Below are 57,671 nucleotides of genomic sequence, written 5' to 3'. Positions count from 1 at the left end.
CAATATGAAAACCTTACAGGATTACATTGACAAACTGAATTCCCTAAACTTTAAGGAGATGTATGAGAATGATTTCTTCTTAACATGGGAAAAGACCGACGACGAGCTGGAAGCTGTCTGGACCGTTGCTGATGCTCTCCGCTTCATGAGAGAAAACAACATTTCCACAAAAGTATTCGAGAGCGGCCTTGGAATTTCTTTATTCCGCGACAACTCTACACGTACCCGTTTCTCCTTCGCTTCCGCATGTAACTTACTTGGTCTGGAAGTTCAGGATTTAGACGAGGGCAAATCTCAGGTAGCTCACGGCGAGACCGTTCGTGAAACAGCTAACATGGTTTCCTTCATGGCAGATGTTATCGGTATCCGCGATGATATGTATATCGGCAAAGGAAATACCTATATGCATGAATTTATGGACGCTGTTACCCAGGGAAATAAAGACGGCATCTTAGAGCAGAGACCAACCTTAGTAAACTTACAGTGCGACATTGACCATCCAACTCAGAGTATGGCTGATATGCTTCACATCATCCACGAGATGGGCGGCCTCGAGAACTTAAAGGGCAAAAAGCTGGCTATGACATGGGCTTACTCTCCTTCTTACGGAAAGCCATTATCCGTTCCTCAGGGAATCATCGGCTTAATGACACGTATGGGTATGGAAGTTGTTTTAGCTCATCCGGAAGGCTACGAAGTTATGCCTGAAGTTGTTGAAGTTGCAAAGAAGAACGCAGAGAAATCCGGCGGTACCTTCCGTGTATCCAACGATATGGCTGACGCATTCAAGGATGCTGACGTTGTATATCCAAAGAGCTGGGCTCCGTTTGCAGCTATGGAAAAGAGAACCAACCTTTACGGTGAAGGCGATACAGACGGCATCAAGGCTCTTGAGAAAGAATTACTGGCTCAGAACGCAAGCCACAAAGACTGGTGCTGTACAGAAGAGCTGATGAAGACCACTAAAGATGGCAAGGCTCTTTACATGCACTGCTTACCAGCTGACATCAACGATGTAAGCTGCAAGGACGGTGAAGTTGTAGCTTCCGTATTCGACCGTTACCGCGATCCATTATACAAAGAAGCAAGCTACAAGCCATATGTAATCGCAGCTATGATCTTCTTAAGCAAATTTGAGAATCCACAGGAAATCTTAAAGAAGCTGGAATCTGGCAAAACACCAAGAATTTTCGAATAATTTCACATCGGGGCAACCGCCCCATATTTAAGAATATCAGGCGCACCTGCAGCCTACCAATGGATACGGGTGCGCCTTTTATATAATTCTTAATCACTAAGAGGTTAGCAAAATGGAAAAGAAGAAAAGAATTGTTATTGCGTTAGGGGGCAATGCTTTGGGTAACACTTTACCAGAGCAGATGGCTGCAGTTAAGATTACGTCAAAAGCAATCGTTGACCTGATCGAAGAAGGCTGTGAAGTAGTGGTGGTTCACGGCAACGGCCCGCAGGTTGGCATGATTAACAACGCAATGAGCGCTTTAACCCGGGAAGATCCAAAGCAGCCAAACACTCCTCTCTCCGTCTGTGTAGCCATGAGCCAGGCTTATATTGGCTATGACTTACAGAATGCCCTGAGAGAAGAGCTGGTAAACAGAAACATCACCAACATTCCCGTAACCACCATGATCACACAGGTTCGTGTAAATGAAAACGATCCTGCTTTCAACGCTCCCAGCAAGCCAATCGGTCACTTCATGACGGCAGAGGAAGCAAAGCTGGCTGAGGAAAAGTACGGATACATCACAAAAGAAGATGCCGGACGGGGATACCGCCGTGTGGTAGCTTCTCCAAATCCTGCTGAGATCATTGAAATCGGCGCAATCCGCTCCCTTGTGGAATCCGGACAGCTGGTTATCGCCTGCGGCGGCGGCGGAATTCCTGTTACACTTCAGGGAAACCACTTAAAGGGCGCAAGCGCAGTTATTGACAAAGATTTTGCAAGTGAACTGCTGGCAGAGGAACTGGATGCAGATTTCTTAATCATCCTTACAGCAGTTGAAAAAGTAGCTATAAACTTCGGCAAACCGGAAGAGAAATGGTTGGACGATATCACAACAGACGAAGCCCGTAAGTACATTGGAGAAGGACACTTTGCTCCTGGCTCCATGCTGCCAAAGGTTCAGGCTGCCGTGAAATTCGCAGATTCTAAGGAAGGGCGCAATGCGCTCATTACCTTGCTGGAAAAGGCAAAAGAGGGAATCCTAGGAAAAACCGGAACTCATATCCACAAGTAAAACTATTGTTAGGCAAAAACCAACATTCAAAGCCGCTGACCACCATAGAAGACAGGATTGGTTATTACAAGCCGGGGCTGTCTCCAATGGGGGCTGGAAACTGTCCAGGTTTATTTCGAAACAGTCCCCTGTATGGCTTTGAAAAAAATAGTAAGAGAAAAGAGAGAGGGATTATCTATGGGTAAGCAAAACGACAAAGAACTGATCTATCAACTGGAAGGCAGGCCAAGTTTTAAAACTGCCTTCCCACTGGGTTTACAGCACATACTGGCCATGTTTACGGGCAACTTAGCCCCCATACTCATCATTGCCAGTATCTGTGGGTTAGAGCCGGCAGATAAGACGATTATGTTATCGTCAGCCATGATTGTATCCGGTGTAACCACCTTGTTTCAGTTGTATCCGCTAAAGCTTGGGAAGAGCTTCCGCATCGGAGCGAATCTCCCCATTGTCATGGGTACATCGTTTGCATTTGTTTCCGTGGCTTCCATTGTTGCCACTCAAGTCGCTCCCTCCATGGGGCTGACCGATCCGCGTGATATATACGCGCTGGTTCTCGGCTGTTCACTTGTAGGTGGTCTTGTAGAAGTATTTATGGGGTTCTTCTATAAGAAACTTTCAGATCTGTTTTCACCTATCGTAGTGGGAACAACCCTTATTGCCATTGGATTAAACTTATTAAGCGCAGGAGCCCGGTATTTTAACGGCGGGTCAAACGCGGCGGCAAATTTGGCGGCGTATAACGAGAATCCTGATAAGTTTCAATTTACAGGCGTGTTTGGTTCCATGAAAAATGTATGCGTTGCATTATTTGTATTTGTCCTTGTGTTATTGCTCCAAAAGTATGGCAAAGGGATTGTAAAGAATTCCGCCCTGCTTTTGGGACTGGCTATTGGGTATCTGGTGGCTATTCCCTTAGGTATGGTGAACTTTGCGCCGATTACAGCCGCTAAAGTTGTCTCCGTACCATTGCCGTTTTATTTCGGTCTTAAATTTTCCATAGCCGGCATTTTAAACTTCGCCCTGTTCTATATCATTTCCGGACTGGAAACCATCGGTAACACCGGCGGTATCACCATTGCGGCATTTGACAGGGAACCTACCTCCGAAGAAACATCCGGTGCCATCCTCGCAGATGCCGGTGGATCGATGTTAGCAGCTGTATTTAACGCACTTCCAAACACCGCGTTTGGACAGAACGCGGGTATTATTTCCATGACGAAAATCGTGAACAAATGGTGCGTTGCCGTAGGAGCTATATTCCTGGCTTTGTGTGGTCTCATCCCAAAATTGGCAGCTCTTTTCCAAACCATCCCGGATGCGGTTTTGGGCGGCGCGATTATTTCTGTGTTTGCTATGATTACATTAAATGGTATTAAGATGATTGCCAAAGCAGGTTTCTCCGAGAGAAACGTAACTATTATCGGTATTACACTCGCATTTGGCATTGGTCTTACCTCCATGGAGCTGGCCACAGATACTTTCCCAGCAGTCATTCAACCATTATTAACTGCCATTGCACCATTAATGAGCGCACCGGCTGCCGTATGCTGTATCGTATCAATCGTTGCAAGCATTTGCTTCCCAATGAGTAAAGAAGATAAAGAGAAGGCAAAATCCGCTATGCAGGATGTGTAATTAACCCAAGTTACGGCTGCCGATTCTTTCGCCGTTCCGTAACTGACAATCGATTTTGATGGATTTTAACAAAAAACCCTTCTGCTTTAAGCCAAAACTTTCAGCAGAAGGGCTTTTTTTATTGTTCACTAGCCAGCTTTTTTACAGCTTCCAGATATCCCGGTTATATTCCAGAATGGTACGGTCCGAAGAAAAATATCCTGCCTTGCTGATATTGACCAGCATCTTCTTCGCCCATGCAAAAGAATCCTCATAATCCCTGTAAATCCTTTCCCGGGCCTTCTCATAAGCCTTGTAATCCAACAGGGTCATGAACCAGTCTTTTTTCAGGATTTCATCATAAAGCCGTTTTAAATTTTCCTTATGGCCGATGGCAGTCATCTCCGCTCCCACCATAAAATCCAGAACTTCCCGGATTTCTGCATCCTCTTTATAATACTCCTTAGCCACATAATCAGCTTTTGCGTAATGTTGGATCACTTTCTCACTGGATTCTCCGAAGATATAAATATTATCTTTTCCCACCAGCTCTGCAATCTCAACATTAGCTCCATCCATGGTTCCAAGGGTCACCGCTCCATTTAACATAAATTTCATATTGCCGGTTCCGCTGGCCTCCTTGGACGCAAGGGAAATCTGCTGGGAAATATCACAGGCAGGAATCAGCTTTTCCGCCTTGGATACGTTATAGTTTTCCACCATTACCACCTTAAGATAGGGGCTTACCTGGGGATCATTGTTCACCAGCTCCTGAAGACACAGGATCAGGTGAATAATATCCTTTGCAATCACATAGGCAGGAGCGGCCTTTGCACCGAAGATCACTGTGACCGGCCTGGCAGGCAGGTTTCCTCTTTTTATTTCCAGATACTTGTGTATTACATAGAGGGCATTCATCTGCTGTCTCTTATACTCATGGAGACGCTTGATCTGGATATCGTAAATGGAATTTTCATCTATGTCCGTTCCCTGGGTTGACATAAGATATTCCTTTAATACGGTCTTATTCTGCTTTTTGATATCCAGAATAGCTTTTAAGGTCACCTCGTCATCAAAGGAAGCCAGCTTTTCCAGCTCCCTTGCATCTTTCTTATAACCCTCTCCGATTCTGGAGGCAATAAGTTCCGATAGCCGGGGATTGCAATGGAGAAGCCACCGCCGGAAGGTGATCCCGTTGGTCTTATTGGAAAACTTTTCCGGGTAAATATCGTAAAATTTCTTTAATTCGCTTTTTTTCAGTATCTCCGTATGAAGATATGCCACCCCATTGACGCTGAATCCGTAGTGGATATCCATGTGGGCCATGTGCACCAGATCCTTTTCATCAATAATCGCCACGGCCGGGTCCTTATATGCCTTGCGGACCTGTTTATCCAGCTTCTCTATAACAGGCACCAGCTGAGGCACAGCCTCCTCCAAATACTCCATGGGCCACTTTTCAAGGGCTTCCGCAAGAATGGTGTGATTGGTGTAGGCACAGGTTCTGCTGACAATTTCAGCCGCCTTTTCAAAAGGAATCCCCCGAAGAGTTAAAAGCCGGATCAGTTCCGGGATCACCATGGATGGGTGGGTATCATTAATCTGGATCACCGCAAAATCCGGCAAATCATAAAGCTTGCATCCCTTTTTAACGCACTCATCAAGGATATACTGGGCAGCGCTGCTTACCATGAAATACTGCTGGTAAATACGAAGCTTCCTGCCGGCCTCATCGCTGTCATCGGGATAGAGGAACAGGGTCAGATTCTTTTTAACGTCTTCTTTATCAAAGGATATCCCATCTTCTATAAGCTCCTCATCAATGGTTTCTAAGTCAAACAGATGAAGCTTATTGGTGCGCCCCTGATAACCGGTCACCCCTATGTCATACATTCTGGATCGGACAGTCAGCTTGCCAAAGGTAACCGGATAAGTGACTTCTGTCCTGTTAAGCCATGTATCCGGCTCTATCCATGGGTTAGGGTCTTCTGCCTGAAGATGGTCCTTAAAGGTCTGTTTAAACAAGCCAAAATGATAATTAAGGCCAATGCCGTCCCCGTTTAACCCAAGGGTTGCCATGGAATCCAGAAAACAGGCAGCAAGGCGTCCCAGACCGCCGTTTCCAAGGGATGGCTCCGGCTCCAGTTCCTCAATCTCACAAATATCCCTGCCGTTTTCAGCAAGAACCCGGGATATTTCATCATAGATTCCAAGGTTGATCAGGTTATTGGAAAGCAGCTTTCCTATGAGGAATTCCGCAGATAAGTAATATACTTTTTTCTTTCCTTCCTTCTCCTGCCGTTTTTCCCCTTCCTCTTCCACGATTTTCAGCAGCGCAGAATAAATTTCCTGATTGGAACACTGGTTCACTGCTTTTTTGTATATTTTAAAAATTTGTTGTTCAAGATTCATTGAAACCACTCCTTTTTTCTGTTTTCTTTTACTTTACCCTAGTATTATAATGTTCCTGCTGCTGTTTATCTTGCAGCATTCTGGCCTATTATGGTACAATACTATCATTAACTGCTGAAATATCACGGAAAACAGGAGTTCTATGAATATCATACAGTACGAAAACTATCAGGAAAAACGGGAACAGGACTCTTCCGATTTTCCTTACCTGACTTATCCCTGCACCATACCACTGGATTTTAACAAGGTTCCCCTTCACTGGCACGATGAAATGGAATTCATCTACATCAAAAAAGGAACCGGGCAGGTGTCGGTGGACTTTGTCCCTTATAAGGTACAGGCTGGGGATATTGTCCTGGTCTGCCCCGGAAAGCTCCATACCATTGAACAATGGAAGCAGGAATCCATGGAGTATGAAAACATTATTTTCAACTTAAGCCTGTTAGGTTCCAGGCAGCCGGATATGTGCTGGGAAACTTACTTCTCTCCCATCATCCGGGGACAAAAAAACCTTCCGGTTCTCATGACTAAAAGCCTTCCCCCTTACAGCGGGATCGCTTCCTGCCTGGACCAGATCGACCAGATCCGGGAAACATTTCCTGATGGCTATGAACTGTTGATCAAGGGGAAGCTGTTCCAACTGTTCTTTCTCCTCTGGGGCATTGAGGAGGCTTCCCTTCCCCCTCCTTCCCGCCCTCCAAAGGAGCTGGAGCGGACCCGGCAGATTCTTAAATATATGGAACAGCATTACAGCGAATCCCTTTCCATAGAAGAAGTATCCCGAGCCTGCGGCATGAGCCAGTCTCATTTTATGAAATTCTTTAAAAGGACCATAGGGCTGCCCTTTACCGCTTATTTAAACGATTACCGCCTGACAATGGCCTCCAGGCTGCTCCTCTCCTCCGAGGATTCGGTCCTTACCATTGCAGGGGATACTGGTTTTAATAATCTGTCTTATTTTAACCGGATCTTCAAGGAAAAATTCGGTATGACTCCCAGGGAATTCAGAAGGCGCATGGATATTCCCCCTTCCCTGTGAATAAGATAGTATCAAATGCAAGACAGGAGAGTCCATATGGACAGAAACAGAAAGGTACGTACTGCTTATATCGCTTTTCCCTTAGTGGTCGGGGCTTTGGCCGGATTTTTGGCGAGGAATGGCTTGTCCATATACAAAAGCCTGAATCATCCTGCCTTTTCTCCTCCCGGCTGGCTGCTTCCCATCATATGGACGGTTCTATATATCCTCATGGGAATCGGCTCCTATTTGGCCGCTTCCTCCCCCTCCCACAGGAAAAATCACTCCCTCAGGTTATATGGAATCCAGCTGCTGCTGAATTTTCTCTGGAACCTGGTGTTCTTTAACTTAAATAATTATCTCCTGGCTTTTTTGGTTCTCCTTTTTCTTTGGTACTTTATCCTGAAAATGATCGCGGCCTTCTGGTCTGTCAGTCCCGATGCTGCTGTCCTGCAGGTCCCTTACCTGCTGTGGGTCACCTTTGCCGCATACTTAAACCTGGGAATCGTATTTCTCAATTAATGCACAAGAAAATGCATTATTTTTGAGGGTTTCATGTAAATCAAAAAAAACGCAAGGTCAAGGCAACTGTTTCGTTGCTCTGTCCTTGCGTTTTTGGTTGTTTTAAGCTGCAATCAGGAAGGCAGCTTTCCCAATCTGCGGAGCATGGTTTTCTCTACCGCATTTAAGATATTCTCATAGCCTGTGCACCGGCATAAATGGCCGGACATCAGCTTTCTAAGTTCATCTCTTGTATACTCTTTTCCGCTTTCCAGAATTTCCACCGCTGACATAATAAATCCCGGCGTGCAGAATCCGCACTGGACTGCTGCCTCGTCTATAAATGCCTGCTGAATGTCGGAAAGCTCTCCATTCGGACCCATCAGGCTTTCCAGAGTCTTAATTTCTTTTCCTTCTGCCCATATGGCCAGGTAAATACAGGAATTGTAACACTCATGGTCTATGATCACGTTACAGGCTCCGCATTCTCCTACCTCACAGCCTTTTTTCACGGAAGTCAGCCGGTAATCATCCCTTAACATATCGGTCAGGGATGCCCGTACATCCACCATTGTTTCTGTGTATTTTCCGTTGATGGTACATTTTACCAACTTATATTGTGCCGGCATTAGATCTCACCTCCTGAAAGTTTCACTGACTCTATGAAGCTGCGGGCTGCCATTTCCACAGCAATGTGCTTACGGAAATCCTTTGAAGCGCGCCAGCTGTCTCTGGGATTGATGTCTGCAAGGACTTCTTTTCCAAAGGCCTCTGCCAGTTCTTTTGACACCGGCTGGCCCTTTGCAAAGTTTTCCGCACTTTTCGTACGCATTGGAATAGGGCCTGCCACTCCATAAGCGATTCTCACGTCTTCCACGGTCTTTTTGTCCTCTGACAGCTTTATATTTACAGAGCAGCCTGTGGTGGCGATATCCATGGCATTTCTGTTGGCATATTTGATGTAATGGCCTTTATAGCCTTCATAGCTTTTCTTTGGAATGATCACTGCGGTCTGAAGCTCTCCCTCTCTGATATCCACGGTTCCTGCCTTTATATAGAAATCGCTGATGGGAATCCGGCGGACACCTTTAAGGCCTGTCAGCTCGATCATGGCATCCCATGCAAAAAGCGTTGAGGCTGAATCTGCTGAGGTAACGCCATTGCAGGTATTTCCTCCGATTGTTGCAATGTTTCTGATCTGGGGACCGCCCACCATATCCACCGCTTCACCAAGAACATTGATGTATTTCTGAATGATGGGATCCTTGGTTATATGGGAGAAACTGGTGAGAGAGCCTATGCGTATGGCCTCTTCTTCGTCCAGCTTCACGCCCCTCATTTCATTGATCATATAAATGCTGATCAATTCCTTTCCGGCGCGTTTTCCCTCACGCATCTGTATCAAAACATCACTTCCCCCTGCAATAATCTGGGCCTCAGGATGTTCCAAACGAAGCTTTACCGCTTCTTCCACGGTATTTGCTTCATATAATGCTTTCATATCATACATAAAGCTTTCCTCCTTGCTATTAATGGCTGCATTCAGATAAGTCCTTCTTCCTTGAACCGTTTAAATAAAGCCTGAGATGTCATGGGTATCTGGTACATGGACACACCTGTTGCATTTAAAATGGCATTGCGGATGGCCGGAGCCACTGGACAGGCCGGGGGCTCTCCCAGGGATTTTGTTCCAAATGCGCTGGTAGGCTCGTAGTTTTCCACAAACTGTGCCTCCAGATGAGGATGATCCATAGTAGTGGACAATTTATAATCCAGCAGATTGTCATTTAAGGTTCTGCCTGTTTTCTCATCAATGAGAAGCTGTTCCGAAAGGGCATATCCGATTCCCATGCTCATTCCTCCATGGACCTGGGCCTCTGCAAGAGCCGGATTGATCAGCTGGCCGCAGTCATGGACATTGATAATGTCCACCAGCTTTGCCTTGCACATGGGAATATCCACCTCTACCTCGGCAAAACAGCAGCCAAAGGAATAAGCATTGGACTTTATCTGATAAGTGCTTTCAGAGGTCAGATGCTGGCAGTTGGTAAGGCTGTAAAAGGCCTCTGTTGCCAATTCGCCTAATGTCATAAGCTCTCTTCCATCTGTGGTCCGTATGATCTTTCCCTCCCTGATATCCAGGTTAAAGACCGGCATACGGGTCAGCTCATGGGCATATTTTAAAATTCTTTCTTTTAATAAAAGCGCCGTCTGCTTGATGGAAAAGCCTCCTACATAAGTCTGTCTGGAAGCATAGGATCCTGTTCCAAAAGGAGTGATATCCGTGTCCTGACAAGAAATCACATGAACCTTTTCAAAAGGAATTCCCAGAGTATCCGCCGCCATCTGGCCAAAAGCCGTATCAGCTCCCTGGCCGATCTCCGTCTCACCCAGTTGAACCTGTATGGAGCCATCCTGGTTCATGACCATCCTGCAGGAAGAGGTTTCCAGGCTGATTGGCCATACCGCCGTGTTATACCAGAATACCGCACAGCCCACGCCTTTGCGGACAGGTCCGGTCTGGTTGGCGTATTCCTTTCTTTTCCGGTCATAATCTATATAGGCTTTTCCCTTATTTAAGCACTGATTAAAGGTGTCATAGTAATTTTCATTTTTGGAGAATCCATCCACATAGCCTACGGGCATCAGGTTTTTACGGCGGAATTCCACCGGATCCATGCCGATTTTCAAGGCAATGTCATCGGACTGGCTTTCCACCGGGAACATGGCCTGAGGAATCCCGTAGCCACGCATGGCGCCTGCCACAGGCATATTGGTGAATACCGTATAGGCATCACATTCTACATTTTCGCAGGGATATAACTGTGGAAAAGCATTCATGCCCTTTGCCGCGATTCCATGTCCGTGAGAAGCATAAGCTCCCTGATTGGAAAAGCACTCCAGTTTACGGGCGGCAAAGGTTCCGTCAGGACGCACCCAGCTGATAATATGGCTGCGGATGGCATGTCTTGTACGGTTGCTTACAAAGGTTTCTTCACGGGTCACATCAAGCTTGACCAGCCGTCCTCCCACTACCGTTGAAAGGTATGCACAAAGAGGCTCATACAAAGCATCCTGCTTATTTCCAAAACCGCCTCCTATATATGGCTTGATGATGCGGACACTTCCCCAGGGGATTCCAAGGGCCTGCCCCACCACTCTCCTGACGATATGAGGGATCTGGGTAGAAGACACCACGGTTATTTTTCCGTTTTCCATGCTGGCAAAACAAATATGGTTTTCAATATGGCAGTGCTGAACAATGGGAGTATCGTACCACTGGTCAATTTTTACAAGTCCCGGCTCTTTAATAGCTTCTTCCAGGTTCCCCTTTCTGATGCTGGAATGGCCCAGAATATTATTAACATACTTCTCGTGAAGCTGAGGTGCCCCATCCTTCATTGCCTCCTGAACATCAAGAACAAAGGAATATTCCTCGTATTCCACTTTTAAGGCCCTTACCGCCTGCTTTGCAGCTATTTCATTTTCCGCGATCACCGCAGCTACCTCATCGCCGTAAAAACGCACCCGGTCTGTTAAAAGAAGCCGGTCCGCCACATCCTGATGTGAGGTGTCCGTTGACCAGGGATGACCGGCCGTTGGAAAATAGTTCTTAGGCACATCAAAACAGGTGACTACCTTGACCACTCCCGGTATTTTTTCGGCTTCTGAGGTATCAATAGATTTTACGATTCCATTGGCTATGGAAGAGTGGTAGATTTTAGCTACCAGGGCATTTCTCTCACAGAGATCATCGGTATATTTGGATCTTCCCGTGGCCTTATCAAATGCATCCACTCGGGTAACACTTTTTCCGATTATCATATTTACGCCTCCTATTTCTGATTCGTTGTGTAAACAGCTTCCGGTCCTTCCCCTTATGAAAAGGACCGACGGAGACGAGACTTTTTCAAAGCGTAAAACGCTTATCAAAGTGATGTCGCCGCCAGTCCCTGTGTCTGTTGACCGGTTATTCTGATTTTAATCAGACTGCTTTATTGGGTTGATTTTTTATTATATTAATATATATTTCAGCACAAATAATACCGCTAAAACATACATAAGGGTACTGATTTTCTTTTCTTTTGCTTTGCCTGTTAACACATTAATAACGACATAGGAGATAACTCCCATGGAGATTCCCTCGGAAATGCTGTACATAAAAGGCATAGCAATCATTGCGATATAACATGGAATTGCCTCTGTGAAATCTGCAAAATCAACCTTGGTGACGGAAGTCAGCATTAAGAATCCTACCACTACAAGGGCCGGAGCCGTAGCAAAAGACGGAATGGCTAAGAAAATAGGGGATAAGAACAGGGACAAGCCAAACAGGAGGGCTGAAACCACTGCCGTTAATCCGGTTCTGCCGCCTTCTGCAACACCGGCAGCACTTTCTACAAAGGTGGTGATGGTAGAAGTACCGCATAATGCGCCTGCAGTCGTTCCAATGGCATCTGCCAATAGCGCGCCCTTGATTTGCGGAAGTTTTCCCTCTTTATCTAGCATATCTGCTTTAGAGGCCACACCGATTAAGGTTCCCAGAGTATCAAATACGTCTACAAACAGGAATGCAAACATCACTACAAGGAAATCAAGAGAAATGATTTTGGTGAAATCCAGTTTGAAAAAGGTTGGTGACATATCCGGAATTCCAAAACCGCCTGAAAAATCAGGGAATACACTGAACATTCCCAGCTCCGGATTGGGTGTGTATAAACCGACAGCCTGACAGACCATACCCAGAATCCAGGTAATAATAATTCCCCACAAAATATTGCCTTTTACATTTTTTACTACCAGGACGGCCGTGATCAGAATGCCGATAATTGCTAATAATACGGTAATACCAACGGTATTGAAGGAACCATCCGCAAGGGAGCCCTTGAAAGAATACATAGTAACGAGAGTTGCCCCATCCACAACGATCTTTGCATTCTGCAGTCCGATGAATGCGATAAACAAACCGATACCAACGGATACGGCATGTTTTAAATTCATAGGAATTGCATTAAAAATTGCCTCTCGCACATTCGTCAGAGAAAGAATGATGAAAATAATACCTTCGACGAATACGGCGGTCAATGCGATCTGCCAGGTATAGCCCATGTTAAGGACTACGGTATATGCGAAATACGCATTAAGTCCCATACCTGGTGCCAGTACAAAAGGATAATTTGCAAGTCCTGCCATTAAAAGGGTGGCAAACAGTGAACCAAGTGCAGTAGCCGTAAATACAGCCCCACTGTCCATTCCCGCGGCACTTAAGATGCTTGGGTTGACTGCCAGAATATAGGCCATAGTCATAAATGTGGTAATACCGGCAACGATTTCAGTCCTTGCATCCGTATGATTCTCAGATAAGTGAAAAACCCGTTCTAAGAATCCCCCGCTTTTTTGTGTTTCCATACTTTTCCTCCTTGATAGTTAGATATTTTCTTTGCTGTATTAAGATCTGCCCCATGCAGTTCTTTTTAAATAAATATAGCTAAAAAATTCTATTTCCCCCCGTATATTTCCCCTTTAAATGCCTGTCATCGGACAGATAGATAAACCGCTCCAGTCTCTCCCTTAAGTTAAGTTCCTGAGGATGAGGCAAACCGATGTCATCCAAAACCAAAGCATCAAATTCATAGCCTTTCAGGAAGCTTCCCACCTTTCCAAAGAAGGAGCCTCCGCCTAAAGTTCCAAGATAAAATGCCTCTTCCACGGTAAGTGGCTTTAAGCTTTCATCCGTTAGCCTCCATCTAAGCTTTGACACCTGAATGGCATCTGCCATAGCGCGGAAAATGGATTCTCCGCTTCCTCCTGCCACGTCAGTTCCAAGCCCCACATTCAACTCACGGTCCAGATAAGTTCTGACCGGAGCGATCCCGGAAGATAAGTTGGTATTAGACTGAGGGCAATGAGCGATATAAACCCCACGCTTTTTTATTAATTCAATTTCCTCTTCGGATGAAGAAACACAATGAGCCATTACGGTTTTCCCGTTTTCTCCGAACAGGCCGAACTGATCATAAGCATCTCCGTAAAATTCGGAAGCCGGGCAAAGCTCTTTTACCCATGCAACCTCTCCCTGGTTTTCCGACAAATGGGACTGAACCGGGAGTCCCTGCTCCTTCTGCAGCCTTCCCAGCCGTTCCATCAGATCATCGGTACAGGATGGAATAAACCGTGGTGTAAGGATAGGCTTTACGTTCTCATATTTGGATCCGGTTTCTTTCAGCCAGAGGAGCGTTTCCTGCTCCGACTCTTCTGCTCCCTGTTCCCGTAAGTAATCCGGCGAATTCCGATCCATATTGACCTTTCCGATCATGGTCTTTAAACCGGTTTCCTCCATTAGGTCCATTAAAAGCTCTGTGGCCGGCCTGTGGATGGTTCCAAAGATACAGGCCCTTGTAGTAGCACTTTTTTTCATGGATTCTGCGAAAATCCCGTATGCCTTTTTTGCATATTCCAGATCGGCATACTTGGCTTCCTCCGGAAATGTATTGGTGTTCAGCCAATCCAAAAGCTCCAGATCCATTCCCAAACCGCGAAAGGCGAACTGAGGCGCATGGATATGAAGATCCACAAGTCCGGGTACAATGAGCATATCTCCAAAGTCCTCGAAAGGATACTCCGCAAACTGCACCGGAAGCTCTTTGTAAACTCCTGCCGACTTCCCATCCTGACAGACCAGGTACCCCTGCTCCACCGTCTTTAATGAGCGGACATCTTCACTGTAACAAACGTTCCCTTTTAAAACAAAATTTTTACAACCAGTCATAGAACCTCCTATTCCGTACCAGAAAAATCAAAAATACGGCAGCCATAATTGCGGCGTTCCATACATTCTGAAATTTTACGCAATAAAAAACTACCGCCATTTCTATCTGTTCACACGCACATCATAATTATACGACAAAAAAGCCGGACTTATTATGGCGTGGAAACTTATAGGCAACTATTACGGTAGTTGGTAGAGACGCTCAACCAATTATGAGCATATATAAGTTCCTTGAATACTGATACTAAAAACCCTGTTATTTGTGACAGGTTGACTATATCATATTGTACAACTATTTGTCAATACCCATTTATTTTTTGTACATTTGTTATAATTTAATAGTATTCTTCCCAACTTAGGCAATAATTGTCGGTGAATTATTCATAGATTTTTTCTATAAATAACTTTTTTTCCCTGCATACATAAAAAAAAGAATCATGAAGAAGCAGCCGCGGCCCTTCTCCTCTGATTCTTTTTGCTTAAATCTGTTAAAATTTTCACGTACTCCATTGAAACGATCAGATCAAATATTCCCCGCACTTCTCAAAACGGAGTCCCCTCGCCTCCATCCATTTTTCTATCTCTCCATCCCAGTTAACTGGCATAGCCCAGGAAAGTCCGCAGCCGTAAGAAATCTGCCTGGGAACCGGAATGAGCCGTCCCGGTATCCCCTCCTTCTGGCATTGGGTCTCCATGGCAATGGCCTCAGCCGTTGTACGGAAGGTAATCACAATTTTTTGTTCTTTTTTTCTCATAATCTCTTACCCGCGTTGTGTTAATAAAAATCATTTCACCGGTCATTCCAATCTATAGGAAGACTCTATAAATATGCATATAGTTCCCGGACAAAACGTATGAATAATCTGGCTGCCTTACCGGGCTTGTGATTTTTGCTCCATACCATATACAATTTCCGGTAAACCTCCTCGGCCCCCAGTGGAAACCGGAGCAGGGAGCCCTGCTCAACATAATCGTCCACAGCCGCTCCGGATATGATGGAAATTCCCATTGCCGCTTCCACTGATTTTTTAATGGTTCCCTGATTGCTGATGGTCGCTACGATCTCCAGCCGTTTTAAATCGACTCCCATATCCTGTAAATAACGTTCCGCTTCTTTTCTCGTGCCGGAGCCTTCTTCCCGGACGATCCACCGTTCCTCATAAAGCTGATCTAAGGAAAACCCCGTTTTCTCATATTGGCGGTATTTGTCATTATTGGGAGTGATAATCACCAGACGGTCATAATAAAAAGGTTCAAATACACAGGTGGGATCAGAGCCTGTAGTTCCTGTAAAGCCAATTTCCACCTGCCCATCCTGAACCATACGGACCACTTCCATGCTGTCCGCTTCCTTTAACTCCAACTGATTTCCCGGATAGGTTCTGGAAAACAGAGAAAGAATCTGAGGCAGAATATACTGACCGGGCACTGTGGAAGCGCCCACTATGATTTTATTAGCCGCTTTTGAATCTTTTTGAGTGAAATCCCTCAGAATATTTTTTTCCAGCTGCAGCATCCGCCTTGCATTGTCATAAAGCAGCTCTCCCTCACTGGACAGCTCCACCTCCTTGGTCGTGCGGACAAACAGCCGTACTCCCAATTCCTTTTCCAAAGAGCTGATATGGGCGCTTACCGTAGGCTGGGTCAAATAAAGTTTCTTGGCAGCCGCAGAAAAGCTTTTTCCTTCCGCTACGCATACAAACGCTTCCAATTGTTTTAAATTCATAGGCTCAATTCCCTCACAGCAAGAATGGCTTCGTCAATCTCTTCTTCCTTATTATAGTGGGACATGGAAAAACGCACGGCTCCCTGCTCCACCGTTCCAAGAGCCTGGTGCATAAGAGGGGCGCAGTGGGCCCCCGCCCTGGTATAGATCCCATAGGAGCAGGCCAGCTCGTCAGCCACTTCTCCGGAATCGTAATCCCCTATGTTGAGAGCCACCACCGGGGCGCGGCAAAGAAGGGCTTTTTCTGAAAAGTCCCCATATACTTTAACTCCCGTGATATCCTTTACCCCTTCATAAAACCGTCTCATAAGAGAAAGCTCCCTCACCCGGATGTACTCCATTCCTGTCTTCTCAAGATACAAAAGAGCAGCATGAAGTCCTGCAATCCCGTGTCCATTTAAGGTTCCCGCTTCCAAAACCTCCGGCATCTCCTCCGGCTGAGTCTTTAAGTAGCTTTTAATTCCGCTTCCTCCCACCAAAAATGAGCGTATGGCAACTCCCTGGCGGACACAGATTCCTCCGGTCCCCTGAGGTCCCAAAAGTCCCTTATGTCCGGTAAAGCACAGAACGTGGATCCCCATTTTTTCCATATCAATGTCAAACACTCCCGCTGTCTGGGAAGCATCCACCACCAGAAGGAGTCCGTTCTTTTTACAGATGTTCCCAATGATTTCCAAGTCGTTTATATTTCCAGTCAAATTGGAGGCATGGGTACAGACCACTGCCTTTGTATTTTGCTTTATTTCCTTCTCAATATCCTCATACCGGATCCTGCCCTTTTTATCTGCAGGAAGAATAGAAAGCTCTGCCCCCTGCTCTTCCATACGGTACAAAGGACGCAGCACGGAATTGTGCTCCATCATGGTGGTAATCACATGATCGCCCGGTTTAAACAGGCCCTGGATGGCCATGTTTAAGCTGACCGTGGAATTGGCTGTAAAGGCCACCCGGGAAGGATCTCCTGCATGAAAAAGCTCTGCAATGAGCCTGCGGGTATCGAAAATCAGACGGGACGCATCAAGAGACGCCCCATGGGCTCCCCTTCCGGAATTCCCAAGGGATCTCATTGCGTCAGCCACCGCCTCTATCACTTCCTCCGGCTTTTGGCAGGAGGTTGCCGCATTATCCAGATAAATCATGGCCTTACCTCAACTTTACTGATTTTCCTTCTCGTTCCACGACCCGCCCGATGATGCCATAGGCTGTCTCCATTTGTGCCTCTTTTAAATCCTTCATAATGTTTTTTGCATCCTTAAGAGAAACACTGATCAATAGTCCTCCTGAAGTCTGGGGATCACAGAAAATATCACGGATATATTCCTCTGTTTCTCCAAAATCCAGCTTGTCCTCTGTATAGGAACGGTTCCGGTAAGCCCCTTCCGGAATAAGTCCCATCTGGGCAAGGCTTATCGCCTCTTTCTGGATGGGTAAGTCTTTCACGGAAATCTCAATCGTGACCCCGCTGCCCTCCGCCATCTCCACCGCATGACCTGCCAGGCCAAAGCCTGTGACATCGGTGCAGCTATGAACCTCATAATGCTCGATCACCTGCTTTGCCTTCCTGTTTAGAGAAGTCATGACACGGATCACTTCCTGTTTCGACTCTTCTGATGCCATATCCGCCTTGACTGCCGTGTTAACGATCCCGGTTCCCAAAGGCTTTGTCAGAATGAGAACATCTCCCGGTCTGGCTTCACAGTTTTTAAAAACCTTATCCGGATGAACAAACCCGGTAACACTTAATCCGTATTTGGGTTCGTCATCCTGAATGGAATGTCCGCCTGCCAGTACGGCTCCTGCCTCAAGAACCTTTGATGCTCCGCCTTCTAAAATCTTCCCCAAAAGGGCGGGATTCACGCAGTTTGGCCATGCCACAATATTAAGAGCCACTTTTGGTTCTCCGCCCATGGCGTAAATATCGCTCAGTGCATTGGCGGCCGCAATCTGGCCAAAGGTATAAGGATCATCCACCACTGGGGTGAAAAAATCAAGGGTCTGTATCAATGCGGTCTCCTCGTTCACCTTGTAAATGGCACCGTCATCAGAGGTTTCAATCCCCACCAGCAGATTTGGATCCTCAAATTTTGGCAGGTTCTCTAAAATCCCGGCAAGGGTTCCAGGACCGATTTTAGCGGCACAGCCAGCAGTTTTCGTCATTTGGGTAAGTCTCACTTCTTGATCTGGTATCATACCTGTTCTTCTCCTTATATTTATAGATAATTTCTATCATTATTTTAACATATTGTCGTTTTTTAGCAACCCTTCCAAGCATTTAAGCCAAAGGGATTTCCTTTTCCAGAGCCATGGAATAAATAATTTTTTCCTTTACCCTTTTCCCCGTCATCTGTTCCAGCGCCCGCTCATAATAATCCATCTGCATCTGATACCGCCCGACCAGCACGTTCTCTTCTCCCTGGCCGATATGATCCGTCTTATAATCCACCAGAACCAGGCCCCCCTCTTCTTCCATATAGGCATCTATGATTCCCTGGATGAGGATCCGTTCCTCGGAATCCCCTGCATCCATATCCCGGGCAGGAATTCCCACTACAAACTGCTGCTCCTTTTTTAAGCGCCCTGACAACTGAGCCGTGGCCAGCCGGTTTCCCAGAGAAGAAGTCAAAAAGGCAAGAAGCATATCCTCTGATAAAAGGGAAAGGCTTTCTTCATCCATCCGCTGATCCCTGCGGAATCCGTCCAGGGCATGACGAAGGTCTTCCCTGGTCCTTACCTTTCCAAAGTCCAAAAGCTCCAGAGCCCTGTGATAGGCAGTTCCCCGAAATGCACCTTTCGGGCGTTCCTCCTTTCCCTCTTCCTTCAGGAATGAAGGAATCGTAGGAAGAAACCCGCTTTCCTCTTCATCCGTAAACTGTCCCTGTTTTTTTAATTCGGATACAGTCAGCTTGGTATGAAGCCTGGTATCTGTCTCATGGGGATAACGGTAATCAAAAGCTGCCCTTAAATCATTAGCAAACTCCTGATCATAAACCCTGACCGTATCAAGGGAAAGGAGAGCATCCTTTGTCAGCTTTTTTTCAGCCTGCCGTTCTATCTCTTCTCCTACCAGACCGGAAACCGACAATTCCTTTAAAATCAGATTCCCAGTGTCTGCCCCTTCTTCCCCCTGGATCCGGGAAGGAGAATATTTTCCCGAAAGGCTCATGAGCATCCAGTCTAAGTAGGAATCCGCAGAACCGAGAATGGTAAAGGGGATCTGGCCTTCGACTCTTATAATATCCGCAAAACGTTCCAGCTTTTTGTCCAGATACCGGTCAAGTCCGGTCATGATAAGCTTTTCTTTTGCCCTTGTCATAGCCACGTAGAGCACGCGAAGCTCCTCCCCCATGGCTCCAAGGTCCATTTTCCGCCGCAGGACATGTTTTTTTAAGGTAGGCGCTTTGACACGCCGTTCAAGGTCCAGATGGTCCGTTCCTATTCCTAAGTCAGGATCAATGAGGATCTTTCCATAGGAATCCTGCTTATTAAACTTTTTCCCCATACCCGCCAGAAATACCACCGGAAATTCCAGTCCCTTGCTCTTATGGATGCTCATGACCCGGACCGTGTTCTCCTCCCCGGCCAGGGAAGCTTCTCCAAAATCCGTATCGTATTTTTTCAAGTTTTCAATATAGCGGATAAAGTGGAACAATCCGGTATAGCTGGTCCTCTCATAGGCAGACGCCTTTTCCACCAGCATGGCAAGGTTGGCCCTCCGGACTTCTCCTGCCGGCATGGCGGAAATATAATCATAGTATCCGGTTCCTTCATACAGATCATAAAGCAGCTCATGAATGGAAAGATAGGTTGACTTTTCCCTGTAAAGGGAAAGGAGTTCAAAAAAAGTCTCCAGCTTAGAAATAAGTCCCGGATATTCCGGATCATCCATCTCCCCATATTCTTTTCTGTAATGCTGCCATGCTCCATATAATCCCCTGTCCTGGCCTTTTTTAGCCGTCTTTTTCCAGACAGCCATCAAATGAGCCATTTCTTCATCCGTCACCCTGCCGATGGGAGACTTTAATACTGCAGCCAAAGGGATGTCCTGCATGGGGTTGTCAATGATATTCAGCATGGAGAGAATGGTTTCCACCTCTGGAGCGGTAAAATATCCGGTTTTTCGTTCCGCATAAGCCGGAATTCCTTCATTCATCAGGACGTTCACAAAGTCCTCCGCCCAGCCGCTTAAAGATCTTAGCAGGATCACCACATCCCCATATCCAGCGATGCGGTAGCCTCCCTTTCCTCCCTGCCTTTTATCCCAGATCAAAAGACCGCTTACCGGATCCGTAAGCTCTTTGATCTTCCCGGCAATGACCTTTGCCTCCATCTCCCGGCTGGTATAATCGACGGCATCGTTATCAAGCTGCTTTAATAGGTTCCCTGACCCATGGATCATAAGGAATTCTGTTTTCTCTCCTACGCGGCCCTCTTCCTTAAGAAATTCTGCTCCCGGATGGAGTGCTGCGTCCTTTGTATACTGTATATTCCCTAAATTCTTTGTCATGATCTGGTAGAATACCTCATTAATACTCTTAAGGACTTCATCTCTGCTTCGGAAATTCTGGTGCAGCTCGATTTTCTGGTATTTTCCTTCCTCTTTCGAGTAGGAGTCATACTTCTCTAAAAACAGCTGGGGCCTTGCCAGACGGAACTGGTAGATGCTCTGCTTCACATCGCCAACCATAAATACGTTGGGAGTTCCAAACCGCTCTCTGGAAATACTGCCGATGAGGGCTTCCTGGACATCATTGCTGTCCTGGTATTCGTCCACCAGGATTTCCTCGAACTGCCTGCTAAGCTCATCTGCCACCTCGGTGGCCGCCGTCTTCCCCTCTTCCCTGGTCAGCAGTATCTCCAAAGCATAATGCTCCAAGTCATTAAAATCCACCAGGTTCTTTTCCCGTTTCTTTTCCTGATATCTGCGGGCATATTCTCCTGCCAGATGAAGCAGGGCCGTCACCGCGTCCCTGGTTCCCCTGATATCGGAAAGAACCTCCTCCGGCGATTCAAAGCAGTATAAATCAAGAAGCTTTCCAACCGCCTTTTTCACCCGGTCACGGATTCCCGTTACAAACGACTTTTTATCTGCATCAATATCCTTGCTCCGAATGGAAGCCAGACGGTCAAAGGATGCCTTTTTTAACTGCTCGTTAAACGCCTCATAATCCTCTGCAAGACTTAAGCGGTCCAGCAGCCGGAGGTCGCTCTCCAGCATGGGCAGATAGGCCTCCGGCCCGTTCTCTTCCTCGCAGACCTCCATGGCCTTTTTCACCTGGAATTTTAATTCCGAAAGCTGAAGCCCGGCATCCTTCATTAAAAATTTCATCCAGCCGGTATCCATGATCTGATCCATATCAGAAGTTTCAAGCTCTTTCCTGCAATTGTCAAGCCACTCATGGGGCCAGGGATTGCTCTGGGAAAAGGTAAACACCTGCATGATATAATCTTCGATTCCCTTATCAGACTTTCCCGTAGCATAGGTTTCCACAAACTTCTCAAATAAGGGATCCGCCTTCTCGTAATACTCCTCCAGCATCTCTTTCATCACATCAGCCCGTAAAAGAATAAGCTCTCCCTCATCCCCCACCCGGAAGGCAGGGTCAATGTCCAGCTTATTATAATGGTCTTTAATAAGTCCCAGGCAGAAACTGTCAATGGTGGTGATCTGGGCATAGGGGATCATGGCTGCCTGCATCTGTAAATGGGAGCTGTCCGGATTCTCCATAAGCTTTTCATCTACGGCCTTTAACACCCGTTCCCGCATTTCATCGGCAGCCGCCTTTGTAAAGGTCATGACCAGGAGCTGATCGATCCTTAAAGGAGCTTCGCCTTCCGTGATCATGCGGATGATTCGTTCTACCAATACGGCCGTCTTACCGCTTCCTGCTGCCGCCGACACCAGGAGATTTCTGTTTCTGCTTTCAATGACGGCCTTTTGTTCCTCTGTCCAGCTAATCGCCATTTGATTCTCCTTCCTCCTCTTCTCCCTCAATGACCGGCCATATTTCTTCGGATTTTAAGGTTTTAAATTTCCGGAAACCATATCCGGCCGTCTTTAAGTCGAATCCGCAGACCGCATGGTAAGGGCAGTAATCGCAGGCGCTGCGGTTCCCCTGCTTATAGGGATTTACATCGATGACACCGTCAAGGATCTCTCTTCCTTCTGACGTTAATTTTTCCCGCACAAACTGCCTGAGTGCAGAAAAACGATTGCCGCCTGCAACCGATGACCTGGCTTCCTGAATGATCCCATTTTTCATGGCGACAGGAATCACGTCGGATTCCGTCTCGATCTCATGATCCAGGTGAGTGATGGCGTCTAAATCACTGTTGACCAGACCGTTCATGCGAAGCTGTTTCAATATCTTCCCATCTATCTCCTCATCCGTCATTTCGCCTTCCCTTTCAATGACAGGGTCGTTGATGTTATAATAAAAGATTCCGGCAGGAACTACAGGCTTGTCCGGCTTTTTCCGTTCCTCCATCTCCAAAGCAGCATCCATATAGACCACCAATTGAAGCTGAAGGCCGTAATACAGGGCCGTTAAGTCAAATGCCGTGCTTCCTGACTTGTAATCAATGATCTTCACATAGACTGCTTCTTCATCCTCACATAGATCCATGCGGTCGATCCTGCCTCTTAAATGAATGGCTTCTTCCTTTGAGAGAGGGATCCTCATGGCATTTAACTGATCGGCAGCAGAAAAGGAAACCTCAAATCCCACCGGAACAAAATCCCCTTTTTTCAGCTGCTCGGAAAGAGCCCACACCGTCCGGTCCGTGATCCGTTCCACCTTGCCCGCCAGATAGGCATTTCTGGCAGAGCTTTTTAAGATGGTATTGCCGTATTCTTCCGTCACCTTAGTCACACATTCATGGACCAGGCTTTTCCTATCTTCCTCAGTCAGGGTCTTAAAATCCCTTCCTTCTTCTTTCATGCGCTGAAACCATAAGTCAATGGAATCGTGGAACAGGTTTCCGATATCCATGGCTGCCAGCTCATATTCCTGCCTCTCCATTAACTCCAGCCCGTAATTTAAGAAATGGGCATAGGCACAGGAGGCGTACTGCTCCATTCTCGTAACACTTCCGCTTATGACGGAACCGTAGAGAGCCTTTGCCGCCGCTTTTCCGATTCCCCTCTGTTCATAGGCATAGAAAGCCGCCTCTGCCAGCCTTTTTCCTTCCTCCCTATGGTCCTCCGATAAAAGAAATGCCTTAAAAAGTTCCAAAAGCTTCTTATCTTCCCCGGTTTTTCCGAACTCGCGGAGTCCGGTCGCCAGCCGGTCCTTTGCCTCTCTCATAGACAGAGGAACTGCCGTCCGTAAAGGGGAAACTTCCGAAAGGCCGGGAAACAGTCGTTTCAGTTCACCCACCAAAGTGGAAGGACGCAGGCTTTTCCCGCTGCCATCCATAGCAGCATAGGATAAAACCAGCCGTTTCTCCGGTTTTGTAAGGGCCAGGTAAAGATAAAATCTTTGCCGGAGTCCCTCTTCCCTGGCAGTAGGTGCCAGCTCCATATCATGAGTTCCCAGAAATTCTCTTTCCCGGTCCGTAAACAGACTGCTTTTTTCCTTTTTCACCGGCACGATCCCGTCATTGACCCCTACAAAAAACAGTACCTTAATATGATCCAGCCTGGTTCTGGTGATATCCCCCACCACGACCCGGTCCACGGTGGCTGGAATCAGGCCCACCTGGATCTCCGAAAATCCTGCGTCCAGAATTTCCCCATACTCTCTGCGGCTTACATGCTCTTCTCCTAAAAGCCCTGCCAGGCGGTCAAATAAGTCCATGACCAGCCCATAAACCTGGCTGTATTCCATGGCAAGGGTGAAATCTCCCATTTCCCGGAATTTTTCCGTGGAGACCATCATCTTTTCTTCGATCCCTGTCTCCATAAGAAGAGCTGCAACTGCCCCGGTCATGGAAGCCACCGTGGAATCCGGATTTCTAAAGGCCTCTCTCAAGCGCTCTAAGGGAGCCATAAGTTCCTCTCGGAATCCATTTAATTCTTCCAGGTTAAGCTCCTTGCCTCCACGGTACCAGCCTTCCCACTGGGCATTCCATCGTTTAAATCCCCGGATTCCCATGGCAATGACATAATTCTCCAGGCGGTCTATTTTCTCCTCATCCTCTTTGGCCGCAATGAGTCCGGTTCTCAAATAACGGAATACGGATTCATAGGAAAAATCCTTTTGAATGATCTCCATGACAGCGCGGATTAGCTCCACCATTGGATTTTTTAAAATGCTTTTTTTATTGTCCAGGAAATAAGGGATCCCGTTTAACTGAAACTGATGAATGATTTCATTGGAATAGCCCACGATATCCCCGGTGATAACCGCCATATCCCGGTAACGAAGTCCCTGATCCCGGATCTCCTCTTCCATGGAGCGGATCACAAAAGCGATTTCCTCCATTGGATTTAAAGCCTTAACCAGACGTATGGAACCGGAACCCTCCTGGCAGGACTTTCCTTTATAACGGTATAGGTTTTGTTCCAGAAAATCCAGGGCATTTTCCCCGCAGTCCTGTCCTTCCCGGTTCTCTCCGCCGGCCTCTCTAAGGAAACGGACAGCCGGATGGTTTTTTAGAAGTATATCCTTCTCTTTTCCTGCCCCTGTCTCTTTTGCCAGCCCATTTAGTTTCCAGATCATCTGGCGGCTCATGTGAAATAACTCCTGGACACCGGATTTTCTGCTCATGTTTTCGGCAGGGTCTATGGTCACTGTGACGATGACCCGTTTGCTGTATCGGAGAAACAGTTCCAGGATCCGGTACTGGACCGGGGTAAAACCGGTATAGCCATCAAGGGTGATCACGCTGTTTTTAATCAGCTCTGACCGGGGAAGGATCCTGCACAGCACATCTAAGATCTCCTCCGTGGTGATATATTTATCCTTTATGTAGTCCTTAAACCCCTGATAAATGACAGAAATATCGGAAAGCTTCTGTCGAAGCATGGGACTTATGGTATCAGGGATCTCCTCGTTTAACATCTCCGGTGTTATGCCGTACTGGTAAAGCTCTGACAGCATGGACTTTAGCTGGGAGATAAACCCTGACTTTGATAAATGTTCTTTATAAAGGACCAGGTCCTTTTTCTTATTGGCAGCTACCTTCCGCAGCACCATGGATTTTCCCATATCGTCAAGAACCTGGGGACTTGAAATGGCAAGCTCCTCAAATACCCGGTAGGCAAGACGTTTGAAGCTTACGATATCAATATTCATGACCCCGTGGTTTGGATGAAGGGAAACGATCTCCTTCTGGGTCTGCATGGTAAACTGTTCCGGCACAATGGCGAAATACCGGGTATCCGGTTGCTCTATGGACTGGCGGATCAATTCCGTATAAAGGCGGAAGGTCTTACCGGAACCAGATCCGCCCAATATCAATTGAAGGGACATATCTTTTTTCGTCTCCTTTCCTAATGTAAAACCAAAACTCGTGTTCGTTTATCATCTTAACACAGATTTCCTCCTCCAACAATGAAATCTTAGGTATGAAACCCCCGGACCCATTCATACATTATAACAAAACTGTACGGAGGGCCTTTTTTATGAGCTCTAAAACAAAAATAGTTGTTTTACGAATGAAGGAAATCATCTATACTGCAATCTTCGTTGGCCTTGGAATCCTACTCATCACTTTGTTTTTAGTCATGTTCCGCCCGAAGAAGGATGCTGTTCCGACTTCCGGCGATCCTGTGCACTATGTTCCGGGAGTGTATTCCTCTGTCATTACGTTGAACAGTCAGGATATCAATGTGGAGGTTACGGTTGACTCCAAAAAAATCACTTCCGTTACCCTGGTTCCTTTGAGCGAAGCCGTCACCACCATGTATCCCCTGATGCAGCCGGCCATGGATAACTTATCACAGCAGATTATTAATAACCAGTCCACAAAGAACGTATCCTATGCAACCGAATCCCGCTATACTTCGGGAGTGCTTCTAAAAGCCGTGGATCAGGCCATTGCAAAAGCGCAGATAACGGAGTAAGGCGGGGATTGTATTTTTCCATTTTTGACAGTATAATGGAAAAAAAGAATACATAATTACTTGAATGAGGAAACACCCTAAGGGTATCCCTCTATGCCCGGAAACCGCGGGCAGGAAAGAGGAAATAAAGATGAACCGGAATGCGGACATAACAGATGCACATAAGCAAAATCAGATTACAGAGGGAGTGATTTGGAAACAGCTTCTTCTGTTTTTCTTTCCCATTTTATTTGGAACTTTTTTTCAGCAGCTTTATAATACCACCGATGCGATCATTGTTGGGCGATTCGTTGGAAAAGAAGCACTGGCAGCCGTTGGAGGCCCTACGGGACCCCTTATCAATCTTTTGATCGGGTTCTTCATAGGGCTTTCATCCGGTGCCGGTGTCACCATCTCCCAGTTTTTCGGTGCCGGACAGGAGGAAGAAGTAAGCCGGGCGGTCCATACTGCCATCGCATTTTCCATCGTATGCGGAGCGGTTATCATGGTTATCGGCATTCCGGCAACGCCTTACGCCTTAAAGGCCATGGGAACGCCTGATGATATCCTGCATTATGCGGTCCTGTTCATGCGGATCTATTTTGTAGGAGTGATCCCCAATCTTGTTTATAATATGGGGGCAGGAATCCTTCGGGCCATTGGAGATTCCAAACGCCCGCTTTATTTTTTGATCGCAAGCTGCTTTACCAATATCATCCTGGATATCATATTCGTCGTTTACTGTCATATGGGCGTTATGGGAGCTGCCCTTGCCACCATACTTTCCCAGCTCCTCAGCGCTGTTCTCGTGATTCTTGTTTTAATCCGGACAAGGGGAGCTTACCATTTAAACCTAAAAGCCGTGAGGATCGACCGGGATATGCTGCGGCGCATCATAAGGATCGGATTTCCTGCGGGACTTCAATCCGTTATGTACTCCTCTTCCAACATCATCATCCAGTCCAGCGTTAATACTCTGGGAACCGACACCATTGCCGCATGGACAGCCTATGGAAAGATAGACAGTGTGTTTTGGATGATCATCAGCGCCTTCGGTATCTCCGTCACTACCTTTGTGGGGCAGAACTACGGAGCCGGAAAAAAAGACCGGGTCTACAAAGGAATCCGGGTCTGCATGGCTATGAGCTTTACCGCGGCCATCGCTCTCAGCATTCTTTTATATACCTTTGGAAATTACGTTTATCTGCTGTTTACCACCGATGCGGCCGTAATTGAAAAAGGAACGGAAATACTCCGTTACCTTGCTCCCACATTTTTTACATATGTCTGCATCGAAATTTACTCCGGATCCCTTCGGGGAGCCGGTGACTGCTGGATTCCCATGATCCTCACCAGCCTTGGGGTCTGTGCGCTCCGTGTGATCTGGATCTGCGTGGCAGTTCCCCTGCGTCCTACCATTGAAACTGTGATTTTCAGTTACCCATTGACCTGGGCTATTACCTCGTTATTATTCATCATATACTTTAACTGGTTCGGCAAATTGAGGAGAAAAAGGCTTCCCGCTTTTTTAAAAAAATAACTGTTATAAAACCTCAGCGAGACATTTACTGCATGTTTAGGCAGTAAATGTCTCGCTTCCGGTTTAAGGGCCTGCCGGGATCATTCTAAGGGAGCCCTGTAAAAAGTCCCGTAAAACTGCTGGGTTTTAAACATGTTTACGATCACATGCTCATCCACCTCATGAAACAGCTCTACAATGTCGGCCACCTCATAGGAAGACACCACGGTATGAAGAAGGTACATCTTCTTCTTGCTGTAGCCTCCCACTGCATCCACGCAGGAAATTCCATGATGGAATGCCTCTACGTATTTTCCAGCAAGCTTTGGGCCCTGGGCTGTGGTGATCTGAAGGGTAACTCTTTCGTATCTGTGATGAAAGGTAGAGATAACTTTCGTTCCTACAAACTGGAATAAAATGGAATACCCAGCATAATCCCACCCGAAGATTCCTCCGAAAATACAAAGCAGAATCACATTTCCTATAAAAACCTCGGACCAGATGGAATTGCCCGTCTTATTGGAAACATACAAGGCGATGAAATCCGTTCCCCCGCTGGAAGCATTGCCGCGAAGAGCAAGAACAATGCCAAACCCATAGAGTACGCCGCCGTAAATAACATTTAAAATCCTGTCATCAAATATAGGTGAAAAATTAAATATCCTTAAAAATGCACTGGCTAAAAAAACCTGCATCAAGGAAAAAAAAGTAAACCGTTTGCTGATATTCCTGCTGCAGGCCCATGCAACCGGAATGTTCAAAACAATCATGCCCAGGGAAGTAGAAAAATTAAACCCATACAGGGACGTCACCCGGTCAATTAAAATTGCAATGCCCGTAAATCCTCCTGACAGAAGACCAGCAGGCTGGATAAACGCCTGAATAACATAGGTCTGTAAAAGTGCGGAGAATACAACTGCCATGGTCGTCATCGCATTGCGGACGCGCTTATCTCTCCTAAGTTTCTTCCACATAAAATTCCTCCTCATCATTACATGATATTATATGTAAATCCTTCTCTTGTATCAAATTTTTTTAAATTAATAGAGGATTGCCCTTCCCCCACAGAAGGCAATCCCCCGTCACGATCTGAAACCGTCACATTATTCAGTTCTGCTACCTGGCATCCCCATGCCAAAATCACGCACACAAGGAATTCCTTTGTGCTTCTCACATGGACGATAATACCATCTATTGCCTAAAAAGTCAACGTTTTTAGTACATTTTACTAAATGACTTTTTATAAAAAAGGGCCATTTTAATATCTTTTCATACAAGATCAAGTCGAAAGTCCTCGGAATACGTACAGAATTTATAAAACATAATTTCATGGAAAATGCGCATACTTATTTTATTACCGCCCGCACTATGGACATTTTTTATTTGCAAGGAGATAATCGCCATGGAATTTTCCAACAGCCTTTCCAATACTATGAACTACTTAAACACAAAGATTGATGTAGCCGGAAACTTTGACATCGTTTACCGGACCTTTTATATCGGGGAACAGGAAGCCTGTCTTTACTTCATTGAAGGATTTACTCAGAGTGATGCGTGGCAGAAGATCCTTGACAACTTATTATCCATTCCGGCAGAGGATATGCCGCCGGATGCCCATGAATTTTCCAAAAGGTTTCTCCCTTATGGACAGGTGGGTCTTGTAAAAGACGATGAAACCATGATCGAACAGCTTTTGACCGGAGTATCCTGTCTGTTCGTTAACGGGTACGACAAATGCCTGACCGTGGACTGCCGCAGTTATCCAGCCAGAGGCGTCTCAGAGCCGGAAAAAGACAAAGTTCTAAGAGGATCAAGAGATGGATTTGTAGAAACCCTGGTTTTTAATACCGCTCTTATCCGCCGCAGGATCCGAGATCCCAAGCTTACCATAGAAGTCATGAATGCCGGAGAAAGCTCCCACACGGATATCGCCATCTGCTATTTCAAGGGGCGGCATGATGAAAATCTTTTAACCATGATCAAGGACCGGATCAGCAAGCTTAAGGTCGATGCCCTTACCATGAACCAGGAAAGCCTTGCAGAGTGTATCTATCCCCATAAATGGTTTAACCCTTTCCCCAAATTCAAATATTCCGAGCGGCCGGATACTGCCGCTGCTTCCATATTGGAAGGAAACATTGTCGTCCTGGTGGACAACTCTCCCTCAGCCATGATATTACCTTCCTCTGTCTTTGATATCATCGAAGAAGCCGATGACTATTATTTTCCTCCTGTGACCGGGACTTACCTTAGGCTGTCCCGCCTGGTCATTTCCATTCTGACCTTGTATTTAACACCTACCTGGCTGCTTTTTATGCAAAATCCGGAAATAATCCCCTCCTGGCTGCAATTTATCCGCTTATCTGAACAGCCCCAGGTTCCCCTGCTTTTCCAGCTCCTGATTCTGGAATTTGCCATTGACGGTCTGAGGCTTGCCGCCGTCAACACTCCCAGTATGCTGACTACTCCCCTCAGTGTGATCGCCGGTATTGTACTGGGTGAATATTCCGTAAAATCCGGCTGGTTTAACAGTGAGACTATGCTTTATATGGCCTTTGTAACCATCGCCAACTATTCCCAGTCAAGCTTTGAGCTGGGTTATGCCTTTAAATTCATGCGTTTGATCATGCTGATCACCACCGCCCTGCTGAATTTCTGGGGATTCGTGGGCGGCGTTGCGCTTTCCTTATGCGCAGTTGTGTTTAATAAAACCATAGCCGGAAAAAGTTATATCTATCCCCTGGTTCCATTCCACCTTTCAGAACTGAAAAAACGGTTCTTCCGGGGAAGGCTTCCTCACAGGGAGAAGTAACCGGTTAACAGATGCTTTAATCCTTCCGCCAGTTCTTCCGGCATCTCCTCAGACCCCGGAAGAGCTGGCTGCTTCATGTAAATTCCGTGGTAATCGCTGCCGCCGGTGACCATTAAATGCCGGTTCTCTGCCACTGCCAATAATTCTTTCCGGACATCTTCCGGGTTATCATGATGGTACACTTCAACGCCATCCAGACATTCTTCTCTTAAAAGGGCATCATAAAGCTGTCTGTCCTTTCTCTTTATCTTCCCGGGGTGAGCCAAAACCACATTTCCCCCAGCCTCCTTTATCATCCCACATATCTTATAGAAACTTCTATAAGAAAAACGATCCTCTTCCTCATAGGGAGCTCCCTTTCCAAAATAAAGGGGCAGGCTCTTCATAATATCTTCTCTTCTAAGGAATCCATGGTCCGCCAGAACTCCCAAAAGCTTTGCCCGGTAAAGCGGTCCGCCTCCAGCCTTTTCGAAAAACTCTTTTTCTTCGATCTCTATACCAGCCTGCTGCATCTTTAAGATCTGATGCCTTGACCGTTCATTCATCTGTTCCAGAAAGCTGTTGGAATACCCACGCAGCTCCGGATTCTCCGGATCGATCCCATATCCCAGCACATGAAATTTCATTCCCTTCTCTGCCGCCGTAAACTCTGCCGCCGGTATAAAAGGAATACAATACTTTTTTGACGCCTTTTCTTCTTCTTTAAGGCCCAATACCGTATCGTGATCCGTTATGGCTGCTGCCCTAAGGCCCTGCTCCTTTGCCAGGGAGTAAATTTGCATTATGGTTTCACTTCCGTCAGAAAAACAGGAATGCATATGAAAGTCCGATTTCATCATTGACCTCCTTAAACGTAAGAGTTCTAATAGTCCTATTATAGACTTATCTTATATATAGGTCAACAAATTGCCCAATTTTTGGCATAGGGCAAGACAAAAACCAGACATTTCCTCCAATGTATGGTATAAAGTTTCATAAGAAGCCTAATGTCTTGAACTATTAATCCAAGCTGCATATACTAATACCACAACAAGGGGAAATAAAAATGAAAAGTGTACTGGTTCGTTTGCGAGAATATCAAAAAGAGATGAGTGTTGCAGAGACCGGTGTCGTACGGTACCTGTTAGACACGCCAGAGCAGGCGGTGAAGCTTTCGGTACACGCTCTGGCAGAAAAGGGGTTTTCTTCCTCTTCCACCGTTATCCGGCTATGTCATGAACTTGGTTTCTCCGGGTACAAGGAAATGAAGGCTGCCCTGATCTGTGAACTGGCCATCCGGCAGGAAAATACCAGGGAAAAAATGGAGGAGATCACAGAGAACGATACCCTGGAACAGATTGTCGACAAGATTACATATAAAAACATCGCCTCCTTAGAGGATAGCAGAAATTTAACCGATATATCCGCCCTTAAAAACTGCATTGACCTCTTATGCCAATGCCGCACCATCTGTTTATTCGGAATCGGTTCTTCCCTTCTGGTCGCCAGGGATGCCTATTTAAAATTCCTCCGGATCAATAAGCCCTGCATCTTAAATGATGACTGGCATTCCCAGCTTTTGCAGGCCCGTAACATGAGCCGGGATGATTTAGGACTGATGATCTCCTATTCTGGCAGGACCATGGAAATGATCGAGTGCGCAAGAACCATGCAGCAGGTAGGGGCAAGATTCATCCTGATCACCCGTTTTGCCGTATCACCGCTTTCGGAAATGGCGGATTACAATCTTTATGTGGCTGCCAATGAGTCCATCTTTCGGAGCGGAGCCATGGGAAGCAGGATCAGCCAGTTAAACATCATTGATATTCTGTATACTGCATACGCCAACCACAACAGCCAATATTCCCTGTCGCAGTGGCGCAAAACGCACATTTCCAAGAAAAATCCGTCGTATTTTGAACCTTTCGACGAAGCGTATAATGAGGAGGAAATCAATCATGGTAGATTTAAGCAAGATGACAACAGAAAGCCGCAATCCTGATACCATGGATTTAGACACCATGACACCTTTCGAACTGGTGACAGCCATGAACCAGGAAGACCGGAAGGTGGCGGAGGCTGTGGAAAAAGTCCTGCCGCAGACTGCCAAAGCAGTGGAATGGGTCTGTGAAGCTTTTGAGGCCGGAGGCCGGCTCATCTACATGGGAGCAGGGACCAGCGGGAGACTCGGTATCTTAGACAGTTCCGAATGCCCTCCCACCTTTGGGGTTGATCCGGGTATGGTCATCGGCCTGATTGCCGGCGGGGACAGGGCCATCAGGCAGGCAGTGGAAGGAGCCGAGGACTCTGAGTCTCTTGGCATTGAAGATTTAAAAGCCCTGTCCTTATCCCCAAAAGATGTTGTGGTGGGCATTGCGGCCAGCGGAAGGACGCCCTATGTATCGGCTGCCCTAAGCTATGCAAAAAGCATAGGCTGCCGGACCGTATCCATTGCCTGCAATGAGGGAAGCCTCATTGGAACTTATGCGGACTTAGCCATCGAACCGGTGGTGGGACCGGAGGTATTGACCGGCAGCACCCGGTTAAAAGCCGGGACCGCCCAGAAGATGATACTTAACATGATCAGCACCGGAGCCATGGTGGGCATCGGAAAAGCATACCAGAACCTGATGGTAGATGTGGTGCAGAGCAATGAGAAGCTGCGCTCCCGGGCGGAGAACATCCTGATGGCTGCCACAGAAATAACGCGTGATGAGGCCAGAAGGCTGTTAGACGAGGCAGGAGGGAGCGTGAAATTAGCCATAGCAATGAAACGAACAGGCGCAGGGCCAAAAGAAGCAGAAACGAAATTAAAGGAATCCCGCGGGCATATCCGCGAGTGTATGAAAGGGGATTCTGATTAACTATCAATTTAATCATTTCAACTATGGAGGTGTCTATTATGACAAATGAAGTATTGCTTCAAAAGATCCTGGAATTATCGGGAGGGAAAGAAAATGTTGCAGCTGCGGCCAGTTGCATGACACGCCTTCGCTTAAAGGTAAAGGATCCTGGTCTGGTGCAGGAGAAGGAACTGAAAGAGATTTCAGGAGTTCTTGGCCTGGTTGCAAACGGAATCGATGTACAGGTGGTCGTGGGGCCTGGAAAGGCAAGAAAGCTTATGGATATCTGCCTCGGCCTGGGGATCCCAAGTGAGCTTGGCGGCAAAGGGCTTTCCACCAATGCTTCCTGGCAGGAAAACAAAGAAGCAGTAAAGGCAGGCCAGAAAGGAAACGGGTTAAAGAGCAGCATACGGGTTATCTCCGATATCTTTATTCCTATGATTCCTGCTATCGTCGCAGCCGGTTTATGCAACGGTGTTGCCAATATCATCGGTCAGGGCGTGGAAGCTCAGGTATTGGGAGGCAGCTTCTGGACTCTTCTTGTCACCATACTGAAGCTGTTCGGCGGTGCATTTCTTAGTTATTTTTCAATTTTTACCGGTGTCAATGCAGCAAAAAGCTTTGGAGCGACGCCTGCCCTGGGCGGCATGATCGGCTCTATGAGCATTATGTCCCAGATCACGGATATATCAAAGTTCTTTGGTCTTTACAATGAACAGATCCCAAACAGCTCAACCTTAATTAGCGGCAAGGGCGGAATCATCGGCGTGATCATCGGCGTCTGGGTTCTCTCCAAAGTAGAACGCTGGGTGCGCAGGCATGTTCCCGATGTCCTTGATATCATGCTGACCGGATTCTTAAGCATTCTGATCACCGGAACCTTGTTTGTACTGGTGCTGATGCCGGCTGCCGGCTTTTTATCTGACGGTCTGGTCTGGGTATTATCTCTCCTTGTAAATTCCGCGAATCCGGTCGTCAGCGTTTTATCCGGTTACATCATGTCAGCCGTATTCCTTCCCCTGGTCCTTTTGGGACTGCATCATGGGCTGGTTCCCATCTATGCGGTTCAGCTGGAACAAATGGGCGGAGTCTCCTTATTCCCGGTTCTTGCCATGGCAGGAGCAGGGCAGGTGGGGGCTGCCATTGCCATCTATTTAAAAGCAAAACGCAGCGGAAACAAACGCTTAAAGAGCGTCATCATCGGTGCTCTGCCGTCTGGATTCTTAGGCATCGGCGAACCGCTTATTTATGGAGTTACTCTTCCCCTTGGTAAACCTTTCATAACTGCAGGATTGGGAGCCGGATTCGGCGGCGCTTATGTGATGCTCATGCATGTAAGAAGCATTGCCTGGAGCCCTTCGGGACTGTTAGCACTTCCCATCATGAGCAGCCCTGTTAATATGCTCAATTATTTTCTGGGCCTGGTGATCGCTTACATTGCCGGATTTATCATTACCAGCCTGTTTATCAAGGAAGATGAAGTTGCAAAAGCTTAAGCTTTCCCGCTGAATATGGCCCCTTATCAGACTGCCCGCCTGGCCTTTCACTTGATTTCTGTCCTTCCCTATAATACAATAGAGGGATAAGGAGGACGAATACATGAAAATCGTTATCATTGACGGGCAGGGCGGCAAAATGGGGCAGTCCGTCATCACTCAGTTAAAAAAGTCCTTTCCCAGTCTTTCAGTCATTGCCATCGGGACCAATTCCATTGCTACTTCCGCCATGTTAAAGGCAGGAGCCGATGCAGGAGCAACCGGTGAGAATCCGGTCCTTGTAGCCAGCCGGGATGCAGATATTATCATCGGTCCTATTGGGATCGTCATTGCTGATTCTCTCCTGGGAGAGATCACTCCAGCCATGGCTGAAGCCATCGGTAAAAGCCGTGCTTATAAGATCCTCATACCGGTGAACAAATGCAATCATTATGTAGTTGGCTGTGAAAACCTGACTTTAACGGAATCCATAGCCCTGGTAATCAAAGAGGTGGAGAATCATTTATGATCTCCACCTCTTTGATTATGAAAATGTTAGATTTACCTTCGGTTCATCAAGCAGTTATTTATTCATCAATGCTATAGTTTGGTGCTTCCTTTGTGATATGGATGTCATGAGGATGGCTTTCCTTAAGGGAAGCTGCCGTAATCTTTATGAATTTTCCGTTTTCCTGCATGTTCTTGATATTCATTGCTCCGCAGTATCCCATACCGGACCGCAAGCCGCCAAGTATCTGGAATACGGTATCTTCTACCAATCCTTTGTAAGCCACACGGCCTTCCACTCCTTCCGGAACCAGCTTTTTGGCATCCGTCTGGAAGTAGCGGTCTCTGCTTCCGTTTTCCATGGCAGCGATGGAACCCATACCACGGTATACTTTGTATTTTCTGCCCTGATACAGTTCAAAGGTTCCCGGGCTTTCGTCGCATCCGGCAAACATGCTTCCCATCATACATACGCTTCCGCCGGCTGCAATGGCCTTTGTTAAATCTCCGGAATACTTGATTCCGCCGTCTGCAATGATTGGTACGCCGTATTCCTTAGCTACTGCATAGCAGTTCATAACAGCCGTGATCTGGGGAACGCCGATGCCGGCTACCACACGAGTAGTACAGATCGATCCAGGACCGATTCCTACCTTTACTGCATCAGCTCCTGCTTCTATGAGATCCTTTGTGGCCTCTCCGGTTGCTACATTTCCTGCAATGACGGAAAGAGCCGGATAAGCTTCTTTGATCATTTTTACGCAGCGGAGAACGTTTTCGGAATGTCCGTGAGCAGAGTCTAACACTACCACATCCACTTTTGCCTTTACCAGGGCATCTACACGGTCAAGCACGTTGGCTGTAATTCCTACGGCAGCTCCGCACAGGAGCCTTCCTTGTCCATCTTTTGCGGACAACGGATATTTGATCTGCTTTTCAATATCCTTGATGGTGATAAGGCCCTTTAAATTAAAGTCTTCGTCCACGATCGGAAGCTTTTCTACCCTTGCTTTTCCAAGGATCTTTTTCGCCTCCATAAGGGTAATGCCTTCCCTGGCTGTTACCAGGTTTTCAGAGGTCATGCATTCCTTGATCTTCCTGCTGAAATCCTCCTGGAATTTTAAATCCCGGTTGGTAACGATGCCCACCAGCTTTTTTCCTTCTGTGATCGGCACTCCGGATATGCGGAACTTGCCCATAAGTTCATCCGCATCTTTTAATGTATGCTCCGGGGAAAGATAGAATGGGTCCGTTATGACGCCGTTTTCTGACCTCTTAACCTTATCAACCTCTTCTGCCTGCTCCTCAATGGACATATTCTTGTGGATAATGCCGATACCTCCCTGTCTTGCCATGGCAATTGCCATGCGATGCTCGGTAACGGTATCCATGCCTGCACTCATAAGCGGAATATTGAGCTTGATGGTCTTTGTAAGGTTGGTCGTTAAGTCAACCTGATTAGGAATAACCTCTGAATAAGCCGGAACTAACAGCACATCATCAAAAGTAATGCCTTCGCCAATTATTGTACCCATTAACTTTTCCTCTCCTTCTTTATATTTTTATTAATGAAACTAATAAGTCTTTTTACTTGTTAGTTACATAGTTTAACAAATTTTACAGGGGTTGTCAACGGACATTTTCCGGTTTCTTTCCGTCACTCATGGACAGTAAAGAAGTCTCTCCTGTAACGAAAAAGAAACCAGGCGGTTTTTTGCAAAACCGACTGATTCCTTTCTTTTATACTTGCTTCACAACCTTACGGGGCGCAGTCATCCTCATGCACTGGAGCAGCCTATCGTTAGGTTCAAATATGATCTTGGTCGTTTCAGCACCGGACTGGCTGATTAATGTATAAGTCTTTGCTCCCGGTACGTGGGATGAAAAATCCAGTAGTTTCATGTTTTTTGTTTCATGATCCCTGGCCTCAGTGGAATCGGTGGGAGCTACGATCTGGATCCCTTCCATGGAGCCTTCCCAGGCCTTCTTTCTCTTGCTTCTGCCGTAGATCCGGTCGATGGATAGAGTGTTAGTCACAAATAAGTATTCAAATTCCACTTCGCTGTTGCGGAATACAAAGTATGTGGCGGCTGCGGCTGCAAGCAGAATAAGCACTCCAAAGATTCCGAAAACCGGAGACATGGAGAGGAAAAATGCTATTACGCATAGGATTCCCATCGCAATTTTTATCAACATGGTATAGGCCGGTGATTTTCGCTTCACTAGCCATTCTGCATACATTTCATTCATAACGATTTGGGTCCTTTCTTGTTTCCTGCTTGGCGGCTTAAGGGGGAAGGGAAAGCTTATGGTGATTTAAGTTATGGTTGGTATCCCGGAAGTCCGCAGTGCAGCGGGTAAAGCCATAGGCTTTACCCGCTCACGGGCGTTCGCCCTATGAAACAGAACATGGAAAAATTTTCTTATGTGCAGGCACAACGTAAATTTTTTCATGTTCTGTTTCGCACTGCTCGTTGCTTACGTGAATGTTACATCATATCCATTCCGCCTGGGGCTGGCATTGCAGGTGCTTTTTCTTTAATATTAGCAACAACGGACTCTGTTGTCAATAAGGTAGATGCAACACTTGTAGCATTTTGAAGGGCGCTTCTGGTTACCTTTGTCGGATCCAGGATGCCTGCTTCTACCATGTCTACATATTCTTCCTTGTATGCGTCAAAGCCGGTTCCTACCTTGGACTCTCTCACCTTATTGATGATGACGCTTCCTTCCAGTCCTGCATTGGCTACAATGTGGTATAACGGGGATTCAAGAGCCTTTAAGATGATCTTTCCACCGGTTCTCTCATCACCTTCTAAATTCTTAACAAGTTCCTCAATCTGATTGATGGCATGAACGTAAGCAGAACCGCCGCCTGCGATAACGCCTTCTTCAACTGCTGCTCTTGCAGCAGATAAAGCGTCCTCCATACGGAGTTTTGCTTCCTTCATCTCGGTTTCTGTTGCAGCGCCTACGCGGATTACTGCTACACCGCCGGATAATTTAGCAAGTCTTTCCTGTAATTTTTCTCTGTCAAAATCAGAAGTAGTCTCTTCGATCTGGCCTTTGATCTGGCCGATTCTTGCAGTGATCGCTTCTTTATCGCCGCAGCCGTCAACGATTACGGTATTTTCCTTCTGAACCTTTACGGATTTTGCACGTCCTAAAAGATCAAGGGTTGCATTCTTAAGCTCATATCCCAGTTCATCAGAGATCACGGTACCGCCTGTTAATACAGCGATATCCTGTAACATCTCTTTTCTTCTGTCGCCATAGCCAGGAGCCTTTACTGCGATTACGTTGAAGGTTCCTCTTAATTTATTAACGATCAAGGTCGTTAAAGCCTCGCCTTCCACATCTTCTGCGATGATGAGAAGTCTTGCGCCGGACTGAACCACCTGCTCTAATAAAGGAAGGATCTCCTGAATGTTTGTGATCTTCTTATCAGTAATAAGAATGTATGGATCGTCTAAATTAGCTTCCATCTTCTCCATGTCGGTGCACATATAAGCAGAGATATAACCTCTGTCAAACTGCATACCTTCCACAAGATCCAGCTCTGTCTTCATGGTCTTGGATTCTTCAATGGTAATAACGCCGTTGTTGGAAACCTTCTCCATAGCGTCAGCTACCATCTCGCCGACCTCATCATCTGATGCGGAAATAGCTGCTACTCTTGCGATGGATGCCTTGCCTTTGATCGGCTCGCTCATCTTTGCAATCGCTTCTACTGCTGCTTCAGTTGCTTTTTTCATACCCTTTCTTAAAACGATTGGGTTTGCACCTGCTGCAAGGTTCTTCATTCCCTCATTGATCATAGCCTGAGCTAAAACGGTAGCTGTGGTAGTACCGTCGCCTGCTACGTCATTGGTCTTAGTTGCAACCTCTTTTACAAGCTGTGCGCCCATATTCTCAAAAGCATCTTCCAGCTCGATTTCCTTTGCAATGGTAACGCCGTCATTTGTGATGAGCGGTGAGCCAAAAGATTTATCCAGTACAACGTTTCTGCCCTTAGGCCCTAATGTTACACGAACAGTATCTGCTAACTGATTCACTCCTGATTCAAGTGATTTTCTGGCATCTACGCCATATTTGATCTGCTTTGCCATGATTCATTCCTCCAGTTTTCTGTTAAAATAAATAAACGTACTATCTAAAATCTGACCTTAGAAGGGGTATCGCCTTCTTGATTATTCAATCACTGCTAATATGTCATTCTGTTTTACGATCACATATTTCTCGCTCTCTTCTCCGGTCTCTATCTCTGTTCCTGAATACTTGGAGAAGATTACTTTATCGCCCACTTTAACCTGCATGGTAACTTCCTTGCCGTCTACCAGACCGCCAGGTCCTACTGCGATGACTTCCGCCTGCTGCGGTTTTTCTTTTGCCTGACCCGGCAGAACAATACCGGACTTTGTTGTCTCCTCTGCAACCAATGGTTTTAACACAACTTTGTCAAATAATGGTACTAATTTCATTGCAATTCCTCCTCATAACTTTCTGCTTATTATTTCTTTCTTTGGCCATCCGAAAGAAGTTTTATTTTATTCACATACTAAGTTATATCACTCATTATTAGCACTGTCAATAGTTGAGTGCTAACTTTATATTTTTTTTACATTTTTACCATATTTGTACGATTTTCTCCTTTACTTACATAGTTTATAGAAATTTTCTTATTATATACCTTTATTTTTTCTGATGAACGTATTACAATAACTAAGAGAATGAAGCGCCTTACAAGCGCACCATTATGCCCATCAAGCATAAGCCGTGACAAGGAAGCACCTTGCAGGCGTACCTCTATGCCCAGAATACATGGACGGTAATAAGGAAAGGAGTGTTTCAAATGGCAAAAAAGGGAAATGGGTTTGGAAAATTCGTGGCATTAGCCACTGTGGCCGGCGTTGTTGCAGCCGGCATCTCTTACTTTACGAAATACAAATCCTTCCACAAGGAACTGGAAGAAAATTTCCACGACTTTGAGGATGAGGGAAATGACGACATTTCCAAAATTGACAGCACGATGAACCGCAACTATGTTTCTTTGCACGCCAATAAGGATGAATTTAAGGTTGCTGCTGACCATATGGCAGACGCTGCCAAGGATGCGGTAAGTGCGGCAAGAAACTTGGTAAAGGATGCGGCGAGCATTGTTTCTGATACGGCAAAGGAAGCGGCTTCAGCCGTGGCATTTACCGCAAAGGACATGTTTGACTCTGCAAAAGAACAGACAGATGAGTTTTTAGACGACGAAGAGTTTACGGAAGATGGCGGTTTGGATTACGCTGCCGGAGCCGCAGACCAGATGGCAGAAAAAGCCAAAGAAACTGCAGATACGATAAAAGAAACCGCGGAAACTGCTGCCGAAGCAGTAAAAGATGCAGCAAAGGATGGGATTGATGCGGCAAAGGAAGCTGCAAAGTCCACCGGAGCAGCGATGAAAGAACTGGCCGATGAAACTACTACCATTGTGGAAGAAGAAATGGATTAATCATAAAAGCTACTGGAAAGCGAGTGCTCTCCAGTGGCTTTTTTCATCTGATCCATACTCCGGATCCTTTTACATCCTCTTAAAAACTGCGGATCACCATTTCATTCAAACGCTTCATTATTTCACAGGCCAGCCGTACGCCATTCTGATAATCCTCATAAGAAGAAATTCCATAATGGGTATGAGCATACCGTACCGGTATTCCGATCACAATGGTAGGAACCCCCTGATTGGACAAATGAATAGCCGCTCCGTTGGTTGCGCCGGCCCGGCGGACTGCCTCCTGTACAGGAATCCCAAGCTCCTTGCACAAATTCAGAGCATACCGCTGAAAACGTGGATTGGTAATCATCCTGGCATCGATATGGCGAAGCATTGGTCCCCGCTTAATAGCTGTCTGTACCTCATAGGCTGGCACACAAGTATCATCAGCCGGACAGCCTTCAAATACAATCGCTATATCCGGTTTAATCTTATGGCAGGTCAGACTGGCGCCGCGGACACCTACCTCCTCCTGGGAAGCAAATCCCCCAATCACATCCACATCCAGCTCCATTCCTTCCAGTTCCTGTAACGTACTTATAATAGAAGCACAGCCCAACCGGCAGTCAAAGCTCTTGCCGATCATCAGATCGTGCTTTTCCTGGTATTCAAAGCTTACATCCGGTGCGATCGGCTCCCCGATCCGGATATGAAATTTTTCAACCGCTTCCTCTCGTGATACAGCTCCGATATCCACGGTGATATCCCGGATATCTAAAGGTGCATTCCGCTGCGCTTCGGTCATATAATGAGGCGGCGTGCTGGCAGTAATCCCTGGAATATATTCTCCGTCTGCATTTTTAACCCAAACCCGGTGTGCCGGAATATTGCTGTTTATCCAGCCTCCTAAAGGAATCATCTGCAGAGTCCCATCCGGGCGAATGGCCTGTACCATGAAGCCTACCTCATCACTATGGGCATCCAGCTGAACGATCGGCCGTCCTCCCTTATTTTCCTTCCGGTATATGTAAAGATTACGCAGGCTGTCTTCTTCAAAGTTCCCAAGCCCATCAGCATGTTTCCGTACTGTTTCCACCACCAGGTCCTCAAATCCGGATACCCCATTGGCCTCCGATATCGCTCCAATCATCTGCAGCGTCTGGTTCTTATCCATTCCACACTCTCCTTTATCAAGCTCATTATAGCTTTACTGTCTTCAGTTCCTCAATCAGATCCACTACATAATCTGCAGTCGTCTGAATCATCTCGTTCCCCCATTCCACAGTTGCCGTATTTGGATGATCTGGCCCAATCCAACCGTTGTCCGTCACTTCCGGTGTAGAGCGCAGAACTTCAAACTCTACTCCTTTGAAACGAATGGAACGAAAACCGGTAGCGACCAGATTCTCATTTATATTTTTCAGTTCCAGTGGACCACCGATTTCTGAAGCATCAACCAGATCCGGATCCACAGCCATAACGCCTGCAGTTTCCTCTCCGCCGCCATGACCACCCTTCCAGGCCGGATTCATATCCCATGCCATCAGCCACCAGTTTAACATGACTACCATGGCACCTTTTTTTCGAAAGTCCAGTCCAACCCGTTCTATCACCTTAATATTTCCGCCGTGACCGTTGAGTACAAGAATCTTCCTGGCTCCATGACGGTACAGGTTGTCAATCACCTGATATAAAAATTGATACAGCACCTCCATGTCAATATTCACGGTACCCGGATAATCCGCCAGCGACTGGCAGGCTCCATAAGGAATGGTGGGCGCAATCAGGATATCATTTTTCGCTTCGATCAGTTCCAAAATCCGGTCCGGTATTATGGTGTCCGTTCCTAAAGGCAGATGTCTGCCATGGCACTCGATGCTTCCTATGGATACCAGCACCATATCATTTTCTTTAAAATACTGCTCTGCTTTGGGCCAGGTCAAATTTGCTAATCTCATTTTCTCATCTCCTGAATTTCTATATATTTGATTCACACAAGCAGGGTACCACATACCATGCAGTACCCTCCTGTCCTTTTTATCCTTGTTTCCGCAACATTATTTTGTTACCTTTACCTGATCCAGCTTATGGTATCCGATGGGATCTATCACAAAATCCCCTACTTTTGCACTGGCGCCTACTGTGATGGAATTGTAGTAAACCGGTACATTGTTGCCGATTTCTTTTAACTTAACCGCCAGATCCTCATATGCCTTCCGGCGAACCTGTTCGTCTGCACTGCTTCTTCCGGTCTCAATCAGCTTGTCAATCTCCGGGTCATTGATAAAGGAGCGGTTTCCTGCTGCCCCCTGCTGACTGGAATGCTCCAGAGAATAATAGGTATAATCCGCATCGGTGGTGGATGTTACCCAGCCAAAGTAGCCCATGTCATGCTCTCCGGCTGAGGTACGGGAGATAAAGCTTCCAAATTCCATCACCTCCACATTGCAGGTGATGCCCACATCCTGAAGCATGGCCTGGATCGCCTGACAGATCTCAACCCGTGCCTGATTATCATTTACCCAGATGCTGGTGGTAAATCCATCGGGATAACCGGCTTCCGCCAGTAATTCCTTTGCTTTCTCCGGATTATACTCATAGGCACCCGGACTATAGTAGCCAAATACCAATGGAGCGATGATCGCATCCGCAGGCTGACCGGCGCCGCAGGCAATCGTATCAATCAGTGTCTGTCGGTCTATGGCAAATTTAAGTGCCTCTCTGACTTTTGCATTGTCAAATGGTACCTTATTCATATTCAGAGAGATATAGTAACAAGACAGTGATGGCGCCTCAAACAGCGCCAGCTTAGGATTATCATTAATCCTGGCCATATCATTAGGAAGGATATCATAGGCCAGATCAACTTCACCCGTTTCCAGTGCAATCGTTCTCTGGGATGCCTCAGGAATAACGCGCATTACCAGATTCCTGGTCGCCGCCGGAGTTCCCCAATACTCGTCAAATGCTTCCAGCCGGGCAGAATCTCCCTGCTTCCAATCAACAAATTTGTAAGGGCCGGAACCAATTGGGTGAAGCTTAAATCCCTCTTCGTCCTGCTCTACTGTTTTCTTAGGGACAATTGCTGCAAAGGGGACAGACAAATTACGAAGTGCCGGTGCATATGGAGCATCCAGGGTAATTTCCACCGTATACTCATCCACTGCATTGACCGTATCGATAAAGTCTACGATATAAGATACTGCTGCAGATTTAATTGCCCGGTCCAGAGAAAATTTCACATCCTCTGCTGTCATTTGGGAACCATCATGAAATTTTACATCCTGGCGGAGTTTAAATATATAACTGGTATCAGAAGTCTGCTCCCAGCTTTCTGCCAACGAGGGTTCCAGTACACCTGTCTCAGGATTTACCACCGTCAATGTATCAAAGATATGCTTGGTTACCTGAACAGCCGTAGTTTCTTTCCCCTGATGAGGATCCAGTGATGTGATATCAGCTCCCTGAGCCCAGGTAAGTGTGTCACTGTACTCACTTAAGCCTGTATCTGTCCCATCTGCCGGTTTCCCGCCGGACGTCTGGGCATTGCCTTGTACTTCCTTGTTTGCGCCGGAACCGCCGCATCCTGCAGCAGATACTGATACTGCTGTTACGAGTATCAAAGCTGCAACTTTTTTCCATGTCTTTTTCATACGATAACTCCTCTCTTTTTTATAAACACTGGACTATTCCAGAATTTATCCCGTTATGTATTCTGAACCATCTGACAGCTGACAAAATGCCCCGGCTCCATCTCTTTTAATACCATTTCCCGGCTGGTACACACCTGGCTGACATAGGGACAGCGTCTGGCAAACCGGCAGCCCGGTTCGGGATTGATGGGCGATGTCAACTCCCCATTCATTGCAATGCGTTCCATCTTAAAATCCGGATCCGGCACGGGAATTGCTGATAAAAGTGCCTGGGTATAAGGATGCATCGGATGTTCAAACAGCTTCTTAGCCGGTGCCATCTCGACCATCTGCCCCAGATACATAACCAGAATGTCCGTGGCAAAATGCTTCACAACCGATAAATCATGAGTAATGAACAGATAGGTCAGATGCAGTTCATCCTGAAGATCCTGCATCAGATTCAAAATCTGGGCCTGAATGGATACATCCAGCGCTGATACCGGCTCATCACAGACAATGAATTTGGGATTTACCGCCAGGGCTCTGGCAATACCGATCCTCTGCCTTCTCCCGCCATCAAGTTCATGAGGGTACACATTCACCAGGCGTTTTGCAAGACCGACCAGATCCATAATTTTATCTACCTGAGCATGAATCGCCGGATCCTTTGCTTTATAAAGCCCCTGAACCAACAGAGGTTCCATAATCGCTTCGTTTACAGTCATCCGCGGGTTCAAGGAAGCAAAGGGATCCTGGAAGATCATCTGCATGTCCTTTCTTAATTCCTTTAACCGCTTTCGGTCATAACCGGTAATATTCTTCCCCTGAAAATACACACTTCCTGCAGTTGGTTCGTGCAGGCGTAAAATCGTACGTCCCATCGTAGATTTTCCGCATCCGGATTCCCCTACTATTCCCAACGTCTCACCTTCCCGGACAGAAAAGTTTACGTCATCCACTGCATGCAGCACTCCGGCAGGAGTTTGAAAATATTTTTTAAGCCCCTCAACCTTCAGCATCTCTTTGTTTTCCTGCATATTAATTACCTCCCAGCCCATTATTATAACGGAAACACCGAACCTGATGAGTTCCTTCAAGTGCGGTCATCAAAGGGGGATTTGATTCACATTCTTTGAAAGCATACTTACAGCGCTCATAGAATTTACACCCCTTCGGCATTCTGGCCGGGTCCGGCATCATCCCTTCAATGGCCTGAAGCCGCTTTACATCCGCTGTCAGACTGGGGATCGATCCGAATAAACCTTCGGTATACGGGTGACTGGCATTTTTATAGACTTCCCAGAGGTTTCCATATTCTACGATCTCTCCGGCATACACAATCGCTACGTAATCACAGTTTTGTGCCACCACCCCCAGATCATGGGTAATCAGCATCATCGACGTATCATTCTCTGCTTTTAATTTGTGGATCATATCAAGCACCTGTGCCTGGATCGTTACATCCAGTGCCGTCGTTGGTTCGTCGGCAATCAGAAGCCGCGGATTGCATGCCAGCGCAATTGCAATTACCACACGCTGCTTCATACCGCCGGAAAACTGATGGGGATACTCAAGGAACCGTCCAGCCGGAATGCCTACACGCTCCAGCATATCTTCTGCCTGCTTCTGTGCTTCTTTGGGGGTCAGATGATTGTGCTGTGCGATCACTTCCATAATCTGTTCCCCGACTGTCAGTACCGGATTCAAAGAGGTCATAGGATCCTGAAAAATCATAGATATATGCTGTCCCCGGATCTCCTGCATCTCTTTTAAGGATAGAGACAAAAGATTCCTTCCTCCATATAATACTTCTCCGCTAACAATCTTTCCGGGCGGAGTGGGGATCAGACGCATGATTCCTTTTGCAAGGGTCGTTTTTCCGGCACCGGTTTCGCCCACAATTCCCAGAGTTTCGCCCACTCCAATCCTGATATCAACACCATTTAACGCCTGTACGGCTCCGTCTTCCGTCTCATACCGAATCGATAAATTCTTTACTTCCAGTAATGTCCCGCCTGCCATAAGTTGTCCCGCCTTTCTCCTGTTAAGGATTTAATCTTTCAGTCTTGGATCCAGGGCATCACGAAGACCATCTCCCACCACATTCAGGGCCAGAATGGTCAGCATGATCCCTAAACCCGGAATCACTGTCACATGCCAGGAATCACGGATATAACTTCTGGCGTTGGAGAGCATGGCTCCCCATTCCGGCGTTGGCGGCTGTATTCCCAGACCAAGGAAGGACAAACCGGCAATGGACAGAATCGCTCCGGCAATGCTTAATGTTATCTGAACAATGATCGGAGCCATGCAATTGGGCAGCACATACTTAAATATAATCCTTAAATCACTGCAGCCGATCGCTTTTGCAGCTTCTATGTACTCTTGGTCTTTCACCGTCAGAACCGGTGCCCGAACCGTTCTCGCAAAGGTCGGAATATAGGCAATGGAAATAGCCAGCAGAACATTAACCAGACTGGTTCCCAGTGCCGCAACAATGGCGATGGCCAGCAGCATGGAGGGAATGGCCAGCAAAATATCCATGAAACGCATAATCAGATTATCCGCACCTTTTCCATAATAACCTGCAACTGCCCCCAGCATCCCGCCAAAGACACAGGAGACGGAAACCGCCACGGTTCCCATGAACAGGGAATAACGAGTTGCCCACAGCATCCGAAGCAGCATGTCTCTGCCAAACTCATCAAGACCAAATGGATGGTTCATACTTGGCGGTAAAAGTCTGCCTGTCAGATTCTGCTTTACCACATATGATAAGTAAAAAGATTTATTGGTAACCAGGTCAATTACCGAAGTAGCAACTGCAATAATAATCAGCAAAAAAATAAAACACAATCCCGCCATTGCCAGACGGTTCTTTTTAAAACGCCTCCAGGCCTCCGCCCAGAGAGATCTTTGTTTTTTTCCTTCCACCAGCCGCACCTACTTTCTCTTATACTGGGACTTAATACGCGGGTCTACAAAAGCATAGACAATATCCACAGCCAGGTTCACAACCGTAAACATAACTGCCAGAAAGATCACAGACCCTAAAACCAGAGGAATATCCTTTGATTTAATAGCCTCTACCATAAGCCGTCCCAGCCCAGGCCAGGAAAATACGGTCTCAGTCAGCATCGCTCCGCCAAGAAGGGTACCAAACTGAAGTCCTACCGCCGTAATGATCGGAATCATGGCATTCTTCAGCATGTGACGATAGGTAATAATCTTTTCCGATACACCTTTGGCACGAGCCGTATCGATATAATCCTGGCGGATTACCTCCAGCATGGAAGAACGGGTCATGCGGGTAATGGTTGCCGCCGCACTGGTTCCCAGTGTAACCGCCGGCAGAACCAGACTTTTAAGAAGCGGAGCAAGACCCTGCCCCATGCCCTGGGAAGGGAGCCAGCCAAGATTTAAGGCAAACACAATTACCAGCAGAAGCCCCATCCAGAAGCTGGGCATGGATACCCCGATCAAAGCAGTTACCATAGAAATGTTATCCAATGCTGAATATTGGTTCTTGGCCGATATAATTCCTACCGGGATCCCAATCGCCAGCGCCACCAGAATTGCCGCAACTGCCAGCATTGCTGTATTTGGAAACCGGCTGATCACCTGATCCCAGACACTTAAACTGTTTTTGTAAGATGTTCCCAAATCACCGTGAAGCATCTTTAAAAGATAACGCCCATAGCGGATCAGAAGAGGATCATTTAATCCCAGTTCCTCACGCTTCATAGCCAAGGCTTCCGCTGAAGCCTGATCTCCCAGAATAATCGCCGCCGGATCACCAGGCGACAGATTCAGGATGAAAAACACAATAAATGTGACTCCGATAATGACCGGGATTAACATTAGAAGCCGTTTGATCATGTACTTATACATACTCCTTCTCCTCTTAATTATATAGTCATAGCTTTTCTTCCTGTTTTCCAAATAGAAGCTATGCCGTTTAAGATGTTGTAGTTCCGTGTGTTTCCTTGTATTTCCTTGTATTTCCTTGTATTTCCTTGTATTTCCTTGTATTTCCGCGTATTTCCTTGCTTTTGATCGGTAATTTTACTGCGAAAAATATGACCTTAACTATAGAATTTAACGGTCTGCACCTATATTCAGGTATTAAAAAGAGCCTGCCTGAGCAGACTCCGCACGTGACCCCTTTATCATCGTACATTGAAATTAACAGCTTACACCATTGATTTCCATTCATTAACAAAATCAATTGATTTTGCTTCTTCTATTTTGTTAAGAAAAGTATAAAACAATTTTATATGATTGTCAACAATATTATTTATTGTATAACAATATTTTTTATTTACTTACATTTTTATTGTATACAATATCTGGATCTGGTATAATAAATACGTGAGTACTGATTTTTAAGTAAGTATGAAAAAATACTATTTGACTTAAAGAGGAAAATTACATGAAAAATATTGGCGGTTATTTCAGCTTTGAACAGCTGACAGAAACAGAGAACCACTTTTTTGAAGAATTATGTCCGGAAGCAGGGGATCTTGCTTTCTTGATGTCTGGCCGGTGCGCCATATATTATGCTCTGGAAGACATTAAGCTGACAGATCATACGCGAGTTGCTTACGTTCCTGTTTATACCTGTGAGACCGTTCTGGCTTCTTTCGAAAAAGCTGGTTACCAGCTGCTTTTTTATGATGTTGACCGATCGATGACACCAGTATTTGATAAGTCGGTCCTTAATCAGATCAGTGTTCTTTCCCTCTGCGGCTACTATGGTTTCTGCACCTATGACAGAGAATTTGTTGGATTATGCAGGGAATGGGGTGTCCGCGTAATAGAGGATACTACCCATTCCATCCTTTCATGGAACGGCATCGATCCCTGCTGTGATTATATTGCCGGGAGCCTGCGCAAATGGATCGGTATTCCCTCTGGCGGCTTTGCAATTAAGGCCCAAGGTCACTTTACAAAAAGGCGGCTGGAACCAGCCTTCACTCACCTGGCTATGCGAACAGCGGCCATGCTTGAAAAAGAAACCTGGCGTCATTCTTCTGACCCAATAGCAGCCCAAAAACTGGCTGCAGCAACCTCGGTATTCTGGGATGCGGAAATAATGCTCCGTCAGATTTTCGATTCCTTTGATAGTGATCCGGAATCGGTCCAGATCATGAAGCACATGGATGTGGATGCCATCCGGCGGAAACGCCGGGAAAATTATCGTTATCTTCTGGATCATCTGATACCCCCGCCGGATCTGACCATAGTCTTTCCAGTGCTTGCTGAAGAAACTGTCCCCAGCCACTTTACTTTCTATGCTAAAAACCGAGAGGAAATCCAGGGCTATCTGACGGCTAATGGTGTAAGCAGCACTGCATATTGGCCGGTTCCCTCAGCGATTCAGTTAACCGGCCATCCTGATGCGGCATATATCTATGACCATGTTCTTTCGCTGCCCTGCGATCAAAGATACGGGCTGAAGGAAATGCAGTATATTTGTCATCTTCTGAATCAATATCCCAGACCCGTTAATTCCATAGAATAATAAAAAATCAGAGATCTCTGACCACTGTCAAAAGATCTCTGATTTTTTATCAGCCAACTGTCTCTATGAAAAAAACAACTCTTTATTCTCCATCTTCATACCAATCCGATAAATCCGCTCTCCTGTGGCCTGGTAATGATTATCCAGGGCTTGTTTGGATTTTTCCAAATCTCCCCTCTTTATCACTTCTAAAAGCTCTTTGTGAATTTCATATGTGGTTGTTGGACCATTAACAGCATACTTTTCTTTCAAAAGCTCATTCATGGCACTGTTATTCCTGCTGTTTCTTGCGGTCAGAAACATGGCTCCATTCATGGGACTCATACTCTCCCACAATTTTATCAGCCGCTCCATCTGGCCGGACTTAAGAATCTGCTTATGAAACAGTTCGTCACAACTAACCAGACGGGGCATCTCCCCCAGTTCATCCTCACAGATCATCCCTTCCAGAGCTTCCTCCATTAGAAATATGCAGTCTTTTAGAAGATGTCCGTCGCATAATTCCAACGCAATCTTTTCCAAACTGCCCCTAAGAAAAAATATCTCATATGCTTCCTTAGGAGAAAGAAGAGTCACGGTACAGCCTTTATTGGCTTCATACTCTACAAAACCTTCGTGCATCAATATTTTTAACGCTTCCCGCACAGGTCCCCTGCTCATCCCCAATTTCTCTGCAAGTTCCTGTTCTACGATTTTTTCCTTATGCTTGAACCTTCCCTGAAGAATCTCTTGGCGAACATAATCGGCTGCTAACTGAGCAAGATTTCCTTTCTTATCTATTGCCATGTTCCATATTTTCCTTTCCTTAAAAATTTCTGATCCTGTGCCAATCATAACTTTTTCAATTATTATATCACAATTCAAGTTTACAATCATCTGCTTTTTTCAGCCGGATAACTGCCGGATAACTGCCATATCTCTTCGAAAGAGAAACCCACGCAATGCCGGGCGCACTAAAAGGGGCTGTCGCAAAATGAAAAATTTCAACAAGATATGGTTTCTGGCTGCTTGGTGCATACCCATATCTTGTGTGAAAAATCATTTTGCGACAGCCCCTTGCACGTTATTTTTCGTACAGAAATTCTTCCGGCAGATTCACTTTAAAATCAACCGCCAGATCGCGGAAGTTTTGAGGCGTGATGGTCTGAAGCTTATCCGGACGGATGGAAAGCACCTTAACAAGGATTTCCGCAGACTTTTCTACCGTATGCATAAGACCAAAGGTCAGGTCAAAGTCCTCTCCTGAAGCAAATAAGCCGTGATGAGCCCATACAGCCACATCGTACTTCTTCATCAGCTCACTGGTTGCCACTGCAATATCCCGTCCGCCAGGCACCATCCAGCCAACCACACCTACGCCGTCCGGGAAAACCACCGGACATTCAGTTGCCATCTCCCATAATTCCCGGGTGAAGACTTTATCCTCTAAGGGAAGAACAAAGGTAAGGGCAATTACATTGGCAGGATGGGCATGGTAGATCACCCTGTGCTTACCGGATGCAGCCTCTTTCTTTACTTCATGGTTCATAAGATGGGAAGGAAGCTCGCTGGTGGGGCGCCCGCCGTTTACTAACCCCCAGCGGATTCTGTAATTCTCACCGCTTTCATCCACCTCAATGATACAGGTATTGGCTTCCGGATCCAGGATCACGTTGCGGAAATATTTCCCGCTTCCGGTCACCATGAAATACTCTCCTGCCAGACCCTTTACACAGGTTCCGATGGGCTGCCAGGGATTCTTATCCGAGAAGCTTTCTCTCACTGATTCTACCTCTGACTCCTTGATGCGGTAGCTTAAATTTCCGCCGTTTCTCTCATGCCAGTTCTGGCGGAAGCCATCATCGCATAAGCGGATAAAGCCTTTTACAAATTCAGTATCTAACATATTCATATTCTTTTTCTCCTTATTTCCGGTTAAGCAGCACTTCTTTTTCATAGCTGCGTACTTCTTCAAACCAGTCTTCCTTTGCCGGAACTCCGTTTATCTCACAGAAATAATTCCATACATCGCCTATAGGATAAAGCTTAAGCTCCTCCTGAAGCATCATCTGCTCCGTAAACTCCCGTTCCTTCTGTAACAGGGCAAGGGTTTCATTGGGAAGAAGAAGGGCATTTAACAACGCCTTCTGCATATTGCGCATTCCCACGATCCATGCGCTTAAGCGGTTGATGCTTGCATCAAAGAAGTCAAGGGCTAAAAGAACGCGGTCAGCTCCGCCCCGGATGATTTCCTTTGCAATTTCTTTTGTTTCATCGTCAAACAACACCACATGGTCGCTGTCCCACCGCACCGGCCTTGTCACATGAAGGGCCACCTTGTCAAAGAACAGGAGCATGGAAGATATCTTATCGGATACCACTTCCGTGGGATGATAATGGCCGCTGTCCAGCAGGCATAGGATATCGTTCTTGGAAGCGTAATTCATATAAAATTCATGGGAACCAACCGTACAGCTTTCCATACCGATTCCAAACACCTTGGATTCTACGGCTACATAAACCTTGGTTTTATCGTAATCCATGGAAAGGATCTGGTCAAGAGAATCTTTTAACCGCGCCCTTGGGGAGGTACGGTCCGCCGGAATATCCTTAAAACCGTCAGGAATCCAGATGTTCATGGTACATGGAGTCCCCTGCTCGACCGCAAAATATTCAGAGATACGGATGCACGCCTGTACGTGTCTGATCCAGAAGCTGCGGATTTCCTCGTTTTCACTGGACAAGGTGGCATTCTCTGCCTTTGGATGGGAAAACAGGGTGGGATTAAAATCAATGCCGATCCCTCTTTCCTTTGCAAACTCTGCCCATTTTGCAAAATGCTTGGGTTCCAGCTGATCACGGTCCGCCCATTCTCCCTCTTCAAATACGGCATAGCTTGCATGAAGGTTAATCCTGTGTTTTCCAGGAATCAGGCTCAGCGCTTTGCCCATATCATTCATCAGCTCCTGAGGATTTCTGGCACGTCCCGGATAATTGCCAGTCGTCTGAATGCCGCCTGACAGCCCGCCGGCTCCGTCAAACCCTATTACGTCATCTCCCTGCCAGCAGTGCATGGAGACAGGAATCTTCTTCAGTGCCTCCAACGCCTCATCAGTATTAACCCCAACGGCCTTGTATGCTTCTTTTGCTGCTTCATATCTTTCTTTTATTGTCATGGCTCTCTTCTCCTTTTCTTAATTTCTGCCCGGGCTTTTATAAGGCCGGGGCTTCCTATGGAATCGTTCAGTCTAAATGAAATACAGGCTTTAAGCCGACAGAAACAGGGCTGTTATCCGGGTTAGTCTTCATGATGTCAGCCATATAATCCCACCATTTCCGGTTGATGGGCGTATCTGCAGATTCCGCCCATTTCTCTTCATCCTCGATCTCAATATATCCGTAGAGGACATTGGTTTCCTCATCTAAGAAAATAGAGTAATTATGTCCCCCGTGCCGGCTGATCATGTCCTTCATTTCCGGCCAGAGCAAATTGTGCCTTTTCTCGTATTCTTCGGCCATTCCTTCATTTAAGTACATTTTAAAAGATTTTCTTATCATGCCTTTTCCTCCATTCTGCCCATGCTCTCTGGGCATATAGGTATACCCGAAGGGTGCTTCCTCCATTCTGCAACAGCTAATTCCCTGGCTTATACTCCTTTACGGCAAAGGACCGGTATACTGCCTCCCTTGCCTGTTTTAAGTTCTCAAATTCTCCGGCAGCCAGCATTTGGGCCAAAAGATTTCCGATGGCAGTGGCTTCTCCCGGTCCGGCATAAACGGTCCGTCCTGTGCGGTCTGCCGTCAGCCGGTTCAAATACTCTGCATTGGAGCCTCCTCCTACTACATGGATGGCCGGATAGGTCCTTCCGGTGATGGCTTCCAGTTCCTTTACCGTATTTCCATAGCAGGCAGCTAGGCTGTTGTATATGACGGCCGCGATCTGTCCCGGAGTCTTTGGCACCTCCAGCCCAGACCTGCTGCAGAAATCCTGCACCTCCCTGATCATGCTCTCAGGAGACAGGAAGGAAGGATCGTTACAGTCCACAATGGAAGGGATCACTTCCTCAGAGGCCATCTGGCAAAGCTCTGCAAAGGAGTAAGCCTCTCCCTTTTCTTTCAGTTCCTTTTTCACAGACTGGATCATCCAAAGCCCCATGATGTTTTTCAAATACCGGAAGCGGTGATCATAGCCGCCCTCATTGGTAAAATTTGCTTCCATGCTTTCCATGGTACAATCTGCCTTAGGAAGCTCCGTTCCCATCAAAGACCAGGTCCCTGAGCTGATGTAAAGGAGACCGTCCATGGAATCCTCTCCAGCCGGATCCAGGGGAACCGCCATGACGGCAGAGCCGGTATCATGGGTTGCCGGAAGGACTACCTGGCAGGTAAACCCTACTTCCTCTTCCATGGCCTTTGCCAATGGTCCCACTGATGTTCCCGGCATGGACAGCTCCCCAAACAGCCTTTCAGGCAGGCCCAGCTTCCGGATCAGTTCATAGTCCCAGGCTCCGGTTTCCCCATTGACCAGCTGGGTGGTTGTTGCATTGGTATACTCCTGTTTTTTCACCCCTGTCAGCAGATAGTGGAAATAGTCCGGAATCATAAGGAAGGATTCCCCTTTCTCTAAATATTCCGGATTTTCTTCCCTGACAGCCATGAGCTGATAAATGGTATTAAAGATCTGCTTCTGGATGCCGGTTCTTCCATACAAATCTTTTAGGGAAATGATCTCATACAATTTTTCATCCATTCCCTTTGTTCTGTCATCCCGGTATCCCACCGCATTTCCAAGCATCCGGTTCTCTCCGTCTAAAAGGACAAAATCCACAGCCCATGTATCGATCCCCATGGCAGCCGGGATCTTCCCAAGCTTCCTGCATTGCTTCATGCCCTCTTTAATTTCATGAAATAAGGATTCCACATCCCAGCACAAGTGCCCGTCCTTTTGTTTCATTCCATTGTCAAACCGGTAAATCTCCTGAAGGACCAGCTTCCCTTCCTTTACGGTCCCAAGAATATGGCGGCCGCTGGATGCGCCAATGTCTACGGCAAGATAATACTTCTCCATGTAAACCACTCTCCCATTGTTTTCTTCTTCCCCGCCCACGCTTACCGGGCAGGGCCCACCCTTTTTTACAGGGTGTAAAGATATATCCGCAGGGTATGTCTTCTTTCCTGTCCGTTCTTACGGGCATAAAGGTATGCCTGCAGGATTTTTCTACTTTAATCATAACGGATAACCACAAAAAAAATAAGGACGCTGTTTGTTTAAAACTGCGTCCTTATTTGCATATCCGTTCTTCGTTCATCTAAGCGTTTCAATCCGCCTTTGATGAAATAAGCAATTCCTTTAAATCCATGATCGACATTTCATGCTCGTCCAATATTGTTGATACTTCCTTAAATTGTTCCAGCTTTATTTTATCCTGAATATCTTTCTCTTTTTCGCCTAAAGTTACCAGACTGTTTTTGTATTGCTGAATCGATTCCTGGACCTCTTTTAATTCTTCCTGAAGTTTTTCAAGTGGTGTCTTTCTTACTCCTCTTGGCATACTGGTTCTCTCCTTTACAGAAATATTTTTATCAACCATATATTACCAAGTATATGCAAAGTTTCTATTGTTTATTACTTTATAACTTCCATTATTAAAAAATTTCCAGGAAGAACTTTTATGAATGCTTTTCGGTTTTAAAGGTCTGTTCATGGATTAACTAAAAGGAAAGGAAAACGGATGTCATCCGCTTTCCTTTCCCTGTTTCAAACAATCCTCTTATGATTTCTATAAACGATTCCCTGCCGGTTATTTAACCTTTTACTCCCGTATGGGCCACTCCCTCAATAAACTGTTTCTGGAAAACAAAGAACAAAACAACCATTGGAATGACAGCCAGAACAGCGCCAGCCATCTGTGCCGGATAATCGTTGGTATGCTGTCCCTGAAGCGTGGAAAGTGCCGGAGCCAGAGTCATCTTTGTTGTGGTAGTATTGACGATTAAAGGCCACATAAAATCATTCCAGGCAAACTTTGCCGTGAAAATCACAAGGGCTACGATCCCTGATTTTACCAGAGGGACCATGATCCTGGTCAGGATCTGGAGCCTGCCGCACCCGTCCAGTATGGCAGCTTCCTCCAGTTCATCAGGAAGGGATAAGAAAAACTGCCTCATCATAAAAGTTCCAAATGCACTGAATAAGTTTGGCAGAAAAAGTGCAAACATGGTATCTAAAAGCCCCAGCTTCTGCACGATAAGGTACTGAGGCACCAGAAAGATCTGTCCCGGTACCATCAGGACGGAAAGCACTAACAAAAACAGGATATCTCTTCCCGGAAACTTAATCCTGGCAAAGGAATATGCAGCCAGGGTACAGATCACTACCTGTCCCGCAACCGTTATAACCGTAGAAAATACCGTGTTCATATAAATTCTTCCAAAGGGAAGGGCGGTCAGAACATTATGATAGGCTTCTGTTACAAATTGTTCTGGCAGAATCGTGGGAGGAATCATCATGGATTCTCCCTTTGTTTTAAATGATGTACATAGCATCCAAAGGAACGGAAGCACGGTGATACCGATTCCTGCGATCAGTATCAGGTGGATCAATAGTTTTTTTCGTTTACTTGATTTCATCATCCGGCTTCACCTCCTTAGTCGTAATTGACCCATTTTCTCTGTCCTATCATCTGAATCACTGTTACCAGCATGATGATAGAAAAGATCAAAATGGATATGGCTGCTGCATAGCCCTTATGGCCATAATCAAAGGCATTCCGGTAGAACATCATGACCAGGGTCTGGGTGCTGCGATAGGCCGTATTCGTTTTTACAACCATCATATAAATGGTATCAAACACCTGAAATCCGCTGATGATCGAGGTGATCATGACGAAAAATATGGTGGGTGACAGCATGGGGATTGTGATTTTAAAAAACTGGTGAATCCCGCTTGCCCCATCTACAGATGCCGCCTCATAATAGGATCTTGATATCCCCTGCATGCCTGCCAAAAGAATGATCATGTTATAACCTACCGTTCCCCATATCCCAACGATCATAATCATGAACAAAGCTGTTTTGGGGTCGGTGATCCAGCCATGAGGAGCAAAACCCAAAGCCTTCAGCGCCGCGTTTAAAAGACCGTACTGCTCATTATAAATCCATTTCCAAACCATTGCCACCGCGGCCGACATGGTCACGGATGGCAGAAAATAGATGGTCCGGTAAAAAGAAGTTCCCCTGATTTTCGTATTGAGCAGGGCAGCTACAAACAAGGATAACATAAGGCCCAGGGGCACGGTGATCCCGACGTAGAGAAGTGTATTGCCAAGAGAGTTCCACAGTTCTTTATCCTTAAACATTTCCAAATAGTTGTTAAGGCCATAAAAGGTGGCTACATTGAATTTATTCACTTCATTAAAGCTGAACCAGAAATTCTGAATAAAGGGAAAAATATAAAATACGAAGATTCCAAGCAACAGGGGTGTTATGAATAAGTACCCCTCTCCCCATTCTTTCCATTGCCGCTTTGCTATTTTCTTTTTTGTCGTACCCTGCATATATACACCTACTTATTATTTTTTGCTAAAATCGCATCAGCGTCGGTTTTAAGCTGGCTGCATACATCCGCTAAAGTCTT

48 protein-coding genes and 1 riboswitch are annotated in these 57,671 nt (G+C 46.3%); of the genes, 14 read left to right on the top strand and 34 right to left on the bottom strand.

Features of this window, described 5'->3' with window-relative positions:
- Positions 1–4: 4 nt before the first annotated feature.
- The 3 genes from ygeW to RT269_RS06615 all read left to right on the top strand — a co-directional run bounded on the left by ygeW (position 5) and on the right by RT269_RS06615 (position 3,893).
- Positions 5–1,198 carry a knotted carbamoyltransferase YgeW gene (gene ygeW, locus RT269_RS06625; protein WP_313181395.1) on the top strand — a complete coding sequence of 398 codons (1,194 nt, stop codon included), beginning with the start codon at positions 5–7 and terminating at the stop codon, positions 1,196–1,198.
- Positions 1,199–1,310: 112 nt separating this feature from the next.
- Positions 1,311–2,255: a carbamate kinase gene (gene arcC / locus RT269_RS06620; protein ID WP_313181394.1), complete on the top strand. Its 945-nt coding sequence runs from the start codon at positions 1,311–1,313 to the stop codon at positions 2,253–2,255.
- A gap of 177 nt (positions 2,256–2,432) precedes the next feature.
- On the top strand, positions 2,433–3,893 hold the full coding sequence (locus RT269_RS06615; RefSeq protein ID WP_313181392.1) for a uracil-xanthine permease family protein: 1,461 nt from the start codon (positions 2,433–2,435) through the stop codon (positions 3,891–3,893).
- A 141-nt stretch (positions 3,894–4,034) separates the two neighbouring features.
- Here RT269_RS06615 and RT269_RS06610 read toward each other — a convergent pair whose 3' ends face one another.
- Positions 4,035–6,284 carry a glycogen/starch/alpha-glucan phosphorylase gene (locus RT269_RS06610; protein WP_313181390.1) on the bottom strand — a complete coding sequence of 750 codons (2,250 nt, stop codon included), beginning with the start codon at positions 6,282–6,284 and terminating at the stop codon, positions 4,035–4,037.
- Between the two features lie 142 nt (positions 6,285–6,426).
- On the opposite strand from RT269_RS06610, the gene RT269_RS06605 reads away from it, so the two are divergent.
- Together RT269_RS06605 and RT269_RS06600 are read left to right on the top strand one after the other, a co-directional pair.
- Positions 6,427–7,323 (top strand): AraC family transcriptional regulator, encoded by an 897-nt coding sequence (locus RT269_RS06605; protein ID WP_313181389.1) that lies wholly within the window; start codon positions 6,427–6,429, stop codon positions 7,321–7,323.
- Between the two features lie 36 nt (positions 7,324–7,359).
- Complete coding sequence (locus tag RT269_RS06600; RefSeq protein WP_313181388.1) at positions 7,360–7,824, top strand: TspO/MBR family protein; 465 nt, start codon at positions 7,360–7,362, stop codon at positions 7,822–7,824.
- 113 nt (positions 7,825–7,937) lie between these two features.
- On the opposite strand, the gene xdhC is transcribed toward RT269_RS06600, so the two are convergent.
- The 11 genes from xdhC to addB all read right to left on the bottom strand — a co-directional run bounded on the left by xdhC (position 7,938) and on the right by addB (position 25,711).
- A complete protein-coding gene (xdhC, locus tag RT269_RS06595) occupies positions 7,938–8,432 on the bottom strand; it encodes a xanthine dehydrogenase subunit XdhC (protein WP_313181387.1) in 495 nt (164 codons plus the stop codon).
- Positions 8,432–9,313: a xanthine dehydrogenase subunit XdhB gene (gene xdhB, locus RT269_RS06590; RefSeq protein ID WP_313181386.1), complete on the bottom strand. Its 882-nt coding sequence runs from the start codon at positions 9,311–9,313 to the stop codon at positions 8,432–8,434. Before xdhB ends, xdhC begins: the two co-directional genes overlap by 1 nt.
- Positions 9,314–9,345: 32 nt before the next feature.
- On the bottom strand, positions 9,346–11,628 hold the full coding sequence (xdhA, locus tag RT269_RS06585; protein ID WP_313181385.1) for a xanthine dehydrogenase subunit XdhA: 2,283 nt from the start codon (positions 11,626–11,628) through the stop codon (positions 9,346–9,348).
- Positions 11,629–11,817: 189 nt separating this feature from the next.
- Positions 11,818–13,212, bottom strand: coding sequence for an NCS2 family permease (locus tag RT269_RS06580; protein ID WP_313181384.1), 1,395 nt, complete (start codon positions 13,210–13,212; stop codon positions 11,818–11,820).
- A gap of 79 nt (positions 13,213–13,291) precedes the next feature.
- Positions 13,292–14,572, bottom strand: coding sequence for an amidohydrolase family protein (locus RT269_RS06575; RefSeq protein ID WP_313181383.1), 1,281 nt, complete (start codon positions 14,570–14,572; stop codon positions 13,292–13,294).
- Positions 14,573–14,722: 150 nt separating this feature from the next.
- Positions 14,723–14,818, bottom strand: a riboswitch (purine riboswitch).
- Positions 14,819–15,090: 272 nt separating this feature from the next.
- Complete coding sequence (locus tag RT269_RS06570; protein WP_313181382.1) at positions 15,091–15,327, bottom strand: DUF3343 domain-containing protein; 237 nt, start codon at positions 15,325–15,327, stop codon at positions 15,091–15,093.
- Between the two features lie 65 nt (positions 15,328–15,392).
- Positions 15,393–16,298, bottom strand: coding sequence for a selenium metabolism-associated LysR family transcriptional regulator (locus tag RT269_RS06565; protein WP_313181381.1), 906 nt, complete (start codon positions 16,296–16,298; stop codon positions 15,393–15,395).
- Positions 16,295–17,437, bottom strand: coding sequence for an aminotransferase class V-fold PLP-dependent enzyme (locus RT269_RS06560; RefSeq protein ID WP_313181380.1), 1,143 nt, complete (start codon positions 17,435–17,437; stop codon positions 16,295–16,297). Before RT269_RS06560 ends, RT269_RS06565 begins: the two co-directional genes overlap by 4 nt.
- 4 nt (positions 17,438–17,441) lie before the next feature.
- The gene (gene selD, locus RT269_RS06555; protein ID WP_313181378.1) at positions 17,442–18,488 is read right to left on the bottom strand and encodes a selenide, water dikinase SelD; all 1,047 of its coding nucleotides are present in this window, start codon (positions 18,486–18,488) and stop codon (positions 17,442–17,444) included.
- Between the two features lie 82 nt (positions 18,489–18,570).
- Positions 18,571–22,260, bottom strand: a complete 3,690-nt coding sequence (gene addA / locus RT269_RS06550) for a helicase-exonuclease AddAB subunit AddA (protein ID WP_313181377.1) — start codon at positions 22,258–22,260, stop codon at positions 18,571–18,573.
- Positions 22,250–25,711, bottom strand: coding sequence for a helicase-exonuclease AddAB subunit AddB (gene addB, locus RT269_RS06545; RefSeq protein WP_313181376.1), 3,462 nt, complete (start codon positions 25,709–25,711; stop codon positions 22,250–22,252). The genes addA and addB overlap by 11 nt, the downstream gene beginning before the upstream one ends.
- A 152-nt stretch (positions 25,712–25,863) precedes the next feature.
- On the opposite strand from addB, the gene RT269_RS06540 reads away from it, so the two are divergent.
- Positions 25,864–26,304 carry an FMN-binding protein gene (locus tag RT269_RS06540; protein ID WP_025231729.1) on the top strand — a complete coding sequence of 147 codons (441 nt, stop codon included), beginning with the start codon at positions 25,864–25,866 and terminating at the stop codon, positions 26,302–26,304.
- A 130-nt stretch (positions 26,305–26,434) separates the two neighbouring features.
- Complete coding sequence (locus RT269_RS06535) at positions 26,435–27,823, top strand: MATE family efflux transporter (protein ID WP_313181375.1); 1,389 nt, start codon at positions 26,435–26,437, stop codon at positions 27,821–27,823.
- A gap of 80 nt (positions 27,824–27,903) precedes the next feature.
- Here RT269_RS06535 and RT269_RS06530 read toward each other — a convergent pair whose 3' ends face one another.
- Together RT269_RS06530 and RT269_RS06525 are read right to left on the bottom strand one after the other, a co-directional pair.
- The gene (locus RT269_RS06530; RefSeq protein WP_313181374.1) at positions 27,904–28,776 is read right to left on the bottom strand and encodes a YitT family protein; all 873 of its coding nucleotides are present in this window, start codon (positions 28,774–28,776) and stop codon (positions 27,904–27,906) included.
- A gap of 17 nt (positions 28,777–28,793) precedes the next feature.
- Positions 28,794–28,952, bottom strand: coding sequence for a hypothetical protein (locus tag RT269_RS06525; RefSeq protein WP_313181373.1), 159 nt, complete (start codon positions 28,950–28,952; stop codon positions 28,794–28,796).
- A 252-nt stretch (positions 28,953–29,204) separates the two neighbouring features.
- Here RT269_RS06525 and RT269_RS06520 point away from each other — a divergent pair, with 252 nt between their 5' ends.
- Positions 29,205–30,614 (top strand): spore germination protein, encoded by a 1,410-nt coding sequence (locus RT269_RS06520; protein WP_313181372.1) that lies wholly within the window; start codon positions 29,205–29,207, stop codon positions 30,612–30,614.
- Here the strand turns inward: RT269_RS06520 and RT269_RS06515 are convergent.
- Positions 30,599–31,453: a PHP domain-containing protein gene (locus RT269_RS06515; protein ID WP_313181370.1), complete on the bottom strand. Its 855-nt coding sequence runs from the start codon at positions 31,451–31,453 to the stop codon at positions 30,599–30,601. The genes RT269_RS06520 and RT269_RS06515 overlap by 16 nt on opposite strands.
- A gap of 206 nt (positions 31,454–31,659) precedes the next feature.
- Here RT269_RS06515 and RT269_RS06510 point away from each other — a divergent pair, with 206 nt between their 5' ends.
- The 4 genes from RT269_RS06510 to RT269_RS06495 all read left to right on the top strand — a co-directional run bounded on the left by RT269_RS06510 (position 31,660) and on the right by RT269_RS06495 (position 35,440).
- Positions 31,660–32,595, top strand: a complete 936-nt coding sequence (locus tag RT269_RS06510; RefSeq protein WP_313181369.1) for a MurR/RpiR family transcriptional regulator — start codon at positions 31,660–31,662, stop codon at positions 32,593–32,595.
- Entirely contained in the window at positions 32,552–33,457 is a 906-nt protein-coding gene (gene murQ, locus RT269_RS06505) for an N-acetylmuramic acid 6-phosphate etherase (RefSeq protein WP_313181368.1), read from the top strand. The genes RT269_RS06510 and murQ overlap by 44 nt, the downstream gene beginning before the upstream one ends.
- Positions 33,458–33,495: 38 nt before the next feature.
- Complete coding sequence (locus RT269_RS06500) at positions 33,496–34,932, top strand: PTS transporter subunit EIIC (RefSeq protein ID WP_313181367.1); 1,437 nt, start codon at positions 33,496–33,498, stop codon at positions 34,930–34,932.
- A 103-nt stretch (positions 34,933–35,035) separates the two neighbouring features.
- On the top strand, positions 35,036–35,440 hold the full coding sequence (locus tag RT269_RS06495) for a DUF3842 family protein (RefSeq protein ID WP_313181366.1): 405 nt from the start codon (positions 35,036–35,038) through the stop codon (positions 35,438–35,440).
- Between the two features lie 58 nt (positions 35,441–35,498).
- Here RT269_RS06495 and guaB read toward each other — a convergent pair whose 3' ends face one another.
- From guaB to RT269_RS06475, 4 genes are all read right to left on the bottom strand, one after another.
- Complete coding sequence (gene guaB / locus RT269_RS06490; RefSeq protein WP_313181364.1) at positions 35,499–36,953, bottom strand: IMP dehydrogenase; 1,455 nt, start codon at positions 36,951–36,953, stop codon at positions 35,499–35,501.
- A gap of 205 nt (positions 36,954–37,158) precedes the next feature.
- Positions 37,159–37,668: a DUF6106 family protein gene (locus RT269_RS06485; protein WP_313181362.1), complete on the bottom strand. Its 510-nt coding sequence runs from the start codon at positions 37,666–37,668 to the stop codon at positions 37,159–37,161.
- A 239-nt stretch (positions 37,669–37,907) separates the two neighbouring features.
- Complete coding sequence (gene groL, locus RT269_RS06480; RefSeq protein ID WP_313181361.1) at positions 37,908–39,527, bottom strand: chaperonin GroEL; 1,620 nt, start codon at positions 39,525–39,527, stop codon at positions 37,908–37,910.
- An 81-nt stretch (positions 39,528–39,608) separates the two neighbouring features.
- A complete protein-coding gene (locus RT269_RS06475) occupies positions 39,609–39,899 on the bottom strand; it encodes a co-chaperone GroES (RefSeq protein ID WP_025231717.1) in 291 nt (96 codons plus the stop codon).
- Between the two features lie 371 nt (positions 39,900–40,270).
- On the opposite strand from RT269_RS06475, the gene RT269_RS06470 reads away from it, so the two are divergent.
- The gene (locus RT269_RS06470; protein WP_313181359.1) at positions 40,271–40,915 is read left to right on the top strand and encodes a hypothetical protein; all 645 of its coding nucleotides are present in this window, start codon (positions 40,271–40,273) and stop codon (positions 40,913–40,915) included.
- A gap of 79 nt (positions 40,916–40,994) precedes the next feature.
- On the opposite strand, the gene RT269_RS06465 is transcribed toward RT269_RS06470, so the two are convergent.
- The 7 genes from RT269_RS06465 to RT269_RS06435 form a co-directional block, all read right to left on the bottom strand.
- On the bottom strand, positions 40,995–42,071 hold the full coding sequence (locus tag RT269_RS06465) for a M42 family metallopeptidase (protein WP_313181358.1): 1,077 nt from the start codon (positions 42,069–42,071) through the stop codon (positions 40,995–40,997).
- Positions 42,072–42,096: 25 nt separating this feature from the next.
- On the bottom strand, positions 42,097–42,855 hold the full coding sequence (locus tag RT269_RS06460; protein WP_313181356.1) for a creatininase family protein: 759 nt from the start codon (positions 42,853–42,855) through the stop codon (positions 42,097–42,099).
- 99 nt (positions 42,856–42,954) lie between these two features.
- Positions 42,955–44,550, bottom strand: coding sequence for an ABC transporter substrate-binding protein (locus RT269_RS06455; protein ID WP_313181354.1), 1,596 nt, complete (start codon positions 44,548–44,550; stop codon positions 42,955–42,957).
- A 53-nt stretch (positions 44,551–44,603) separates the two neighbouring features.
- On the bottom strand, positions 44,604–45,569 hold the full coding sequence (locus RT269_RS06450; protein ID WP_313181352.1) for an ABC transporter ATP-binding protein: 966 nt from the start codon (positions 45,567–45,569) through the stop codon (positions 44,604–44,606).
- A gap of 1 nt (position 45,570) precedes the next feature.
- Complete coding sequence (locus RT269_RS06445) at positions 45,571–46,554, bottom strand: ABC transporter ATP-binding protein (protein WP_313181351.1); 984 nt, start codon at positions 46,552–46,554, stop codon at positions 45,571–45,573.
- A 30-nt stretch (positions 46,555–46,584) separates the two neighbouring features.
- Positions 46,585–47,466: an ABC transporter permease gene (locus tag RT269_RS06440; RefSeq protein WP_331664089.1), complete on the bottom strand. Its 882-nt coding sequence runs from the start codon at positions 47,464–47,466 to the stop codon at positions 46,585–46,587.
- 9 nt (positions 47,467–47,475) lie between these two features.
- Entirely contained in the window at positions 47,476–48,423 is a 948-nt protein-coding gene (locus tag RT269_RS06435) for an ABC transporter permease (RefSeq protein WP_313181349.1), read from the bottom strand.
- A 541-nt stretch (positions 48,424–48,964) separates the two neighbouring features.
- On the opposite strand from RT269_RS06435, the gene RT269_RS06430 reads away from it, so the two are divergent.
- Complete coding sequence (locus tag RT269_RS06430) at positions 48,965–50,056, top strand: DegT/DnrJ/EryC1/StrS aminotransferase (RefSeq protein WP_313181348.1); 1,092 nt, start codon at positions 48,965–48,967, stop codon at positions 50,054–50,056.
- Between the two features lie 63 nt (positions 50,057–50,119).
- Here RT269_RS06430 and RT269_RS06425 read toward each other — a convergent pair whose 3' ends face one another.
- From RT269_RS06425 to RT269_RS06390, 8 genes are all read right to left on the bottom strand, one after another.
- Complete coding sequence (locus RT269_RS06425) at positions 50,120–50,842, bottom strand: GntR family transcriptional regulator (protein ID WP_313181346.1); 723 nt, start codon at positions 50,840–50,842, stop codon at positions 50,120–50,122.
- 277 nt (positions 50,843–51,119) lie between these two features.
- Positions 51,120–51,947 carry a rhamnulose-1-phosphate aldolase gene (gene rhaD, locus RT269_RS06420; protein ID WP_313181345.1) on the bottom strand — a complete coding sequence of 276 codons (828 nt, stop codon included), beginning with the start codon at positions 51,945–51,947 and terminating at the stop codon, positions 51,120–51,122.
- 13 nt (positions 51,948–51,960) lie between these two features.
- Positions 51,961–53,211 (bottom strand): L-rhamnose isomerase, encoded by a 1,251-nt coding sequence (locus tag RT269_RS06415; RefSeq protein WP_313181343.1) that lies wholly within the window; start codon positions 53,209–53,211, stop codon positions 51,961–51,963.
- 67 nt (positions 53,212–53,278) lie between these two features.
- Positions 53,279–53,593, bottom strand: a complete 315-nt coding sequence (gene rhaM, locus RT269_RS06410; protein WP_313181341.1) for an L-rhamnose mutarotase — start codon at positions 53,591–53,593, stop codon at positions 53,279–53,281.
- Positions 53,594–53,669: 76 nt separating this feature from the next.
- The gene (gene rhaB / locus RT269_RS06405; RefSeq protein WP_313181340.1) at positions 53,670–55,103 is read right to left on the bottom strand and encodes a rhamnulokinase; all 1,434 of its coding nucleotides are present in this window, start codon (positions 55,101–55,103) and stop codon (positions 53,670–53,672) included.
- 250 nt (positions 55,104–55,353) lie between these two features.
- Positions 55,354–55,587: a hypothetical protein gene (locus RT269_RS06400; RefSeq protein WP_025231702.1), complete on the bottom strand. Its 234-nt coding sequence runs from the start codon at positions 55,585–55,587 to the stop codon at positions 55,354–55,356.
- Between the two features lie 253 nt (positions 55,588–55,840).
- Complete coding sequence (locus RT269_RS06395) at positions 55,841–56,668, bottom strand: carbohydrate ABC transporter permease (protein ID WP_313181339.1); 828 nt, start codon at positions 56,666–56,668, stop codon at positions 55,841–55,843.
- 14 nt (positions 56,669–56,682) lie between these two features.
- Positions 56,683–57,591 carry a carbohydrate ABC transporter permease gene (locus tag RT269_RS06390; RefSeq protein WP_100305736.1) on the bottom strand — a complete coding sequence of 303 codons (909 nt, stop codon included), beginning with the start codon at positions 57,589–57,591 and terminating at the stop codon, positions 56,683–56,685.
- Between the last annotated feature and the right edge of the window lie 80 nt (positions 57,592–57,671).

The sequence above is a fragment of the Lacrimispora sp. genome (assembly GCF_032078915.1).
Lineage (GTDB): Bacteria > Bacillota > Clostridia > Lachnospirales > Lachnospiraceae > Lacrimispora.
This window is presented reverse-complemented; position numbering and strand designations above follow the sequence as displayed.

Coding starts and splice junctions, on each gene's coding strand:
- RT269_RS06455 (WP_313181354.1), bottom strand. CDS start 44,550: ATGAAAAAGACATGGAAAAAAGTTGCAGCTTTGATACTCGTAACAGCA.
- RT269_RS06530 (WP_313181374.1), bottom strand. CDS start 28,776: ATGTGGAAGAAACTTAGGAGAGATAAGCGCGTCCGCAATGCGATGACG.
- RT269_RS06540 (WP_025231729.1), top strand. CDS start 25,864: ATGAGCTCTAAAACAAAAATAGTTGTTTTACGAATGAAGGAAATCATC.
- xdhB (WP_313181386.1), bottom strand. CDS start 9,313: ATGTATGATATGAAAGCATTATATGAAGCAAATACCGTGGAAGAAGCG.
- RT269_RS06535 (WP_313181375.1), top strand. CDS start 26,435: ATGAACCGGAATGCGGACATAACAGATGCACATAAGCAAAATCAGATT.
- RT269_RS06575 (WP_313181383.1), bottom strand. CDS start 14,572: ATGACTGGTTGTAAAAATTTTGTTTTAAAAGGGAACGTTTGTTACAGT.
- RT269_RS06510 (WP_313181369.1), top strand. CDS start 31,660: ATGAAAAGTGTACTGGTTCGTTTGCGAGAATATCAAAAAGAGATGAGT.
- RT269_RS06500 (WP_313181367.1), top strand. CDS start 33,496: ATGACAAATGAAGTATTGCTTCAAAAGATCCTGGAATTATCGGGAGGG.
- rhaM (WP_313181341.1), bottom strand. CDS start 53,593: ATGATAAGAAAATCTTTTAAAATGTACTTAAATGAAGGAATGGCCGAA.
- ygeW (WP_313181395.1), top strand. CDS start 5: ATGAAAACCTTACAGGATTACATTGACAAACTGAATTCCCTAAACTTT.
- RT269_RS06485 (WP_313181362.1), bottom strand. CDS start 37,668: ATGAATGAAATGTATGCAGAATGGCTAGTGAAGCGAAAATCACCGGCC.
- RT269_RS06430 (WP_313181348.1), top strand. CDS start 48,965: ATGAAAAATATTGGCGGTTATTTCAGCTTTGAACAGCTGACAGAAACA.
- RT269_RS06400 (WP_025231702.1), bottom strand. CDS start 55,587: ATGCCAAGAGGAGTAAGAAAGACACCACTTGAAAAACTTCAGGAAGAA.
- arcC (WP_313181394.1), top strand. CDS start 1,311: ATGGAAAAGAAGAAAAGAATTGTTATTGCGTTAGGGGGCAATGCTTTG.
- RT269_RS06495 (WP_313181366.1), top strand. CDS start 35,036: ATGAAAATCGTTATCATTGACGGGCAGGGCGGCAAAATGGGGCAGTCC.
- RT269_RS06565 (WP_313181381.1), bottom strand. CDS start 16,298: ATGAATTTAAAACAATTGGAAGCGTTTGTATGCGTAGCGGAAGGAAAA.
- RT269_RS06470 (WP_313181359.1), top strand. CDS start 40,271: ATGGCAAAAAAGGGAAATGGGTTTGGAAAATTCGTGGCATTAGCCACT.
- rhaD (WP_313181345.1), bottom strand. CDS start 51,947: ATGAATATGTTAGATACTGAATTTGTAAAAGGCTTTATCCGCTTATGC.
- addB (WP_313181376.1), bottom strand. CDS start 25,711: ATGTCCCTTCAATTGATATTGGGCGGATCTGGTTCCGGTAAGACCTTC.
- selD (WP_313181378.1), bottom strand. CDS start 18,488: ATGATACCAGATCAAGAAGTGAGACTTACCCAAATGACGAAAACTGCT.
- RT269_RS06415 (WP_313181343.1), bottom strand. CDS start 53,211: ATGACAATAAAAGAAAGATATGAAGCAGCAAAAGAAGCATACAAGGCC.
- guaB (WP_313181364.1), bottom strand. CDS start 36,953: ATGGGTACAATAATTGGCGAAGGCATTACTTTTGATGATGTGCTGTTA.
- RT269_RS06475 (WP_025231717.1), bottom strand. CDS start 39,899: ATGAAATTAGTACCATTATTTGACAAAGTTGTGTTAAAACCATTGGTT.
- RT269_RS06520 (WP_313181372.1), top strand. CDS start 29,205: ATGGAATTTTCCAACAGCCTTTCCAATACTATGAACTACTTAAACACA.
- RT269_RS06600 (WP_313181388.1), top strand. CDS start 7,360: ATGGACAGAAACAGAAAGGTACGTACTGCTTATATCGCTTTTCCCTTA.
- RT269_RS06435 (WP_313181349.1), bottom strand. CDS start 48,423: ATGTATAAGTACATGATCAAACGGCTTCTAATGTTAATCCCGGTCATT.
- RT269_RS06450 (WP_313181352.1), bottom strand. CDS start 45,569: ATGCAGGAAAACAAAGAGATGCTGAAGGTTGAGGGGCTTAAAAAATAT.
- xdhC (WP_313181387.1), bottom strand. CDS start 8,432: ATGCCGGCACAATATAAGTTGGTAAAATGTACCATCAACGGAAAATAC.
- RT269_RS06560 (WP_313181380.1), bottom strand. CDS start 17,437: ATGATTTATCTGGATAATGCGGCAACCTCCTGCCAAAAGCCGGAGGAA.
- RT269_RS06465 (WP_313181358.1), bottom strand. CDS start 42,071: ATGGATAAGAACCAGACGCTGCAGATGATTGGAGCGATATCGGAGGCC.
- RT269_RS06580 (WP_313181384.1), bottom strand. CDS start 13,212: ATGGAAACACAAAAAAGCGGGGGATTCTTAGAACGGGTTTTTCACTTA.
- RT269_RS06615 (WP_313181392.1), top strand. CDS start 2,433: ATGGGTAAGCAAAACGACAAAGAACTGATCTATCAACTGGAAGGCAGG.
- RT269_RS06445 (WP_313181351.1), bottom strand. CDS start 46,554: ATGGCAGGCGGGACATTACTGGAAGTAAAGAATTTATCGATTCGGTAT.
- RT269_RS06425 (WP_313181346.1), bottom strand. CDS start 50,842: ATGGCAATAGATAAGAAAGGAAATCTTGCTCAGTTAGCAGCCGATTAT.
- RT269_RS06515 (WP_313181370.1), bottom strand. CDS start 31,453: ATGATGAAATCGGACTTTCATATGCATTCCTGTTTTTCTGACGGAAGT.
- RT269_RS06570 (WP_313181382.1), bottom strand. CDS start 15,327: ATGAGAAAAAAAGAACAAAAAATTGTGATTACCTTCCGTACAACGGCT.
- RT269_RS06460 (WP_313181356.1), bottom strand. CDS start 42,855: ATGAGATTAGCAAATTTGACCTGGCCCAAAGCAGAGCAGTATTTTAAA.
- RT269_RS06390 (WP_100305736.1), bottom strand. CDS start 57,591: ATGCAGGGTACGACAAAAAAGAAAATAGCAAAGCGGCAATGGAAAGAA.
- RT269_RS06395 (WP_313181339.1), bottom strand. CDS start 56,668: ATGATGAAATCAAGTAAACGAAAAAAACTATTGATCCACCTGATACTG.
- murQ (WP_313181368.1), top strand. CDS start 32,552: ATGGTAGATTTAAGCAAGATGACAACAGAAAGCCGCAATCCTGATACC.
- addA (WP_313181377.1), bottom strand. CDS start 22,260: ATGGCGATTAGCTGGACAGAGGAACAAAAGGCCGTCATTGAAAGCAGA.
- RT269_RS06605 (WP_313181389.1), top strand. CDS start 6,427: ATGAATATCATACAGTACGAAAACTATCAGGAAAAACGGGAACAGGAC.
- rhaB (WP_313181340.1), bottom strand. CDS start 55,103: ATGGAGAAGTATTATCTTGCCGTAGACATTGGCGCATCCAGCGGCCGC.
- groL (WP_313181361.1), bottom strand. CDS start 39,527: ATGGCAAAGCAGATCAAATATGGCGTAGATGCCAGAAAATCACTTGAA.
- RT269_RS06610 (WP_313181390.1), bottom strand. CDS start 6,284: ATGAATCTTGAACAACAAATTTTTAAAATATACAAAAAAGCAGTGAAC.
- xdhA (WP_313181385.1), bottom strand. CDS start 11,628: ATGATAATCGGAAAAAGTGTTACCCGAGTGGATGCATTTGATAAGGCC.